52 protein-coding genes (2 of these 52 only partly in view) are annotated in these 55,863 nt (G+C 72.8%); 28 read left to right on the top strand and 24 right to left on the bottom strand.

Annotated features, from left to right (window positions below; genetic code table 11):
- The 5 genes from BMY19_RS13755 to BMY19_RS13735 all read left to right on the top strand — a co-directional run.
- Positions 1–525: the end of a M23 family metallopeptidase gene (locus BMY19_RS13755; RefSeq protein WP_100252051.1), read on the top strand. It extends 705 nt beyond the left edge of the window; 525 of the gene's 1,230 nt are visible here — the last part of the coding sequence; the start codon falls outside the window, past its left edge; the stop codon is at positions 523–525.
- 158 nt (positions 526–683) lie between these two features.
- Positions 684–1,247 carry a Uma2 family endonuclease gene (locus tag BMY19_RS13750; protein WP_100252050.1) on the top strand — a complete coding sequence of 188 codons (564 nt, stop codon included), beginning with the start codon at positions 684–686 and terminating at the stop codon, positions 1,245–1,247.
- A 47-nt stretch (positions 1,248–1,294) separates the two neighbouring features.
- Positions 1,295–1,636 (top strand): hypothetical protein, encoded by a 342-nt coding sequence (locus tag BMY19_RS13745; protein WP_020096438.1) that lies wholly within the window; start codon positions 1,295–1,297, stop codon positions 1,634–1,636.
- A gap of 120 nt (positions 1,637–1,756) precedes the next feature.
- On the top strand, positions 1,757–2,608 hold the full coding sequence (locus BMY19_RS13740; protein ID WP_100252049.1) for a DUF1206 domain-containing protein: 852 nt from the start codon (positions 1,757–1,759) through the stop codon (positions 2,606–2,608).
- Positions 2,609–2,707: 99 nt separating this feature from the next.
- The gene (locus BMY19_RS13735; RefSeq protein ID WP_100252048.1) at positions 2,708–4,705 is read left to right on the top strand and encodes an SDR family NAD(P)-dependent oxidoreductase; all 1,998 of its coding nucleotides are present in this window, start codon (positions 2,708–2,710) and stop codon (positions 4,703–4,705) included.
- A 42-nt stretch (positions 4,706–4,747) separates the two neighbouring features.
- On the opposite strand, the gene BMY19_RS13730 is transcribed toward BMY19_RS13735, so the two are convergent.
- Positions 4,748–5,773, bottom strand: coding sequence for a cyclase family protein (locus BMY19_RS13730; RefSeq protein WP_100252047.1), 1,026 nt, complete (start codon positions 5,771–5,773; stop codon positions 4,748–4,750).
- Positions 5,774–6,098: 325 nt separating this feature from the next.
- On the opposite strand from BMY19_RS13730, the gene BMY19_RS13725 reads away from it, so the two are divergent.
- From BMY19_RS13725 to BMY19_RS13685, 9 genes are all read left to right on the top strand, one after another.
- Complete coding sequence (locus BMY19_RS13725; protein WP_091926034.1) at positions 6,099–7,358, top strand: ABC transporter substrate-binding protein; 1,260 nt, start codon at positions 6,099–6,101, stop codon at positions 7,356–7,358.
- An 18-nt stretch (positions 7,359–7,376) separates the two neighbouring features.
- Positions 7,377–8,252: a branched-chain amino acid ABC transporter permease gene (locus tag BMY19_RS13720; protein WP_020095281.1), complete on the top strand. Its 876-nt coding sequence runs from the start codon at positions 7,377–7,379 to the stop codon at positions 8,250–8,252.
- 205 nt (positions 8,253–8,457) lie between these two features.
- Positions 8,458–9,378: a branched-chain amino acid ABC transporter permease gene (locus BMY19_RS13715; RefSeq protein ID WP_056524055.1), complete on the top strand. Its 921-nt coding sequence runs from the start codon at positions 8,458–8,460 to the stop codon at positions 9,376–9,378.
- Positions 9,375–10,880 (top strand): ATP-binding cassette domain-containing protein, encoded by a 1,506-nt coding sequence (locus tag BMY19_RS13710; protein ID WP_100252046.1) that lies wholly within the window; start codon positions 9,375–9,377, stop codon positions 10,878–10,880. The genes BMY19_RS13715 and BMY19_RS13710 overlap by 4 nt, the downstream gene beginning before the upstream one ends.
- A gap of 297 nt (positions 10,881–11,177) precedes the next feature.
- On the top strand, positions 11,178–12,419 hold the full coding sequence (locus BMY19_RS13705; RefSeq protein ID WP_100252045.1) for an acyl-CoA dehydrogenase family protein: 1,242 nt from the start codon (positions 11,178–11,180) through the stop codon (positions 12,417–12,419).
- A complete protein-coding gene (locus tag BMY19_RS13700) occupies positions 12,416–13,474 on the top strand; it encodes a phosphotransferase family protein (RefSeq protein WP_100252044.1) in 1,059 nt (352 codons plus the stop codon). The genes BMY19_RS13705 and BMY19_RS13700 overlap by 4 nt, the downstream gene beginning before the upstream one ends.
- A 2-nt stretch (positions 13,475–13,476) precedes the next feature.
- A complete protein-coding gene (locus tag BMY19_RS13695) occupies positions 13,477–14,253 on the top strand; it encodes an SDR family NAD(P)-dependent oxidoreductase (RefSeq protein WP_056524043.1) in 777 nt (258 codons plus the stop codon).
- A gap of 148 nt (positions 14,254–14,401) precedes the next feature.
- Positions 14,402–15,172, top strand: coding sequence for an SDR family NAD(P)-dependent oxidoreductase (locus BMY19_RS13690; protein ID WP_100252043.1), 771 nt, complete (start codon positions 14,402–14,404; stop codon positions 15,170–15,172).
- Positions 15,169–16,941: a class I adenylate-forming enzyme family protein gene (locus tag BMY19_RS13685; protein WP_100252042.1), complete on the top strand. Its 1,773-nt coding sequence runs from the start codon at positions 15,169–15,171 to the stop codon at positions 16,939–16,941. Before BMY19_RS13690 ends, BMY19_RS13685 begins: the two co-directional genes overlap by 4 nt.
- Here the strand turns inward: BMY19_RS13685 and BMY19_RS13680 are convergent.
- Entirely contained in the window at positions 16,908–17,519 is a 612-nt protein-coding gene (locus BMY19_RS13680) for a hypothetical protein (protein WP_100252041.1), read from the bottom strand. The two genes, BMY19_RS13685 and BMY19_RS13680, sit on opposite strands and share 34 nt — an antisense overlap.
- Positions 17,520–17,777: 258 nt before the next feature.
- Between BMY19_RS13680 and BMY19_RS13675 the strand changes: the two genes are divergently transcribed.
- From BMY19_RS13675 to BMY19_RS13660, 4 genes are all read left to right on the top strand, one after another.
- Positions 17,778–18,023 (top strand): ferredoxin, encoded by a 246-nt coding sequence (locus BMY19_RS13675; RefSeq protein ID WP_020095273.1) that lies wholly within the window; start codon positions 17,778–17,780, stop codon positions 18,021–18,023.
- Entirely contained in the window at positions 18,023–19,294 is a 1,272-nt protein-coding gene (locus BMY19_RS13670) for an NAD(P)/FAD-dependent oxidoreductase (protein WP_100252040.1), read from the top strand. Before BMY19_RS13675 ends, BMY19_RS13670 begins: the two co-directional genes overlap by 1 nt.
- 105 nt (positions 19,295–19,399) lie before the next feature.
- Positions 19,400–20,653 carry a cytochrome P450 gene (locus tag BMY19_RS13665; protein WP_100252039.1) on the top strand — a complete coding sequence of 418 codons (1,254 nt, stop codon included), beginning with the start codon at positions 19,400–19,402 and terminating at the stop codon, positions 20,651–20,653.
- Positions 20,654–20,803: 150 nt separating this feature from the next.
- Entirely contained in the window at positions 20,804–21,892 is a 1,089-nt protein-coding gene (locus BMY19_RS13660; RefSeq protein ID WP_043713080.1) for a phytanoyl-CoA dioxygenase family protein, read from the top strand.
- A 37-nt stretch (positions 21,893–21,929) separates the two neighbouring features.
- On the opposite strand, the gene BMY19_RS13655 is transcribed toward BMY19_RS13660, so the two are convergent.
- From BMY19_RS13655 to bchO, 5 genes are all read right to left on the bottom strand, one after another.
- On the bottom strand, positions 21,930–23,669 hold the full coding sequence (locus BMY19_RS13655) for a methyl-accepting chemotaxis protein (protein ID WP_100252038.1): 1,740 nt from the start codon (positions 23,667–23,669) through the stop codon (positions 21,930–21,932).
- A 217-nt stretch (positions 23,670–23,886) separates the two neighbouring features.
- Entirely contained in the window at positions 23,887–24,513 is a 627-nt protein-coding gene (locus BMY19_RS13650) for a DUF1989 domain-containing protein (protein WP_056524020.1), read from the bottom strand.
- Positions 24,514–24,554: 41 nt separating this feature from the next.
- On the bottom strand, positions 24,555–25,307 hold the full coding sequence (gntA, locus tag BMY19_RS13645; RefSeq protein WP_100252037.1) for a guanitoxin biosynthesis heme-dependent pre-guanitoxin N-hydroxylase GntA: 753 nt from the start codon (positions 25,305–25,307) through the stop codon (positions 24,555–24,557).
- 295 nt (positions 25,308–25,602) lie between these two features.
- Positions 25,603–26,388, bottom strand: coding sequence for a gamma-glutamyl-gamma-aminobutyrate hydrolase family protein (locus BMY19_RS13640; RefSeq protein WP_026605260.1), 786 nt, complete (start codon positions 26,386–26,388; stop codon positions 25,603–25,605).
- 83 nt (positions 26,389–26,471) lie between these two features.
- Positions 26,472–27,380 carry an alpha/beta fold hydrolase BchO gene (gene bchO, locus BMY19_RS13635; protein WP_091682484.1) on the bottom strand — a complete coding sequence of 303 codons (909 nt, stop codon included), beginning with the start codon at positions 27,378–27,380 and terminating at the stop codon, positions 26,472–26,474.
- Between the two features lie 210 nt (positions 27,381–27,590).
- Between bchO and BMY19_RS30890 the strand changes: the two genes are divergently transcribed.
- Positions 27,591–27,737 (top strand): hypothetical protein, encoded by a 147-nt coding sequence (locus BMY19_RS30890; protein ID WP_020095264.1) that lies wholly within the window; start codon positions 27,591–27,593, stop codon positions 27,735–27,737.
- A gap of 31 nt (positions 27,738–27,768) precedes the next feature.
- Here BMY19_RS30890 and BMY19_RS13630 read toward each other — a convergent pair whose 3' ends face one another.
- From BMY19_RS13630 to bchF, 16 genes are all read right to left on the bottom strand, one after another.
- Positions 27,769–29,457, bottom strand: coding sequence for a magnesium chelatase subunit D (locus BMY19_RS13630; RefSeq protein ID WP_100252036.1), 1,689 nt, complete (start codon positions 29,455–29,457; stop codon positions 27,769–27,771).
- Positions 29,458–29,775: 318 nt separating this feature from the next.
- A complete protein-coding gene (bchI, locus tag BMY19_RS13625) occupies positions 29,776–30,792 on the bottom strand; it encodes a magnesium chelatase ATPase subunit I (protein WP_091980216.1) in 1,017 nt (338 codons plus the stop codon).
- 184 nt (positions 30,793–30,976) lie between these two features.
- A complete protein-coding gene (hemA, locus tag BMY19_RS13620) occupies positions 30,977–32,194 on the bottom strand; it encodes a 5-aminolevulinate synthase (RefSeq protein ID WP_020095261.1) in 1,218 nt (405 codons plus the stop codon).
- A gap of 112 nt (positions 32,195–32,306) precedes the next feature.
- On the bottom strand, positions 32,307–33,101 hold the full coding sequence (gene puhE, locus BMY19_RS13615) for a putative photosynthetic complex assembly protein PuhE (protein ID WP_100252035.1): 795 nt from the start codon (positions 33,099–33,101) through the stop codon (positions 32,307–32,309).
- A 1-nt stretch (position 33,102) separates the two neighbouring features.
- A complete protein-coding gene (gene acsF, locus BMY19_RS13610) occupies positions 33,103–34,191 on the bottom strand; it encodes a magnesium-protoporphyrin IX monomethyl ester (oxidative) cyclase (protein ID WP_020095259.1) in 1,089 nt (362 codons plus the stop codon).
- Positions 34,188–34,484: a hypothetical protein gene (locus BMY19_RS13605; protein WP_010686350.1), complete on the bottom strand. Its 297-nt coding sequence runs from the start codon at positions 34,482–34,484 to the stop codon at positions 34,188–34,190. Before BMY19_RS13605 ends, acsF begins: the two co-directional genes overlap by 4 nt.
- Positions 34,484–34,978, bottom strand: a complete 495-nt coding sequence (puhC, locus tag BMY19_RS13600; protein WP_100252034.1) for a photosynthetic complex assembly protein PuhC — start codon at positions 34,976–34,978, stop codon at positions 34,484–34,486. Before puhC ends, BMY19_RS13605 begins: the two co-directional genes overlap by 1 nt.
- An 11-nt stretch (positions 34,979–34,989) precedes the next feature.
- Positions 34,990–35,640, bottom strand: a complete 651-nt coding sequence (puhB, locus tag BMY19_RS13595; protein ID WP_100252033.1) for a photosynthetic complex putative assembly protein PuhB — start codon at positions 35,638–35,640, stop codon at positions 34,990–34,992.
- A complete protein-coding gene (puhA, locus tag BMY19_RS13590) occupies positions 35,637–36,416 on the bottom strand; it encodes a photosynthetic reaction center subunit H (protein ID WP_020095255.1) in 780 nt (259 codons plus the stop codon). Before puhA ends, puhB begins: the two co-directional genes overlap by 4 nt.
- Positions 36,417–36,434: 18 nt before the next feature.
- Complete coding sequence (locus tag BMY19_RS13585) at positions 36,435–37,862, bottom strand: BCD family MFS transporter (protein ID WP_100252032.1); 1,428 nt, start codon at positions 37,860–37,862, stop codon at positions 36,435–36,437.
- On the bottom strand, positions 37,859–38,608 hold the full coding sequence (gene bchM / locus BMY19_RS13580) for a magnesium protoporphyrin IX methyltransferase (protein ID WP_056523997.1): 750 nt from the start codon (positions 38,606–38,608) through the stop codon (positions 37,859–37,861). The genes BMY19_RS13585 and bchM overlap by 4 nt, the downstream gene beginning before the upstream one ends.
- A gap of 16 nt (positions 38,609–38,624) precedes the next feature.
- Positions 38,625–39,518 (bottom strand): ferredoxin:protochlorophyllide reductase (ATP-dependent) iron-sulfur ATP-binding protein, encoded by an 894-nt coding sequence (gene bchL, locus BMY19_RS13575; RefSeq protein ID WP_091926007.1) that lies wholly within the window; start codon positions 39,516–39,518, stop codon positions 38,625–38,627.
- Complete coding sequence (locus tag BMY19_RS13570; RefSeq protein ID WP_100252031.1) at positions 39,515–43,219, bottom strand: magnesium chelatase subunit H; 3,705 nt, start codon at positions 43,217–43,219, stop codon at positions 39,515–39,517. Before BMY19_RS13570 ends, bchL begins: the two co-directional genes overlap by 4 nt.
- Entirely contained in the window at positions 43,194–44,786 is a 1,593-nt protein-coding gene (gene bchB / locus BMY19_RS13565; protein ID WP_100252030.1) for a ferredoxin:protochlorophyllide reductase (ATP-dependent) subunit B, read from the bottom strand. Before bchB ends, BMY19_RS13570 begins: the two co-directional genes overlap by 26 nt.
- Positions 44,787–44,790: 4 nt before the next feature.
- Positions 44,791–46,065, bottom strand: a complete 1,275-nt coding sequence (locus BMY19_RS13560) for a ferredoxin:protochlorophyllide reductase (ATP-dependent) subunit N (RefSeq protein WP_100252029.1) — start codon at positions 46,063–46,065, stop codon at positions 44,791–44,793.
- Positions 46,062–46,568 (bottom strand): 2-vinyl bacteriochlorophyllide hydratase, encoded by a 507-nt coding sequence (gene bchF, locus BMY19_RS13555; RefSeq protein ID WP_020095248.1) that lies wholly within the window; start codon positions 46,566–46,568, stop codon positions 46,062–46,064. Before bchF ends, BMY19_RS13560 begins: the two co-directional genes overlap by 4 nt.
- Positions 46,569–46,885: 317 nt before the next feature.
- Here bchF and BMY19_RS13550 point away from each other — a divergent pair, with 317 nt between their 5' ends.
- From BMY19_RS13550 to BMY19_RS13510, 9 genes are all read left to right on the top strand, one after another.
- On the top strand, positions 46,886–47,776 hold the full coding sequence (locus BMY19_RS13550; protein ID WP_100252028.1) for a cobalamin B12-binding domain-containing protein: 891 nt from the start codon (positions 46,886–46,888) through the stop codon (positions 47,774–47,776).
- A gap of 29 nt (positions 47,777–47,805) precedes the next feature.
- Positions 47,806–49,251, top strand: a complete 1,446-nt coding sequence (ppsR, locus tag BMY19_RS13545; protein WP_100252027.1) for a transcriptional regulator PpsR — start codon at positions 47,806–47,808, stop codon at positions 49,249–49,251.
- 335 nt (positions 49,252–49,586) lie between these two features.
- Positions 49,587–50,471, top strand: coding sequence for a chlorophyll synthase ChlG (gene chlG / locus BMY19_RS13540; RefSeq protein WP_091682495.1), 885 nt, complete (start codon positions 49,587–49,589; stop codon positions 50,469–50,471).
- Positions 50,471–51,802 (top strand): BCD family MFS transporter, encoded by a 1,332-nt coding sequence (locus tag BMY19_RS13535; RefSeq protein ID WP_100252026.1) that lies wholly within the window; start codon positions 50,471–50,473, stop codon positions 51,800–51,802. The genes chlG and BMY19_RS13535 overlap by 1 nt, the downstream gene beginning before the upstream one ends.
- A 4-nt stretch (positions 51,803–51,806) precedes the next feature.
- Positions 51,807–53,033, top strand: a complete 1,227-nt coding sequence (locus BMY19_RS13530) for a geranylgeranyl diphosphate reductase (protein ID WP_020095243.1) — start codon at positions 51,807–51,809, stop codon at positions 53,031–53,033.
- Positions 53,030–53,527 (top strand): TspO/MBR family protein, encoded by a 498-nt coding sequence (locus BMY19_RS13525; protein ID WP_020095242.1) that lies wholly within the window; start codon positions 53,030–53,032, stop codon positions 53,525–53,527. Before BMY19_RS13530 ends, BMY19_RS13525 begins: the two co-directional genes overlap by 4 nt.
- Complete coding sequence (locus tag BMY19_RS13520; protein WP_020095241.1) at positions 53,527–53,898, top strand: hypothetical protein; 372 nt, start codon at positions 53,527–53,529, stop codon at positions 53,896–53,898. Before BMY19_RS13525 ends, BMY19_RS13520 begins: the two co-directional genes overlap by 1 nt.
- A 78-nt stretch (positions 53,899–53,976) precedes the next feature.
- Positions 53,977–55,536 carry a cytochrome c gene (locus BMY19_RS13515; protein ID WP_244534916.1) on the top strand — a complete coding sequence of 520 codons (1,560 nt, stop codon included), beginning with the start codon at positions 53,977–53,979 and terminating at the stop codon, positions 55,534–55,536.
- Between the two features lie 124 nt (positions 55,537–55,660).
- The gene (locus BMY19_RS13510; RefSeq protein WP_012318839.1) at positions 55,661–55,834 is read left to right on the top strand and encodes a YqaE/Pmp3 family membrane protein; all 174 of its coding nucleotides are present in this window, start codon (positions 55,661–55,663) and stop codon (positions 55,832–55,834) included.
- 4 nt (positions 55,835–55,838) lie between these two features.
- On the opposite strand, the gene BMY19_RS13505 is transcribed toward BMY19_RS13510, so the two are convergent.
- Positions 55,839–55,863, bottom strand: the 3' portion of a protein-coding gene (locus BMY19_RS13505; protein WP_100252024.1) for a L,D-transpeptidase family protein. 1,490 nt of this gene lie beyond the right edge of the window; 25 of the gene's 1,515 nt are visible here — the last part of the coding sequence; the start codon falls outside the window, past its right edge; the stop codon is at positions 55,839–55,841.

Raw genomic sequence — 55,863 nt, 5'->3', positions numbered from 1 at the left:
GGCCGCGCCCTGGACGGCACCGGCTTCGCGGAGGGCCTCGCCCTGGCCCGGCGCGCGCTCGACGACGGCGAGCGCCTGCGCCGGCTCGCCGCCACCCTGCCCCTGGCACGCCCGATCCGGGGAGGCGCGACCGTGTCGAGCCCGTTCGGCACGCGCCTCGACCCCTTCACCCGCGGCCTCGCCCTCCATACCGGGCTTGACCTGAAGGCGGAGTACGGCGAGCCCGCCCGCGCCACCGCGCCGGGCCGGGTGATCGCCGCCGAGGCCGCGGGCGGCTACGGCAACATGGTCGAGATCGACCACGGCCACGGCGTCACCACGCGGTTCGGCCACCTCGCCCGCATCGCGGTCCGCCCCGGGCAGCGCGTGGCCGCGGGCGACGCGGTCGGCGCCGTCGGCTCGACGGGGCGCTCCACCGGGGCACATCTCCACTACGAGACCCGCATCGACGGCGAGCCGGTGGATCCGCAGCGCTTCCTGGAGGCCGGCGCCACCGTCGCGGCGGCCGGGCTCGGCGCCGACTGAGTCCGTCGCTGCGCCGGTCGCCCTGTGCCGGCCTCCGAGTCCCCGAGGGAGGCCGGCCTGGCATCGGCCGTGACGCCCGCGCGGGGATGGCCTTCCGGGCCGGGCCTGTTGCGGGCGGCCGGCCCGGTGCTACGATCCGGCCGAGGTGGGGATCGGCGATGGCTCTGGCCGCGAAGCGCGACGCGCGGATGGATGTGTCCGAGTTCAGGCTCTGGGTGGAGGGCCGGCCCGCGCACGAGCGCTGGGAGCTGCTCGACGGCGAGCCCGTGCTCATGGCGCCGCCGCGGGAGCGGCATCAGCGAATCGTCATGAACCTGGCGGGACGACTCGACGCCCTGGCGGAGCCGCGAGGTTGCCGCGCCATGCCGGGTCTGGCGATTCTCAGCGCCGCGATGGACGATTTCGCTCCGATCCCCGACGTGGTGGTGCGGTGCGGGCCGCCGCTGCCGGAGGGCTACGCCGCCGACCCGCTCCTCGTCGCCGAGGTGCTCTCGCCCTCGACGATGAGTCTCGACCGCGGCCGGAAGATCGACTTCTACCGGACCGTGCCGAGCCTCGCGGTCCTGCTGATCGTCTATTCCGACGAGGCGCGGGTCGAGGTCTGGCGGCGCGCGGGCGACGACTGGAGCGTCGCGGCCCTCGGGCTCGACGGCGCCGTGTCGCTGCCGGAGCTCGACGGCGCCGTGCCGGTGCGCGACCTCTACCGCGGTCTCGCCTTCTGAGCGGCCGCACCCCACCTGATCGAACGGCGAAGCATCAAGGCACCGACTTGCCCCATTTCGAAGATTTCTACGCGGCCAAGCTGCGCGGCTCCCTCGGCGTGACCGACGCCGAGTCGGTGCTCGACCTGCGCGGCACCAACCGGGCGACCGCCGAGGCCTCGCTCAAGGACATGCTGGAGCGCAGCCGCTTCGCCAAGGGCAAGACCGTGGCGATCCGGCTCGATCCGCCCCCGGAGGGCGGCGGCGAGACCCTGTTCCAGCCGGCCGGGCGCCTGCTCCTCGACGCGAAGCGCCGCGGCCTGATCGAGCGCCTGCAGACCCTGCCGGCCCAGGACGGGCTCGGCTTCTACGTGGCGCTCACCGGCCGCGCCGACCGGACGCCCATGTAGGGCGGCCACGGAGGTTGTGCCGGCAACGGATCGGGTGCGCGCCGCCGGGCGTTGAACGCTCCCGCTCCACAGGATGCCGCCCGTGCCCGACACCCGATTCCCCGAAGCCGGGTCCCGCCGATGAGGACCCTTCCCGGCGGCCGCAACGCGATCGAGCGCATCGCCCGCTTCGGCTACGGCGCCCGCGGCGTGGTCTACATCGTGGTCGGCGCCCTGGCCCTGCTGGCGGCCCTGGGGCATGGCGGCCGGGCCGGCGACAGCAAGGACGCGCTCCGCGCCGTCATGGCCGGGCCGTTCGGCGCGGCCGTCGTCGGCCTGATCGCCCTCGGCCTCGCCGGCTTCGCCCTCTGGCGCCTCGTCGAGGGCATCACCGATGCCGACCGGCGGGGCACTTCCGCCAAGGGCCTCGCGGTGCGCGGTGCCCACCTGATCAGCGCCGGGCTCTATCTCGGGCTCGCCGCCAGCGCGGCCTCGCTCAGCCTCGGCCTGGGCATGAGCGGCGGCGACGGCGTGCATGACGGCACCGCGTGGCTCCTGAGCAAGCCCTTCGGCCGCTGGCTCGTGGCCCTCGTCGGCCTCGCGGTCGTGGCGGGCGGATTCGGCTTCCTCGGCAAGTCGTGGCGCGGGGACGTCACCGACCGGCTCGCCCTCGACGCCCGGGCCCGGGACCGCTGGGCCGGCCCGATCGGCCGCTTCGGCTACGCGGCGCGGGGCCTCGCCTTCCTGATCATCGGCGGGTTCCTCGTGGCCGCCGCGTGGCACCAGCGCTCCTCGGATGCCAAGGGTCTGGCCGAGGCCTTCGCGCTGCTGCGCGCCCAGCCCTACGGCTGGATCCTCCTCGGGCTCGTGGCGGCCGGCCACGCCGCCTTCGGGGCCTTCGGGCTGATCCAGGCCCGCTACCGGCACATCGACGCCCCCGACATCGACCGGGTGGACGACGCGGCCGGTGCGGCGGCCCGGGCGCTGGGGTGAGGCCGGCGCCGCCTCCGGCCCCGGCTCCGCCCCTGGGCGGGCCGCGTTGACAGGGCCGGTGCCGCGGCGGATACCCCGCGGCATCCCATCCGGCTCCCGATGCAGCAGCGCCTCTACAAGACCGCGGTGATGGTGACCCACGACCTCGCGGCGACCGCTGCCGCCGTGGTGCTCACCTTCCTGTTCCGCTTCCAGGGCGGCATGCTGGCCGAGCGTCTGCACGCCCTGCCCCTGCTGCTGCCGCCGTTCCTCGTCCTCGCCGGCCTGGTCTACGGACGCTTCCGGCTCTACCGGACCAAGTGGCGCTTCGCCTCGTTGCAGGACCTCGCCGGCATCGTCCGGGCGGCCAGCGTCCTGGCCCTGGCGCTCCTGGTGATCGACTGGGTGCTGGTCTCGTCCGACCTCTACGGCTTCTACTTCTTCGGCAAGATCGCGATCCTGCTCTACTGGGTCCTGCAGATCTTCTTCCTGGGCGGCACGCGCCTGGCGTTCCGCTACCTCAAGGACACCCGCTCCCGGCAGTCGAGCGCGCGGGCCGCCACCGTCCCGACCCTGCTCCTCGGGCGCGGCGCCGACATGGACGTGCTGATCCGGGCGATCGAGGCGGGCTCGGTGCGCAAGCTCGCGCCGCGGGGCATCCTGTCGCCCCGGGCGGACGAGCGCGGGCAGTTCATGCGCGGCGTGCCGGTGCTCGGCGGCTTCCCGGATCTCGAGCGCGTGGTCGCCGACCTCGCCGCCCGCGGCGAGCCGGTGCGGCGGCTCGTGGCCGCCCCGAGCGCCCTCGTGCCGGAGGCGGCGCCGGACGACCTGATCGCCCGCGCCCGGCGCCTCGGCCTGCCCCTCGCCCGGGTCGTCGGCCTCGGCGAGGGCGTGCAGGGTCCGGAACTGGCGCCGCTGGAGATCGAGGACCTGCTGCTGCGGCCGACCGTCGCCATCGACCGGCCGCGCCTGGAGGCGTTCCTCGCCGGCCGCCGGGTCGTGGTGACCGGCGGCGGCGGGTCGATCGGCTCGGAGATCTGCCTGCGGGCCGTGGCCTTCGGGGCCGCCGCCGTGCTGGTGCTCGAATCCTCCGAGCCGGCGCTCCACGGCATCCTCAGCCACCCCGCGATCCTGGCTGCCGAGACCGCCGTGACGGGGGTGCTGGCCGATATCCGCGACCGTGAGCGGACGCACGCGGTGATCGCGGCGTTCCGGCCCGACTACGTGCTCCACGCCGCCGCGCTGAAGCAGGTGCCCTACCTGGAGCGGGACTGGCAGGAGGGCATCAAGACCAACGTGTTCGGCTCGATCAACGTCGCCGAGGCGGCGGTGGCGGCGGGCGCGCGGGCGCTCGTGATGATCTCCACCGACAAGGCGATCGAGCCGGTCTCGCAGCTCGGCGTCACCAAGCGCTTCGCCGAGATGGTCGCCCAGGCCCTCGACGCCGCGCAGTCGGCGCGGCCGGACCAGCCGACCCGGCTGATCGCCGTGCGCTTCGGCAACGTGCTGGGCTCCGTGGGCTCCGTGGTGCCGGTGTTCAAGGCGCAGATCGCCCGGGGCGGCCCGGTCACCGTCACCCACCCGGACATGGTCCGCTACTTCATGACCGTGCGCGAGGCCTGCGACCTCGTGCTGACGGCCGCCTCCCACGCCGACGGCGAGGCCCGGGCGGGCGCGGAGCGCGCCGCGGTCTACGTGCTCAAGATGGGGCAGCCGGTGCGGATCGCCGACCTCGCCGAGCGGATGATCCGGCTGGCCGGCTTCGAGCCCGGCACCGAGATCGAGATCGCCTATACCGGCGCCCGGCCCGGCGAGCGGCTCAACGAGATCCTGTTCGCCCGCGAGGAGCCCCGGATCGCCCTGCCGGGCATCGACGGGGTGATGGCGGCGCGGCCGGTCTTCGCCGACCGGGACAGGCTCGACGCCTGGGTGGCGCGGCTGCGCGACGCCGTGGCGGCCGGCGACCGGGCGGCCGCCGAGGCCGTGTTCGAGGCGGCCATCCCGCATTTCCGCGAGCGCGCGGTCCTCCGCCCCGGGCCGCCCCAGGACGCCGCGGAGCCGGCCGCGGAGCCGGTCGGCGACCCGCCGCGCGCCGCCGCACCCGCCGCCCTCGGCTGATCCGGGCGACCTCGGAAGCGCGTCCTGGGACCGCTCCGATCCTCACACCGTGGCGATCGGCGTCGTCGGCGAGCCGACGGCGCCGGGCAGGCGCAGCGGCGGGGCGGTGAGCAGGAAGCGGTAGCGGCCGCGGGCCCGCAGCCAGTCGGCCAGCGGCGTCAGGTGCCACAGCTCGCCGAGATTGACCCCGAGCTTGAACAGGCAGTGCTCGTGGAGCGGCAGCGTCGCGCAGCAGGCTGGGCCGGGGCCGGCCGGGTAGGCCTCCACCGCGTAGTTGTCGGCGATCAGCGCGCAGAGCCCGGTGCGGGTGATCCAGTCGAGGAGGCGCGGGTCGCGCCCGTCGAGGCCGGCGCAGAGGGTGTGGACGAGCTTCGGGTCCGGCGCGCCGCCCATGGCGATCAGCCGCTCGGCGAAGCCCGTGTGCAGGCAGACCATGTCGCCCGGCTCCACCACGACGCCGTCGGCCTCCAGGATCCGGGCGAGCTGGTCGTAGCCGACGCGTGTCCTGGCGTCGCCGAGATGGGCGCGCAGGTCGATCATCACGGCCCGGCCCTGCATGCCGGTCTCGGCGAGGCGCTCGATCCCGAGGCGCTTCGCCCGGGACGGCTCATCCGCCGCCTCCGGCGCGCTCGGCCCGACGATGTCGCGGCCGCCGCGGAACCCGTTGTAGAAGGTCGGCGCGGCGCCCGCCCCGTCCGCGTCGAACAGCGAGCCGACATGGGCGAGCGAGTCCCACTGCGTCGAGTATTGCAGGTGGATCAGCGCGCGGTCGTCGCAGATCACGTCGGTGGCGCCGTCGACCTCCTCGCAGACCGGGAAGTTCATGTTCGGCCGGCCGTTGGCGCGGCGCGTCGGGGTGATCTGCGGCGGGTGGCGGCGCGGGTTCAGGACGTTGCCGCCCGGCAGGTCCAGCGGCAGGCTGAGGCAGAAGGTCAGCCCTTCGCGCACCTCGGCGACCCCCTGCAGCACCTTCTCGGGGGTGAGCAGGTTCAGCCGGCCCAGCTCGTCGTCGGGGCCGAAATCCCCCCAGGTCGAGCCCTCGGGCCGCCGCGTCCAGCGCAGGGTCATGCCTGTGGTTCCCCTGCCCGTGCCGGCCGCGGAGCGGGCCGCTTCCCGAGGCTCCGGGGCCGCGGTCCGGGGCGAACCCCGGCCGCGGCCGAGCGTGCGTTCCTCACCGGACCGTGCCCTTCTTCGAGGCCACCGGGCCCGCGCTTCGCAGGGCCGCGGCGAGCCTAGGATGCGGCGGCGCGCGGCGATACCCCGGGCGGAAAACGACTCGGTGCAAACGTCACCGGCCGGTCCCGACCGGCCCCTTGTGATCCGTCGGAGCCCGGGTACAGTCCGGGCCAAGCCCGCGAATATAAAATTCGGGCACTGGGATGAGGGAACGCCGATGTCCGAGACCGTGCGCGCCGCCGCCCGGGTTGCCCCGATTCGGCGCACGCTGCCCGCGCTGATCGCCGCGGGGCTGGTCGCCGCCGGGCCCGTCCGGGCCGCGGACCCGATCAAGATCGGGGTGATCGCCGAGGCGCAGTCGGTGGCCGGGGCCTCGATCCCGCAGGCCGTCCAGCTCGCCGCCGACGAGATCAACGCCAAGGGCGGCGTCGATGGCCGCCAGATCCAGGTCGTCACCTACGACGACAAGTCCTCCGCCTCCGACGCGGTCCGCGCCTTCCAGCGGGCGGTCTCCGAGGACAAGGTCAACCTCGTCATCGCCAGCTACATCTCGGAGGTCGTGCTGGCGCTGATGCCGTGGGCGGCCCGGCTCAAGACGCCGATGATCACGCCGGGCGCGGCCTCGAACGAGATCAGCGTCGCGGTCCACAAGGACTACGCGCGCAACAAGTACACCTTCCACGGCTACCTGACCTCGCACGCCCTGGCGCAGGCGGTCTGCGATTCCGCCAAGGAGGTGCTGGTCGAGAAGCTCAAGGCCAAGACCGCCGCGATCATGAGCGAGGACGCGGCCTGGACCCGGCCGCTGGACGCCGCCTACCAGGAATGCCTGCCGAAATCCGGGCTCAAGGTGGTCGAGCACGTCCGCTTCTCGCCGGACACGGGCGACTTCACGCCGATTTATAACAAGATCGAGGCGGCCAAGCCCGACCTGATCGTCACCGGCATCGCCCATGTCGGCGTGCAGCCGACCGTGCAGTGGCAGAACCAGCAGGTGCCGATCGCCATGACGGGGATCAGCGGCCAGGCGACCTCCTCGACCTTCTGGGCCAACACCAACGGCGGCACGCAGGGCGTGCTGTTCGACAGCGTGGCGGTGCCGGGCGTGGCACTCACCGAGAAGACGATCCCGTTCGCCGAGGCCTTCACCAAGCGCTTCGGCGGCGCGCCGTCCTACGCGGGCTACATGGCGTACGACGCCACGCACTACGCGGCGGAGGCGGTCAAGCGGGCGGGCTCCACGGAGGCCGACAAGCTCGTCGACGCCCTGGAGAAGACCGACTACGTCGGCACCGTCGGGCGCCTGAAATTCTACGGCAAGGACGAGCCCTTCACGCACTCGATCCAGTACGGGCCCGGCCTCATGACCAGCGTCCTCGGGCAGTGGCAGAACGGCAAGCAGGTGGCGATCTGGCCGGCCACCACCGCCAACGGGACCATGATCCTGCCCCCTGCGGTGAAGGCGGCGGGACGGTAACCGGGCGGGGAGAGCGCGATGATCGGCCTCCAGATCCTCGTCGACGGTTTCGCGATCTCGTCCCTCTACGCGCTCGGCGCGATGGGCTTCACCCTGATCTTCGGGGTCTCGGGCGTCCTCAACCTGACCCACGGCGCCCTGATGGTCATGGCCGCGGTGGCGGCCTGGGCGGCCTCGGCGCTGTTCGGGCTCGGCTCCTACGCGGGCGCTGTGATCGGCATCCTGTGCGGGCTCGCGGGCGCACTCGTCACCTACTTCGCGGTGGTCGCGCCGATCGAGCGCAGCCGGGCCATCCCGCGAGAGGAGAAGGAGATCTTCGTGCTCACGGGGACGCTGCTCTGGGGGATCATGATCCAGGAGCTGGTGGCCTACTTCTTCACCGACAACCCGAAGACCGTGCTGCCGATCGTCGAGGGCGTCTTCGAGATCGCCGGGGTGCGGACGCCGAGGAACCAGGTCTTCACCGCGGTGATCTGCTGGGTGGTGATCGGCCTGCTCTGGCTGTTCGTGAACCGGGCGCGGGCCGGCAAGGTCCTGCTCGCCGCATCCATGAACCCGCGGGGCGTCACGCTGCTCGGCCACGACATGGGCAAGATCTACGTGGCGGTCTGGGCGATCTACGGCCTGCTCGCCGGCACCGCCGGGGTGCTGCTCGGGATGTTCCTCGGGGTGTCGTCGTACTCGGTGGGGCCGCTCACCGCGAGCGCCTTCTCGATCGTGGTGCTGGGGGGCCTCGGGAGCGTCACCGGCTCGCTGATCGCCGCCTACGTGGTGGGCTACCTCGAGACCGCCACCGCCTACCTGATCTCGCCGGCCTACCGGGTGATCCCGGCGCTGCTCCTGCTGGTCGCCGTCATGTACCTGCGCCCGCAAGGTCTGCTGGGGCGGCGGTGATGGTTCTTTTTGCACCCCGGGTGTCCAGCCCGCGCCCTCATCCTGAGGTGCGGCGAAGCCGCCTCGAAGGAGCCCTCCAGCCGGCCGCGCGATCCCTGGAGGCCTCCTTCGAGGCCGCTGGCGCGGCACCTCAGGATGAGGGGCGTGGGTGGGAAAGGCCTCTGCGCCGAACGAGCCGGATCGCTGCCGTGTGCGAGGCCAATCCATGAAGCTCCTCACCACCCCCGGCTTCTGGATCGCGGTCCTCGCCGTCCTGGCCGCCGCCACCCTGCCCTGGTGGGTCTCCGGCTACATCCTCGGCCTCCTGACCATCGCCTACTATTTCGGCGTGTTCTCCATGGCCTGGGACCTGCTCTTCGGCTTCGCCGGCGAGGTAAATTTCGGACCGACCTTCCTGATCGGCCTCGGGGCCTACGGCGCCGGCATCCTCAACAACCGCTACGAACTGCCGATCCCCTACTGCCTCGCGGCCGGGACCGTGCTCGCCGTGGTCGGCGGCCTCGCCCTGGCGCTGCCGGCGCTGAAGGTCCGCGGCCCCTATTTCGGCCTGATCACCCTGGTGGCGGTGCTGCTCCTGCAGAACATGATCGTGGTCTTCTCCGGCCTCACCGGCGGCGAGATCGGCCTGACCGTGCCCGACGTCATCTCGATCGACGCCGACACCAATTACTGGCTGGCGCTCGGCTTCATGGCGGTCTCCGGCCTGATCCTGACCGCCATCGCGCGCTCGCCCGCTGGGCTGATCCTCCAGGCCGCCGGCCAGGACCCGGTGGTGACCGGGGCGCTCGGCTTCAACGTCGCCAAGCACAAGCTCGCCGCCTTCGCGGTCAGCGCCGCCTTCTCGGGCCTCGCGGGCGGGCTGGTGGTCTTCTACATGGGCACCGCCTCGGTCGGCACGCTGATCAACACGTCGGTGGGCGTGCAGGTGATCATCGCGGCGGTGCTCGGCGGACGGCGCACCATCGTGGGCGCGGCGCTCGGCGCCGTGTTCCTGATCGCGGCGGGCGAGCTGCTGCGGCCGCTCGGCGGGCTCTCGACCTTCGTGGTCTCGGCGGTGGCGCTCCTCGTGATCCTGTTCGTGCCCTCGGGGCTGCTCGGCCTCGGATCGCTCCGGAGAGCCCGATGACCGTCGCCGTCGCGCCCCCGCCGGCCGTGTCGCCCGTCCTGGCCGAGCCCTGCCTCACCGTGCGCGGCCTGACCAAGCGCTACGGCGGCCTCGTCGCTGTCAAGAACATCGACCTCGACCTGCGCCCGGGCGAGATCCTCGGGCTGATCGGCCCCAACGGCTCGGGCAAGTCCACCGTGATGAAGCTGATCATGGGGCTGGAGCGGCCGAGCGCCGGCTCGATCCGCCTCGACGGCACGGAGATCGGCGGCATGCCGGCCCACCGGGTGGCGCGCTCCGGGATCGGCCTCGTGTTCCAGCACGCGCGGCCGCTCCAGCGGCAGACCGTGCTGGAGAACATCAGCCTCGCGCTCCTGCCCGACAGCCTGATCCGGCTGGCGGCCGACCCCCACGTGGCGCGGCGCGCGAGGGAGATCGCCGAGCGCGTCGGCCTCGGCGCGGTCGTCGACCGGCGCCCCGGCACCCTGCCCTTCGCGGATCTCCGCCGGCTGGAGCTCGCCAAGGCCATCGCCCGCGACCCCCGGGTGGTGCTGGTCGACGAGCCCTTCGCGGGCCTGACCGGCGGCGAGGTCGCGGCCTTCTCCGAGCTGATCCGCGGCTTCCGCGACGAGGGCAAGGCCGTGCTCCTCGTCGACCACAACGTGAAGAGCGTCGCGGCCATCGTCGACCGGGTGTTCGCGATGTATCTCGGCGAGCGCATCGCCGAGGGCTCGGCCGAGTCGGTGATGGCCGACCCGACCGTGCGCCGGGTCTATCTCGGCGGCAGCATCGAGACGGCGGCCCGGCCCGAGGCGGCGTTCAAGCCCGACTCGCTGCTCACCGTCGAGGGCGTCGACGTGCTCTACGGCAAGGCGCAGGCCCTGCGCGCCGCCTCGATTCACGTCCACGAGGGTGAGTTCGTCTCGGTGGTCGGCCTGAACGGCGCCGGCAAGACCACGCTGTTCAACGCCATCTCGGGCCTCGTGCCGCACACGGGCACGATCCGGTTCGACGGCCGGGACCTCTCCCGGATGAAGCCCGCCGCCATCGCCCGGGCCGGCATCGTCCAGGTGCCCGAGACCCGGGAGCTGTTCGGCGACCTCAGCGTGCGCGAGAATCTCGACCTCGGCGGCCAGCATTTCCCGAAGGCCGAGAGCGCCAGGCAGCGCGACTGGCTCTACGAGCTGTTCCCGATCCTCAAGGACCGTGAGACGCAGAGCGCCCGCACCCTGTCGGGCGGCGAGCAGCAGATGCTGACCATCGCCCGGGCGCTGATGATGCGCCCGCGCCTCCTGATCCTCGACGAGCCGACGCTCGGCCTCGCCCCAGTGATCCTGGAGCTGCTGTCGAAGGCGCTGGAGAAGCTGCGGCAGACCACGCCGATCACGGTGCTGCTCGGCGAGCAGAACGTCACCTTCGCGCTCCCCCACGCCGACCGGGTCTACGTGCTGGAGCAGGCGCGGATCGTCTGGGAAGGCCCGCCGCAGCGCTTCGCCAGCGAGATGGGATCGGCCTATCTGTGAGCGGCGGCGTGATGTGGGTCGATCGAGCGCCACGTTCGATTCGGGTCGGAGCGCGGGTCCCCTCTCCCGTGCGGGAGAGGGACAGGGTGAGGGATCAGGTCTGTCCAGAGAGGGCTCGACCTGACTGCGCGACAAGGGCGGGCTCGATCCTGTGGCTTCTCGTCCCTCACCCCAACCCTCTCCCGCACGGGAGAGGGGGCGCGTCGCGCCGTGGGTGAAGGCAATGGGAAGGCGGGCAGCCCGCGCACGCAAGCTCGGTGCGCTCGCCCGGCAGAGAAACCCTAGGGAGCGGACAAAGTGGACTTCACCCTCTCCCCCTCCCAGACCCACTGGCTGACCCGCGTCCGCGCCTTCATCGCCGACGCGATCCTTCCGGCCGCCGCCGCGGTGTCGGCCGAGCGCGCGCAGAGCCGCGAACCCTCCCCCACGATGGAGCGGCTGAAGGAGAAGGCCCGTGCCGAGGGCCTGTGGAACCTGTTCCTGCCGCCCTCCCCCGAGCACGACACCGACGACTATCGCGGCGCCGGCCTGACCAACCTCGACTACGCCCTCTGCGCCGAAGAGATGGGCCGGGTCGGGATCGCCTCGGAGGTGTTCAACTGCGCGGCGCCCGACACCGGCAACATGGAGGTGCTGCACCGCTACGGCACCGCGGCCCAGAAGGACCGGTGGCTGAAGCCCCTGATGGCGGGTGAGATCCGCTCGGCCTTCCTGATGACCGAGCCGGAGGTCGCCTCCTCGGACGCCACCAACATCATCACGTCGATCCGCCGCGACGGCGACCACTACGTCGTCGACGGCCGCAAATGGTGGTCGACCGGCGTCGGCGACCCGCGATGCAAGATCGCGATCCTGATGGGCAAGACCGACCCGGAGGCCCCCCGCCACCGGCAGCAATCGCAGATCCTCGTTCCCATGGACACGCCCGGGGTCCGGGTGGAGCGCCTGCTCCCGGTCTTCGGCTACGAGGACGCGCCCAAGGGACACGGCGAGGTGGTGCTGGAGAATGTCCGCGTGCCGGCCGGGAACCTGATCCTCGGCGAGGGGCGCGGCTTCGAGATCGCGCAGGGGCGCCTGGGTCCGGGCCGCATCCACCACTGCATGCGCACCATCGGGGCCGCCGAGGTCGCGCTGGAGGCCATGGCGCGCCGTCTCGTCTCCCGAGTCGCCTTCGGCAAGCGGATCAGCGAGCAGTCGGTCTGGGAGCAGCGGGTCGCGGAGGCGCGGATCGACATCGAGATGACCCGCCTCCTCTGTCTGAAGGCGGCCGATATGATGGACAAGGTCGGCAACAAGGGCGCCAAGCTCGAGATCGCCATGATCAAGGTGGCGGCGCCCCGGGTGGCGCTCAAGGTGATCGACGACGCCATCCAGGCCCATGGCGGGGCCGGCGTCTCGGAGGATTTCGGGCTCGCCAAGATGTACGCTCATATCCGCACCCTGCGGCTCGCCGACGGGCCCGACGAGGTCCACAACCGGTCGATCGCCCGGCTGGAATTCGGGCGCTACACCAACAGAAGCGAGGCGGAGCGCGCATGAGCGACGCCGACATCTTCTCCGGCGTGAAGCCGATCGAGCCGCGCCACCGGATCGACGAGGCGCGGCTCGCCGCCTGGATGGAAGGGCATGTGCGCGGCTACGCCGGGCCGCTCACCGTGCAGCAGTTCCGCGGTGGCCAGTCGAACCCGACCTACCGGCTCGACACGCCGGGCCAGGCCTACGTGCTGCGGCGCAAGCCCTTCGGCCCGCTCCTGCCCTCGGCCCACGCGGTGGAGCGCGAGTTCCGGGTGATCGGCGCCCTCTACGGCGAGGGGTTCCCGGTGCCGCGCCCCTTCGCGCTGTGCGAGGATCCCGACATCATCGGCGCGGCCTTCTACGTGATGGAGGCGGTGGACGGCGCCGTGCACTGGGACGGGGCGTTGCCCGGCCTCGATCCCCACGCCCGCCACCGGCACTATGCCGGCATGATCGCGACGCTCGCCCGGCTCCACGCCATCGACCCGGAGGCTGCGGGGCTCTCCGATTACGGCCGGCCCGGCAACTACTTCGCCCGGCAGGTCGACCGCTGGACCCGCCAGTACCGCGCCGCCGAGGACGGGCGCCTGGAGGATGTCGAGCGACTGATCGCGTGGCTGCCCCGGACGGTGCCGGAGCAGCAGGGCGCCTGCGTGGTCCACGGCGATTACCGTCTCGACAACCTGATCTTCTCCCGCGACGGCGGCGTCAGCGCGGTGCTCGACTGGGAGCTGTCGACCCTCGGCGATCCGCTGGCGGATTTCAGCTACCTGCTGATGCAGTGGGAATTGCCCGCCGACGGGCGCAGCGGGCTCGGCGGCCTCGACCTGACGGCTCTGGGCATCCCCACCCGTGACGAGGCGGTGGCGCTCTACTGCCGGGCTGCGAACCGGAAAAACCTGCCCGACCTCGACTGGTACTTCGCCTACAACCTGTTCCGGCTGGTCGGCATCCTCCAGGGCGTGGCGGCCCGCGCCAAGGCCGGCAATGCCGCGAGCGAGCACGCTGCCGCCATGGCGGCGCGGGTGCCGAAGCTCGCCGAAGCGGCCTGGCGCTTCGCCGAACGGGCGGGGGCCTGAAGATGGAGCTGTCCGGCCGCGTCGTCGCCGTCACCGGGGCCGCGAGGGGCATCGGCCGGGCGCTCGCGGTCGCGGCCAGGGCCCGGGGCGCGACGGTCGTGGCCCTCGACCGGGACGGGGCCGGGGCGCAGGCCGTGGCGGCGGAACTCGGCGGGCGGGCCTTCGCGCTCGACGTGGGCGACGCCGAGGCGGTCAGTGCGGTCCTGGCGCGCATCGAGGCCGAGACCGGGCCGATCGCGCTCTACTGTTCCAACGCCGGCATCCTGGAGCGCGACCCCGATCCGGATCTGGCCACCTCCGCCGACCCGGAGAGCTGGGCGCGCGCCTTCGCGGTGAACGTGATGGGTCACGTCCACGCCGCGCGGGTGCTGGTCCCGCTCTGGCGCGCCCGCGGCGATGGCGCGTTCCTCGGAACGGTCTCGGCGGCCGGGCTCTTGAGCCAGATCGGCAGCGCCACCTACGGGGCGACCAAGCACGCGGCGCTCGCCTTCCTGGAGCATCTCGCGATCGCCCACGCCGAGGACGGGATCCGGGTCGCGGCCCTGTGCCCGCAGGGCGTCGACACCGCCATGCTGGGGGAAGCCAGCGCCGCGTCGCGCGACGGCGTGCTGGCGCCGGAGGCCGTGGCCGAGGCCGCATTCGACGGGCTGGCGGCGGGGCGCTTCCTGATCCTACCGCATCCGCAGGTGGCCGAGTACGCCCGCCGCCGGGCCGAGGACCCCGAGCGCTGGCTCACCGGCATGGCGCGACTGCGCCGCTCGATGCGGGTGGGGGCGTGAGGATGGGCGGCGTCCGGCGACAGCGTCCGCGGCCGGATGGGGCGCGGGTGCCCTCTCCCGCACGAGAGAGGGGGCGCGTCGCGACCTTCGTATCCCGTGAAACGAGGATCGGAGCCGTTCGCCGCTTCATCCAGCGTGGAGGCGAGCCATGTCGCTGTTCGATCTGACCGGCAAGACCGCCCTGATCACCGGCTCGTCGCGGGGCATCGGACGGGCGATCGCCCTGCGGATGGCCGAGCACGGCGCCCGGGTGGCGATCTCGTCGCGCAAGCGCGAGGCCTGCGAGGCGGTCGTGGCCGAGATCGAGGCCGCCCACGGCGCCGGCCGCGCCGTGGCGATTCCGGCCAGCATCTCGGTGAAGGAGGAACTGGAAACCCTGGTCGCCGAGACCGAGAGCCGGCTCGGCCCGGTCGACGTGCTGGTCTGCAACGCCGCCAGCAATCCCTATTACGGGCCGCTCGCCGGCATCTCCGATGCGCAGTTCCGAAAAATCCTCGAGAACAACGTCCTGTCGAACCACTGGCTGATCCAGATGGTCGCCCCCGGCATGGTGGTGCGGCGGGACGGCGCGATCGTGATCGTCTCCTCGATCGGGGCGCTCAAGGGCTCGCCGGTGATCGGCGCCTACAACGTCTCGAAAGCCGCCGACCTCCAGCTCGCCCGCAACTACGCGGTGGAGTACGGCCCCGCCAACGTGCGGGTGAACTGCCTGTGCCCGGGGCTGATCCGCACCGATTTCGCCCGGGCCCTGTGGGAGGATCCCGAGATGCTCGCCGCCACCACGGACGCCGCCCCCTTGCGCCGGATCGGCGAGCCCGACGAGATCGCCGGCGCGGCCGTGTTCCTGGCCTCGGCGGCCGGCCGGTTCGTGACCGGCCAGGCGCTCGTGATCGACGGCGGCGTGACCATCGCCCGATGAGCCCCGATCCCCGCATCCCCGCCGGCTGGCCGGCCCTGCCCTTCCGCGAGGCCGAGGCGCGGCTCACCGCCTCAGGTGGGCCCTTCGCCATCGCCACGGTGCCGATCCGGGGTGTGCCGACCCGGATCTGGGAGAAGGCACCGCCGACGCTGGGCGACCTGTTCCGGATCGCGCGCGGCCACGGGGACAAGACCTTCGTGGTCTACCAGGACGAGCGCGTGACCTTCACGGGTTTCACCCGCGCCGCGACCGCCCTGGCGCGGGCTCTGGTCGAGGCCGGCGTGCGCAAGGGCGACCGGGTCGCCATCGCGCAGCGCAACCTGCCCGAATGGCCGGTGAGCTATTTCGGCGCGCTGCTCGCCGGCGCCATCGCCACGCCGCTCAACGCGTGGTGGACCGGACCCGAACTCGCCTACGGCCTGCAGCATTCCGGGGCGCGGGTGCTCATCGCCGACGGCGAGCGCTTCGACCGGATCGCCCCGCACCTGCCCGAATGCCCGGCCCTGGAGCGGGTCCTCACCACCCGCACGGCGCCGGATCCCCGGGCGACGCCGCTCGCCGACATCGTCGGGCCGGTTGGGGACTGGGGCGCCCTGCCCGACGCGGCCCTGCCCGACATCGCCCTCGACCCGGAGGACGACGCGACCCTGTTCTACACCTCGGGCACGACGGGCAAGCCGAAAGGAGCCGTCGGCACCCACCGGGCGGCCGCGACGACGGTGATGGCCTACCCCTACTCGGCGGCGCGCAGCGCCCTGCGCCGGGGCGAGGCGCCGCCGAAGCCCGACCCGGCCGCGCCGCAGCGGGCGGCGCTGCTGGTGATCCCGCTGTTCCACGTCACCGGCTGCCACGCGAGCCTCGGGGCAGCCCTCTACGGCGGCCACCGCCTCGTGATGATGCACCGCTGGGACGCGAACGCGGCCCTCGACCTGATCGAGCGGGAGGGCTGCACCAGCGCGGGCGGCGTGCCGACCATCGCGTGGCAGCTCGCCAATGCGGCCCGGGAGGCCGGCCGGCCGCTGCCGACCCTCGAGGGCGTCACCTACGGCGGCGCCCCGGCCGCCGGCGACCTCGTGCGGGCGCTGGGCGAGGCCCTGCCGCGGGTCGTCCCGGGCACCGGCTGGGGCATGACCGAGACCTCGGCGACCTTCACCCACCACCAGGGCGAGGATTACCTCGCCCACCCGGAATCCTGCGGACCGCCCCTGCCGGTCTGCGAGGTGCGGATCCTCGATCCCCTCGGGCAGGATCTGCCGCCGGGCAGCGTCGGCGAGCTGTGCGTGAAGGGCCCGAACGTGGTCCGCGGCTACTGGGACGACCCGGCCGCCACCGCGGAGGTCCTCTCCGAGGGCTGGCTGCGCACCGGCGACCTCGCCCGCGCCGACGAGGAGGGCTTCCTGACCATCGTCGACCGGATCAAGGACATGCTGATCCGCGGCGGCGAGAACATCTACTGCTGCGAGGTCGAGAACGCCCTCTACGCGCACCCGGACGTGATCGACGCCGTGGTGCTGCCGGTGCCCCACCCGACGCTGGGCGAGGAGCCGGGCGCCATCGTGGTGCTGGCCGAGGGCGCCGAGACCGACCCGGAGGCGATCCGCGCCTTCGCGGCCGAGCGGCTCGCGGCGTTCAAGGTGCCGGTGCGGATCGAGATCTGGGACGGGCTCCTGCCCCGCAATCCCGCCGGGAAGATCCTGCGGGCGCCCCTGCGGGCGGTGTTCGCGGCGGGCTCAGCTCAGAACGGCTCGCCCTCGTCGTCCGGGCGATAGACCCGCAGGGTCCGGCCATCGGGGAACTGCACCGTCCGGCGGTGGACCACGACGTAGCCGGCGGCCTGGGCGCTGCTCAGGCGGTCGAGGCGGTCGTCGGTGTAGCCCTGGGTGTAGCCCTGGGCGTAACCCGGCTCGTAGCCGTAGCCCGGCCCGTAATTGTAGGCCCGGTAGCGGGCGTAGCCCTCCGGGGGCGGCGCGGCGGCGACGGCCTGCGGGGCGGCCCGGACGGACCGGGCCGGCGCGGCGGCGACGCGGGCCCGGCGCGGCGCGGCGGCGATCCGCTTGGGCGCCACCGCCGCGCGGGCGGCCTTCCGCTCCGGCGCGCGCCGCACCGCCACGGCCTTCCGCCGGGCGGTGGCCGGCCGGGTCTCGGTCGCGGCGGCCGGCGTCCCGGTTGGAGTCGCGGCGGACGGTGCCGGCGGGGCGGCCTTCGTGTCCGTGGCCGGCGCCTTCGGGGACCCGGCCTTGTGGGCCGGCGGATCCGTCCATGTCGTGGCGACGGATTCGGCGGAGGCGCCGCCGATCCCGAGGACCAGCATGAGGGCGGCGAGGCTCGTTCGCGCACCGTGCGGCATGGCGCCCTCCTGTCATCGCGGGGTTTCGGACAGATCCGCGGAGCAGCGCGACAATAGATCGAACCGCTGCGCAGGGGAATCGCGTCGCTGCATTTCCACCAGGATCGCCGAAACACGTTTAATACGGATGACGCTCGGCGCCGGACGCGGCCGAGCCGTCCGACGACCGGTCGCGGGGGACGGCGCGCGACGTGCCCCGCGACGTGCCCCGCGACGAGAGCCCGCGGAACCCGCGGCGCCGCGCGCGGTTGCCCCGCCATGTCCGCCCCTGCCGATGCGTCCTCCGGCCCCCCGCCCGGCCTGCGGGTGAGCGTCGATCTCAACCTGTGCCAGGCCTATGCCCAGTGCTGCTACGCGGCGCCGCGGCACTTCCGCATCGAGGGGCACGAGGCTCTGTTCTACGATCCCGCCCCCGCCGCGCGGGACCGGGACGACATCGAGCGGGCGCGCGTCGCCTGCCCGGTCCAGGCGATCCGGGTCGAGGATCCGGAGCGGGGCGCCTGATGGCGCGCGATTCCGAGCGCGTCCTGATCGTCGGCGCCGGCCTCGCGGCCCTGCGCGGGGCCGAGGCCCTGCGCGAAGCGGGTTTCTCCGGCGCGCTGACGATCGTCGGCGACGAGCCGCACCGGCCCTACGACCGGCCGCCGCTCTCGAAGCACGTCCTCACCGGCGCGATCCCCGCGGAGGCCACGACCCTGCCGGGGGTCGGCGCCCTCGCGGCGGAGTGGCAGCTCGGCAGCGCGGCGCGGCGCCTCGACCGGCAGGCGCGCACGGTCGGCCTCGCGGACGGGCGGATCCTCCCCTACGATCGCCTGCTCATCGCCACCGGCACCCGCGCCCGGCCCTGGGCGAACCCGCACGAGGGCCGCCTCGCCGGCGTCTTCACCCTGCGCGGACGGGAGGACGCCGCCGCCCTGCGGCGGGCGCTGACCGCCGGCCCCAACCACGTGCTGGTGATCGGCGCCGGCTTCATCGGCTGCGAGGTCGCGAGCCTGTGCCGGCAGCTCGACCTGCCGGTCACCCTGGTCGAGCCCGGCCCGACGCCGCTGGCCCGCATCCTCGGCAGCACCGTCGGGGCGTTCATCGGCGCGATCCACGAGGGCCGCGGGGTCGCGCTGCGCTGCGGCCGCGAGGTCGAGTGGCTGGAGGGTCGGGACGGCCGGCTGGTGCGCGCCCACATGGTCGACGGCAGCAGCCTCCCGGCCGACGTCGCCGTCATCGCCCTGGGGGCCGTGCGCAACACCGAGTGGCTCGACGGGTCCGGCCTGTCGGCGGATCCGGGCGGGGTCGATTGCGACGCGCGCGGCCACGTCCTCGATACCGAGGGCCGGCCCGACCCGCGCATCGCCGCCGCCGGCGACGTGGCGCGCTTTCCCCACCCCCTCTACGACGGCCGGCGCGTCGCCCTGGAGCACTGGAGCCACGCGGCGGCCCAGGGCGTCCATGCCGGCCGGCTCCTCGCCGGCGCGGAGCCTGAAGTCCCTTACGGCGCCCTGCCGACCTTCTGGTCGACGCAGGGCGACCTCGTGGTGAAATCCGTCGGCCTGACCGAGGGCGCCGACGCGGTGGCGATCACGCAGGGCGATCCGGCGGCCGGCCGCTTCGTCGCCACCTACGGCCGCGACGGGTGCTGCATCGCGGCGGTCGCGGTGGATTCCGCCCGCTGGCTGCCTGCCCATGCCGAGCTCGTGGAGGCTGGCGCGCCGTTCCCGCCCGAGGACGCCGCGACCGACCGGCCGAAGCGCGTCACGGTCCACGAGCCGGGCTTTCCGTAACGCGTCGGGAAACGGAACCGGCCCATCGGGCGAAGCCTTTGTCGTTGCAGCATCTTTCCCGAAGGCCGGTGGCCGCCATCCGGGTCGATGCGTGAAGGAGACCGCATGCCCGACGCCACCCTCCTCGACCAGGTCAAGGACTTCGCCAACCGGCCGAATCCCTATCCGGTCTACGCGAAGCTGCGGGAGAATCCCGTCTCGCGCCAGGACGACGGCACCGAGGCGGGCACCTGGGTGGCGGCGACCCACGGCACCATCGCGCGCCTGCTGCAGGACCCGCGGGTCAGCTCCGAGACCCTGCCCCCGGCCGACCGGCCGCGCACCGGCAATCCCCTCACCGACCTGATCGTCAAGCCGCTCAAGGACTGGATGATGGACCGGCACCGGGTCTTCATCTTCCGCGACCCGCCGGACCACGACGCCCTGCGCTCGGCGGTGATGCACCAGTTCTCCCGCGAGCGCGTCCAGGCGATGCGCGCCCGCTCCGACCGGTTGGTGGCCGACCTGCTCAACGAGAAGTGCGGTGCCCGGGAGATCGACGCAGTCGACGACCTCGCCTACCCGCTGCCCGTGACGGTGATCTGCGAGCTGTTCGGCGTGCCCCGAGAGGACGAGCCGAAATTCCAGGGCTGGGCGACGCAGCTCGCCACCGCGCTGGAGCCCGACAGCCTGTCCGACCCCGAGATCCGCGCCGCGAACAGCCGGACCTTCGACGCGATCGGCGGCTACATGGGCGACCTGATCAGGGAGAAGCGCAGGCACCCGCAGGACGACATGCTGTCGGGCCTCGCCAACCACGCCACCCCGGCCGGCGTGAAGATGGGCGATTACGACCTGATCGCCACCTCGATCCTGATGCTGGTCGCCGGGCACGAGACCACCGTGAACCTGATCACCAACGGCCTGCTGACCCTGCTGCGGCATCCGGACGAGCTGGAGCGCCTGCGTCAGGACCCGCTCCGGGCCCCGCGGCTGATCGAGGAGTTGCTCCGCTACGAGCCGCCGGTGCAGTTCCGGACGCGGCGGACGCTGTCGCCCATCGACATCGCCGGGGTCACGATCCCCGAGGGGGCCGATCTCGTGCTGCTGCTGGCCTCCGGCAACCGCGACGCGGCCGTCTTCCCCGATCCCGACCGGTTCGACCCGGACCGCAGCGGGATCCGCCATCTCGGCTTCGGCGGCGGCCTGCACTACTGCGTGGGCGCGCCGCTGGCCCGGTTCGAGGCCGAGGCGGCGCTCACCGCCCTCGCCCGCCGGCTGAAGGCGCCGCGCCTGGTCGAGGACCCGCCACCCTACCGGCCGGGCGCCGCCCTGCGCGGCCCGGAGCACCTGCGGGTGGCGATCGACGGGATCGCCTGAGCCGCGGGCGGACCGGACGGCCAACCCGAGCATCGATGAGACCGCCGACGCGACGAAGACGAAAGTCCGTCGCCGTAAAGTTGTTTGCCTCGCTAAAGTCGCGATCGTCCGGCCTGGTTACGCTGGAGACGGAACCGGCGAGTTGAGACGATGGCTCAGGGGTTTGCGCGCGCTGCATCGCTGGCGCGCACGGTGGGGACCACGGTGCGCAACCTTGCCCTCGGGCGCGACGACGTCCCGCCCCTCGCGCCCCACCTGCCGCCCGCGCCGTCCCACACGGTCGACGCCGACATCCCGGTCGATATCGGCTGCATCAAGGTGTTCCGGGCCGAGAGCTTCCCGGAATCCGGGCCGAGCCCCTGGCTCGATCAGCCCGACGCCCTCGATATCGTCGCGCGCCGCGTCGCGCGCCGGGAGATCACGCCCCGGCAGGCCGAGATCTGCCGGTCCTGGGTGGAGCACGGCTACTACGTCCTGCGCGGCGCGATCGATCCCGACACGATCGACGAGGTCTGGGCGGCCTACGAGGCCGCGATCGCCGGCGGCGACCTGACCCTCGCCCCCGAGAAGGCGGCGCCGGACGATCCCCATCCGGGCCGCTACCTCAACCCGCACCTGAAGGTCGAGGCGATCGACCGGCTGCTGAAGCACCCCGTGCTGATGAACTTCAGCAGCATGGTGCTCGGCCGCCCCGCGATCCCGTTCCAGACCATCGCGTCCCACAAGGGCAGCCAGCAATCCGAGCACTCGGACTCGATCCACATGACGACCTACCCGCTCGGCTACCTGGCCGCCTGCTGGGTCGCCATGGAGGACATCCACGCGGATGCGGGGCCGCTGGTCTACTATCCCGGCACCCACCGCCTGCCGTACCTGTTCAGCCACGACGTCGGCATCACCACGGACGAGTTCCGCGAGCGCGGCTACGGTGCCTATTCCGAGCGCTACGAACCGGCGATCAAGCAGGAGATCCGGGAGCACGGGGCGACGCCGGCCTACTTCACGGCGCGCAAGGGCGACGTGCTGTTCTGGCACGCGAACCTGCTGCACGGCGGTTCCGCGCGGGCCGACATGCAGCGCTCCCGCAAGGCCCTGGTGCACCACTACTTCGCGGAAGGCTGCATCTGCTACCACGACCTCTCGGCGACGACGTCGGCGGTGCACGGCCCCGTCGAGAGCCTGCCGACCTGCGGCGCGTCGAGCCCCGACATCGCGGTGCGCGAGCGGATCAGCCTGTAAGGGTGCGGGGTCGCCGGGCGGTCCGGCGACCCCGCCCTCAGGCGGCCTTCACGGCGGCCAGGAAGGTCGTGACCTCCTGGCCGAGGCTCGTCGAGTAGCGGGCCAGCTCCTGCGCGGCGCTGAGCACCTGGTCGGAGGCCGCGCCGGTCTCGCGGGCCGCCTGCCGGACGTCGGCGATGTCGGTGCTCACCGCCTGGGTGCCCTGCGCCGCCTGGGTGACGTTGCGGACGATCTCGCTCGTCGCCGCGCCCTGCTCCTCCATGGCGGCGGCCACGCTGAGCGCCACCGTGCGCATCTCGTCGATCGTGCCGCCGATCGTCCGCATCGACTCGACCGCCTGGCGGGTCTCGTTCTGGATGGCGGCGATCTGCGTCGCGATGGTCTCGGTCGCCCGGGCCGTCTGCGAGGCCAGCGCCTTCACCTCGCCCGCCACCACGGCGAAGCCCTTGCCGGCCTCGCCGGCGCGCGCGGCCTCGATGGTGGCGTTGAGGGCCAGCAGGTTGGTCTGCCCGGCGATCCCGGCGATCAGGCCCATCACCTCGCTGATCTGGTCCGTGCCGCGGGCGAGCACCTGCATCAGGGCGTTGGTCTGGGCCACGTCCGTGCCGGCCCGGTCGGCCATCGCCGAGGACTGGGCGACGCGGGACGCGATCTCGTTGATCGAGGCCGCCATCTCCTCGCTCGCCGCCGCCACGGTCTGCACGTTGCTGGAGGTCTGCTCGGAGGTCGCGGCGACGCGCACCGACTGGTCGGTGGTCCGCGCGGCGGTGCGCGTCATCTCCCGGGCCGTGGCCTCCATCTCCACCGCTGCCGCCGACAGGCCCTGCGTCAGCGCGCTGACCTGCGCGTCGAAGCGGGCGGTGACCGTGTCGAGCATCTGGGCGCGGCGCATCTTCGCGTCGTTCTCCGCGACGGCGGCCGCGTCGGCGGCGCGCTTGGCGATCAGGGCGTCCTTGAACACCTGGACGGCGCGCGCCATGGCGCCGACCTCGTCGCCGCGGCGCTGGTCGGCGACCGTCACCGCGAGGTCGCCGTCCGCGAGGCCGCGCATCGCCGCGGTCAGGCGGGTGATCGGGCGCGACAGGCCGTTGCCGACGAGCAGGAGCAGCGCCAGGATCGGCAGGGCGAGGCCGGCGGACCAGAGGCCGATGGTGATCGCGCGGTCGCGCACGGCCGCGTGGACGTCGTCCCGGTACAGGCCGGTGGCGACGATCCAGCCCCACGGCTTGAACATCTGCACGCTCGCGACCTTCTCCACCGGCACGGACCCGCCGGGGCGCGGCTTCATGTAGTCGACGAAGCCGGAGCCGTCGCGCTTGGCGGTCTCGACCATCTCGGCGAAGTAGCGCTTGCCGCCGGGGACGTCGGTCTGGTCCACCACCTGCTTGCCGACGTTCTTGGCGTTGAAGGCGTTGGCGATCAGGTGGCCCCGGTCGTCGAGGACGAAGAAGTAGTCCTCGCTGCCGAAGCGCAGGGCGGTGATCGCCGCGAGCGCGGCCTTCTGCGCGTCGGCGACGGGCATCTGGCCTGTCCGGGCCTGCGCCTCGTAGTGAACGAGCAGGCTCTGCGCGACCTCGGTCAGGCGCTTGGTCATCAGCGCGCGGTCCTCGAGCGCCGAGCCGCGCATGTCGAGGAAGCTCAGGGCGCTGAGGGCGCCGATGGCCAGGAGCACCAGGGCCATCACGGCCGCGAGCTTGTGGCGAAGCCGGAGATCGGCGAGGCGCTGCCACGGCGCGGCACGGTCGGCGGGCGGGTGGCTGGTCTGCGTGGGGGTCATCCGAGCACCGGAAGAGGGGCCTGCGACCGGCGGGGACTCGCCGTGGGCGCCGTACGGGCTCAACCTCGTGCATTCGGGTTAGTAAATCGCAAAGACCTGCGGCCGTTCTCCGGCAGTCGGTGGGCGAATATCGATGTCAAGTCCTCGAATGCGATACAGTCTACAGCTTTACATGGATTAATATCGGGATCGGGCCGGGGCTTTTGAGGGCCCGCAGCTAGGCGCTCACGCTGTAGTGGATCGGCTTGAAGCTGCCGTTGTTCGACTGCAGGGCCGAGCAGGCGGTGAGTCCGATGATCAGGTCGGTCTCGGCCACGAACACGATCCGGTCCCCCGCCCGGCTGAGGGGCGGCGCCACGGTGAGCGCCCCGGTCGCGCCGTCGATCGGCACGTTCATGAAGCAGTTGAACGCCACCGGGATCGCGTCCGGCGCGATGCCGTAGGGTGCGAGCGCCGCCGCGAGGTTGCCGAAGCAGCCGCGATGCGGGTTCGCGTCGCCGTAGATGATGCGGAACGTGTCGGCGGAGCACGGCGTCAGCAGGAAATCGTGCCGGCCGACCGTATCCTCGAGGATCCGCAGCAGGATCTTCGAGCGGTTCGAGTAGAGCGGGTCGCCGGTGGTGAGGTAGATCCGGCTGGCGTAGTCGAGGGTCCGGCCCGACGAGATCACCTCTCCCGTATCGTGGCGGTTGAAGGCGAGGAGGTCGGCCACCTGCTCCCCGCACGGGTCGATCACCGTGAGGCGCTGGCCCCGGTCGAGCGTGAAGGCGACGCCGGAGCGCGGCGCGATCGTCTGCACGTCGGCCTGGCACAGGGTGGGTTGGCACAGGGTGGGTTGGCACATGGGGGTGGCTCGCTCCGTACTGGGGACCGGATCCGACCGGCTCAGGCGCCGCTGCCCGGCAGCCCGCAATCGAAGGGCAGGGCCGGCGGGTTCCAGTCCCGGGCCTCCGGGGCCGGTGCCGGCCGGCCCTTCATCGGGCAGCGCCAGTCCGCGTCGACCGCGCGGCCGCTGTACTGGCGCGCCTCCGAGGCCTCGCCGTGGCGCGCCAGCATCGGGTTCACGCTGCCGGCGAGGGCCTCGTCGCGCTCCAGGATCGCGGCGCGCAGCTTCTCGTAGCGTCCCTCCGCCCGCAACCGCTCGAACTGCGCGTGCAGGTTGAAGACCAGGACCGGCGACGAGAAGCGCCGCGCCGGCCGGCTCGCCTGCGGGTGCAGCCCGACGACGAAGAACGCCTCGCCGCCGAAGCTCAGGGAGAAGTGGGGGTTGTCGGGATCCTCGGCCACGCGGGCATCGTGGGGCTGGCCGAGCCAAGCGTCCTTGTCGGTCAGGGATTGCGCGCGCGCCCAGAGGTTGTGCTCGAACGCCTCCTCCGAGAGGTCGTCCGGCCCCTCGAACACGACCGCGAAGCTCTGGAACAGGTCGGGCTGCTCCCGGTACTGCGCCACGAAGGCGAGCAGCGCCGGGTAGATCCGCATGTCGTCCCAGCCCGAGGTGATGTCCCGGGCCACCACGATCCGCATCCGCCCGCGGGACAGGGCCGACTTGGCGCCCACGCAGGGGAAGGGCGGGTTCCGGATGAAGTCGCGGAAGGCCTCGGCACGGGGGTGCTCTCGGTCGTCGCGGGGGAGATGCATGCAGGGCCTGCCCGGTCTCTGCGCGGCCGGCCTCCACGCGAGGCGGCCGCTGTTCGGGACTCCGGGAACACCAACGGGAGGCCACTGTTCCGTCCTGCGACAGGTCGTCCGGGGGATAAGGTGAATCCGGCCGCGTGTGGCCAAGATCTGTGCGGATGGGTGGCCAATATTCCGTGGATCAGCGCCAGAGAATAAACATAGGTTAAGTCCGGAAAGACTCCCGGTGTCGGCGGTGTGCCGGCGCTGTGCTGCCGCGCGCGGCCTCTGCACTGGGCCGTCCCAGCGCGCGAGCGGCTCATCCCCGGCCGGCCCGCCGCGCCCGGTGCCGCGTCGCCGCCGCGGCCCCGAAGGCCTCGAACAGCGTGCGGTTGATCGGGTTGGTCGCCGGATCGTGCTCGGCGTGCCACTGGACGCCCAGCGCGAAGCCCGCCGCGTCGCGGACGCGGATCGCCTCGACCGTGTCATCCTCGGCGAGGCCCTCGATCACGATCCGGCCGCCCGGCTCCAGGATGCCCTGGCCGTGCAGGGAGTTCACCCGGATCGTCTCGCGCTCCAGGAGGCGGGCGAAGGCGCCCCCGGGCGTCAGCCGGACCTCGTGACGGTCGGCGAAGATCAATTCCAGGTCCGGGTGGATCTCGCCGTTCGCGAGGCGCGGCATGCGGTGGTTGAGCCGGCCCGGCAGATCGCGGATCTCCGGGTGCAGGCTGCCCCCGAAGGCGACGTTCATCTCCTGGAAGCCGCGGCAGATGCCGAACAGCGGCACGCCCCCTGCCACGCAGGCCTCGATCAGGGGCAGCGCCACGGCGTCGCGATCCTCGTCGTAGGGCTCGTGCGCCGCGCAGGGCTCGGTGTTGAAGCGCGCCGGATGGACGTTGGCGCGGCCTCCCGTGAGCAGGACGCCGTCCACGGTGTCGAGGAGGTCCCCGAGGTCGGTGATCGTCGGGACGGCGGCGAACATCAGCGGCAGGGCGCCGGCCACCGCGGCGACCGCCCGCATGTTGTTCTCGCCGACGATCTGCGCCGGGAAGCGGCTGTCGATCAGGCGCGCGTTGCCGATGACGCCGATCACGGGTCTCGCCATCGTTCCGGCCGCTCCTCGATCCTGCCCTGCCCGCCGCGGCAGGCTCTACGACCCACGCAAGGCCGGCGCCAGTCCCGTCCGGCTCACGGCGGCGACAGAACGCCCGCGTCCGAAGCCTCGGCGCGGAGCACCTCGGCCACGCGCTCCGGCGCCTCCTCGTGGGCGAGGTGGCCCAGCCCCCGGATCAGGCGGACGCGGGCGTCGGGCATGCGGTCGCGCAGGGCGAAGGCGGTGTCCGGCAGGATGGCCTTGTCGTCGCCGCCGACGATCAGCAGGGTCCGGGTGGCGAGGCCGGGCAGCGCCCGGTGCAGCCCGGCGAGATCCCAGTTCGCCATCATGCCCAGCGCCCCGCGGACATGGCCGGCCCGGGCGAAGAGCCGCCGGTAGAGGTCGACCCCCTCCGGGTCGAGGCGCGAGCCGGTCCCCTCGATCAGGCGCTTGGCCGCGGACCGGTCCGCCGTCCAGGCGAAGATCCGGGGGGTGAAGGGGTTGAGGAACAGGAGGCGCGCCATGCTGGGGAACAGCAGGTTCGCCGCCCCCGGCAGCGGCGCGAGAGCGCCGTTGAAGGCCGCCAGCAGCCGGGGCGCGATGGTGCCGTCGAGGCACATCCGCGCGAGGACGGCGGCGCCGGCCGAGTGGCCCGCCGCCAGGACCGGCGGCCGGCCGAGCGCCGCAACGAGGCCCGCCACGGCCCGGGCCATGCCGGGCAGCGACAGGTCGGCGTCGGGCAGCGGGTCCGTGAAGCCGTGGCCCGGCAGGTCCGGGGCGATTACGGAGAAGTCGCGCGCGAGGAGCGGCGCCAGCCCGCGCCACGAATGCGTGGCCGCCCCGGTCCCGTGCAGGAGCAGCAGCGTCGGGGCGTCCGGAGACCCGTATTCCTGGACGTGCCAGCGGAGGCCGGCCGCCTCCACGAAGCGGCTGGCCTCCCGATGGGGCCAGTCCCGGCCCTCCACGGCCCAGTCGGGCCGGTCCGCATCGAAGCCGGTCAGCATGCGCGCGTATCCTGCACTGCGGCATGGCCGGACGATCCGGGGGCGACGGCGGCGCTATCGTTCATGGCCGGAAGTATTTCGTAACACTGAACAATCCTATGCGGGGGCCGCATGCCACCGGTGAGCGGAGACTGATTGCTGCGCTGCAACAGCAACGGCATATCTCGGGCGAGCAAGAACAAGACGCGTCCACCAACTCCGGAGAAGGTCATGATCCTCTTCACCTCCTCGACCCAGAACATCGCCGCTCCGGTCTCCGGCGGCTGGAGCCTCAAGGCCATCGTCCGCGAGATGCTGAGCTCCTGGCTCGCCCACCACCAACGCCTCGCCGACAGCGGCATCGGCGGCGACCTCTGACACCCTGTCGCGGGGGTGACGGGTGCGGCGCTCAGAGCGCCGCCCGCACCGCCGCGCTGAGCTGGCCGGCCTCGGCCCGGGGCAGCTTCAGGTAGCGGGCGCCCATCGCGTCCGCCACCGAACGGGCCTCGTCGCCCCGCGTGCCGGTATCGACCACGAGGGCCGGCAGCCCGGCCGCACGCAGGGCTCGGGCCGCCTGCAGCGCCTCCGCGCCCGCCCGGGCCCGTCCCCCCTCCCCCGACCGCGCGACGTTGGCGCGCCCGTCGGTCAGCAGCACGATCGCCGGCCGGCTGCCGCCGCGGCGCACGCCCAGAGCCACCGCGACCGCGGCGTCGATCCCCGCCGCGAGCGGCGTCCCGCCCCCGCCCGGCAGTCCCGAGAGCCCGCGCTTGGCGCGGGTGAGCGACCGAGTCGGCGGCAGAACGAGATCCGCGCCGGCGCCGCGGAACGCCACCAGCGCCACCCGGTCCCGCCGGACATAGGCCTCCGCCAGCAGCAGCTCGACCGCGCCCTTGGCCTCCGCCAGCCGCTCCAGGGCGGCCGAGCCCGAGGCGTCCACGCAGAACACCGTGGTGGTCTCGGTCCGCTGCTTGAGGATCCGGATCCGCAGATCGTCCCGCCGCACCACGATGCGGCGCGTCTCCCCCTCTACTCTGCGGATGGCCTGCCAGGGCGCCGCCGCCCGCAGGGTGGCGAGCAGGTCGAGCCGTCCCCGCCGCGGGTCGCCCCTCCGGCTGCCCACGGGGCGGCCGGTGCGGGCCGAGGCCGCCTGCCCGACCCGGCCGGCCTTCGCGGCCGGGAGACGCTGCGCGCCCGCCAGAAGCTGGTCGAGGAGGTTCGGCGGGATCGCGGCGCGCACCGCCTCCAGCACGACGTCGTCGGGCGCCTCTGCGGCCGGACCCGACGCCTCCTCCGCGTCGTTCGGCTCGGGCGGCTCCGCCGGCGCCTCCGCGGTCTCGGGGACGGGCTGCTCCGGTGCGGGCAGGCGCGTCGCCCGCGGCGCCAGGACGAGGCGCCCGGCCGCCACGATCGCCCCCTGGCCGATCGGCCCGTCTCCCGCGAGGGCGCGCGCCACGCGCGCCGCCAGGATCGGGCCGCGCAGCGACGCGATCCCGAAGGCCTCGGCCAGGGCGCAGAGGCGCCCGACCGGGTCGGGCTCCGGCGCGCCCGGGGCGGGCTCCGGCTCGGCCGCCGCGGTGTCCGCGAGGCCGAGCCCGCTCAGGTCCAGCCGGAAGGCGAGGCGATCGGCCAGCGCCTCGGCGACCGTCTCGTCCGCCACGCCCTCGTCGAGGAGGATCAGGCCGAACCGGGCGCCGCGGTCCGAGACCGTGCCGGTGTCGAGGGCGGCGGCGAGCCGCGACGCGGTGCCCGGCGGCAGACGCTCGGCCATGGGGACGACGACGATCCCGCCATCGGCCTCCGCCAGCAGGCCGGCCCGCGCGACGGGGCGGCCCGCCGCCAGGGTCGCGGCGAGATCCAGGCCGCCGAGCAGGCCGTCGTCGCCGATGCCGGGCGGCAGGCGCCGCCAGGGCGTTCCCGGGGGCAGCGCCGCCCGCACGCTGTCGAGCCAGCGCTCGCGCACGGGCCCGGCGGGGGCCCGCAGCACCGCGCCGCCGAGTCCGTGCGGGTCCGCGGCGAGAAGCCGGGCGGCCAGGCGGGCATCGGCCCAGGCGCAGGTCGGTGTCCCTCCCTGCTCTGCGGGACGGCGATGTTCAGGCATCAGCTCGAGCGGGGCGCGACAGGGCCCCGCTCCCGAGCGGGTGCCGAGGGTCGGACACGTCCATCGGACCGCGACGCGGGCGACGGAGCGCGACCGGCCCCCTACCCCGGGCGGGAGAGGGTCGGGGTGCGGGATGCGGAGTTCCAGGACTGAGCAGACGCGCGCGACGCGTTCGGGCCGCGCCTCGTCCGGCCGCTCCCCGTCCTCCACCCTGTCCCTCGCCCGCACGGGAGAGGGGCCCCGCGCTCCGTTCCGCGCCGACTCGGCCGGAGCCGCGCGATGAACGCCCTGGCGGTCGGGGCGCGCGCAGCGGCGCCGTCACGCGAAGACCTCCGCCAGCGCCCGCTCCACCCGGGCGGTGGATCCGGATTCGTCGAGCGGGTTGCGCCGCAGCCGGTGGCGCAGGGCGGCCGGGGCGATGCGCCGGAGGTGATCGTCGGTGACCATCGCGGCGCCGTCGAGCGCCGCGAGCGCCCGGGCCGTGCGCATCAGGGTCAGTTCCCCGCGCAAGCCATCCGTTCCGAGGGCGAGGCAGAGCCGCGCCGCGCGCTCCAGGGCGGCATCCGGCACGGTGACCGATGGCAGGCGCTCCCGTGCCAGCAGGATTCTTTTTTGAATCTTTCGCTCTTCGCCTTCACGGGCAGCACAGAACCCCTCCGGGTCGCGCTCGTAGGCGTCGCGGGCGCGCACCACCGCGATGCGGGTGGGGATGTCCCTCGGCGTCGCGACCTCGCAGGCCAGCCCGAACCGGTCGAGGAGCTGCGGCCGCAGCTCCCCCTCCTCCGGGTTGCCGGAGCCGACGAGGACGAACCGCGCCGGGTGGCGGAGCGACAGGCCCTCGCGCTCGACCGTGTTGACGCCGGAGGCCGCCACGTCGAGCAGGAGGTCCACGAGGTGGTCCTCGAGGAGGTTGACCTCGTCGATGTAGAGGAAGCCGCGGTTGGCCCGGGCCAGCAGCCCCGGCTCGAAGGCCTTCACGCCGGCGCCGAGCGCCCGCTCCAGGTCGAGGGTGCCGACCACCCGGTCCTCGGTGGCGCCCAGCGGCAGGTCCACCACCGGCACCGGTTTTTTCTCGGACTTTCTCCGCGCGCCCGGCAGGCTCGCGCAGTGCGGACAGGCTTCTGCGGGACTTTCGGGATCGCAATTGTACGGGCAGCCGACCACCGCCCGCATCGGCGGCAGCAGGGCGGCCAGCGCCCGGATCGCCGTGGACTTGCCGGTGCCGCGGTCGCCGAAGACCAGCACGCCGCCGACCGCCGGGTCCACCGCCGCGATCAGCAGCGCCTGGCGCATCTCGTCCTGGCCGACGATGGCCGAGAAGGGGAAGGTGGGCACGCGATGACTCGATGCTGCGGGGGCATCCAACCCACCCCCTCATCCTGAGGTGCCGCAGCGCAGCGGAGGCCTCGAAGGAGGTCTCCAGAAGACGTGCGATGGCTGGAGGCCTCCTTCGAGGCCCGCTGACGCGGGCACCTCAGGATGGAGGGCGAAGGTGGGAGAAGGGAACCCCCGCCCGCGCTTACTCCGCCGCCTTCTGCCGGAGCCCGATCCGGCCCCAGATCGTGGTGAGCGCCTCGACCAGATGGGCGATGTCGGCGTCGGTGTGCAGCGGCGACGGGGTGATCCGCAGGCGCTCGGTGCCGCGGGCGACCGTCGGGTAGTTGATCGGCTGCACGTAGATGCCGAACTCGTCGAGCAGGGTGTCGGAGATCCCCTTGCAGAGCACCGGATCGCAGACCATCACCGGTACGATGTGGCTGTCGTTCGGCATGGTCGGGATGTCGGCGGCCTCCAGCGCCTGCCGGACCTTCGCCACCCGCTCCTGATGCCGGGCCCGCTCGACGCCGCTCTCCTTGAGGTGGCGGATCGACGCCGCCGCGCCCGCCGCGACGGCCGGCGGCAGCGAGGTGGTGAAGATGAAGCCCGACGCGAAGCTGCGCACGAAGTCGCAGAGCTTCTCGGAGGCCGTGATGTAGCCGCCGTGCACCGCGAAGGCCTTGCCGAGCGTGCCCTCGATCACGTCGAGCCGGTGGGCGACGCCGTCCCGCTCCGAGATGCCGCCGCCGCGGGCGCCGTAGAGGCCGACCGCGTGGACCTCGTCCAGGTAGGTCAGCGCGCCGTGGGCCTCGGCCACGTCGCAGATCTCGGCGATCGGCGCGATGTCGCCGTCCATCGAGTAGACCGACTCGAAGGCCACCAGCTTCGGCCGGGCGGGATCGACCAGCGCGAGCTTGCGGTTCAGGTCCTCCGGGTCGTTGTGGCGGAAGATGTGGCGCTCGGCCCGCGAGAACCGGATCCCCTCGATCATCGAGGCGTGGTTCTCGGAATCGGAGAAGACCGCGCAGTTCGGCAGGCGCGACGCGAGGGTCCCCAGCGCCGCCCAGTTCGACACGTAGCCGGAGGTGAACAGCAGGGCCGCCTCCTTGCCGTGGAGGTCGGCGAGCTCGCGCTCCAGCAGCACGTGGTAGTGGTTCGTGCCCGAGATGTTCCGGGTGCCGCCGGCGCCCGCGCCGCAGCGGTCGATCGCCTCGTGCATCGCCCCGGTGACGGTCGGGTGCTGGCCCATGCCGAGATAGTCGTTGGAGCACCAGACCGTCACGGGCCGGGTGCCGGCCGCGTGGTGGTGGGTGGCGTGCGGGAAGTTGCCCGCGTGGCGCTCGAGGTCGGTGAAGACCCGGTAGCGGCCCTCGCGGTGGAGCCCGGCGATCTCAGCCCCGAAGAAGGTCTCGTAATCCATGTCGCCTCTCCCCGAACAAATCCTGCGGGTTGATCCCGCCTGTGACACCGGACTTCGCACAAGACCAGTTCCAGATTGGTGGACGTGCGTCGCCCGCTCGTGATCCCTCGGCCTAGACGTGGTCCGGCGGCCCGGCCGCTTCCCCGGGCGCCCGGGCCGGCAGGCTCCAGCGCCACAGCTCCGCCGAGGGCAGCGGCAGCATCAGGAACCAGTGCTCCAGGGTGGCGAGCGCGGTCAGCGTCGCCAGGACCGTGAAGCCGATCAGCTCGTGCTCCAGCAGGTCGGCGCCGAGCGCCGCCCGCCCGAGCAGGGCCGCCGCGATGGTCCCGAGGCTCACCGAGACCGGGAACAGCAGGTTCATCGGCTTCCGGGACAGGTAGCAGGCGAGGTAGCCGAGATGGTCCGGCAGGAACTCGGCGTGGAGGTTGCGCACCCCCAGGAACAGGTTGAGCCGCGCCGACAGGTTCATCACCACCAGCGTGCCGTAGGTCCACAGGGCGAAGCGGTTGGGGCTGCCCCAGACCAGCGCCAGGATCGCCAGGCCGCCGACCACGATGGCGAATTCGTGCCACAGGCTGGTGGCGAGCGCGGCGAAGAACCGGTCGAGCCCGCGCACGCTCGGCGCGCAGGCGACGGGCCGCGGGCCCGACAGGAAGCCCATGTAGTAGCTCATCTCCTGCCAGCCCCAGACGACGAGCGCCGCCGTGAAGGCCGTGTAGGCCCCCGTGGTGCTCGTGTCGGCGGCGCTGGACCGGATCGCCACCAGGGCGCCGGCGAGCAGCAGAGTCGCCCCGGCCATGCTCCACGGATGCGTCCGCCGCGGGGCGTGATCGAGCAGCAGGATCAGCCCGGTGGAGAACCACCAGAGCAGGACCGCGTACAGGACCGGGGCGGCGTAGGTCCCCATGCTACCAGACCGGCTGGAGGCGGATGTCGGCCGGCAGGGCGTTGGCCTTGACGGGCAGGAGATAGAGCCGCGCGAAGGTCACGGCCGCCCGGGCGGCGTGGAGGCCCTGCAGGGCCTTGCCGACGAGGCCGCCCCGCGCCTTGGCGTCGGCGATCGCCCGGGAGCAGGCGAGCAGCCGGTCGAGGCCCGCCTTGAACTTCGGGTTGTCGATATCGAGTTCCAGCGGGAAGGTCTGGCGGGAGATCTCCGAGGTGATCCGGAAGACCTTGAAGTCGTAGTCGCTGGGATCGACGCCGAGCGCGGCGTGGAAGGCCGGGCGGTGATGGTCGCGCACGTACATCGTGGCGAAGACGGCGAGCAGGAAGAACCGGATCCAGTAGCGGTTCACGCCGCTCGTCAGCTTCGGGTTGGCGCGCATCAGCAGCGCGAAGGCCTCGCCGTGGCGGAACTCGTCGTTGCACCACAGCTCGAACCACTTGAAGATCGGGTGGATGCGCCGCTCCGGGTGCCGCTCCAGCTCGCGGAAGATCGTGATGTAGCGGGCGTAGCCGATTTTCTCGGAGAGATAGGTGGCGTAGAAGATGAACTTCGGCCGGAAGAACGTGTACTTCTTGGACTTGGTGAGGAAGCCCAGGTCCACGCCGATACCGAAATCCTTGAGCGTGTCGTTGATGAAGCCGGCGTGGCGGGCTTCATCCCGGCTCATGAAGCCGAACAGCTCCTTGATGTCCTTGTTCTTCGCCCGCTTGCGCATCTCGGCGTAGAGGACGCAGCCGGAGAACTCCGCCGTGATGGACGACACGAGGAAGTCCAAAAACTCCTTCCGCAGCTCCGGCTCCATCTTCGACAGGTCGCAGTCGAACTCCTCGTTGCGGGTGAAGTGGCGCTTGTTCGGGTCCGAGCGCAGCTCGGCGATCAGGATGTCCCAGTCGCGCCGTACCGGCTCGACGTTCGTGCGGTCGAGCTCGTCGAAATCGGTCGTGTAGAAGCGCGGGCTGAGGAAGGTCGTCTCTTGCGCCGAGCGGGTCGATTCGTTGATCGGCGTCTTCGGGACGGGCTGGCCGGAGGGCGGCGGGACGGGTGCGTTCACAGCTTCCTCCTCTCGGAAAAGCTGACCTCGTAGAGTTCGGTCAGCTCGAGATGCGCGATGAGCTTGGTCCAGGCCCGCTCCAGCGCGCCGGCCCGCGTCACGGTGGCGGTGCGCCGCACGGTGAGGCGCTCGCCGTAGGGCACCGAGGTCGGCGCGTCGTGGACCTGAACCGCGTCGCCGGGCTCGATCTCGAAGCCGGCATCGAGGGTGACGTGCGCGTGCAGACTCTCGGGCGTCTGCTCGATCTCCACCGTGCAGGGCACGGTGACGGTGCGGCTGCCGAACAGGCCCATCACCGCGTCTCCGCGGCGGGGGCACCCGACGCGGGCATCAGCCGCGCGAAGGCCCCGGCATTGGTCGGCCCGAAGGCCTCCAGGGGCACCCGGCGGCCGGTGGCCTCGTCGGCCAGCGCGAGGCGGCCGTCGTCGTAGCGGGTCAGGCTGAAGGGCTTCTCGGGGCCGAGGCCCTCCCGCTGGCGGGCCTGGGCGAGGCCCCGCAGGGTCCCGCGCAGGAACCCGTCCTCGCCGGGACGGATCCAGGCGACGATGTGCCGGTCGGCGACGTCCCGCAGGGCGATCGAGCCGTCGACCTGATCCTCGGCGCGGAACTCGAGGCGCTCCACCACCTTGGCGGGCGGCAGGGCGACGAGGCCGACCTTCTCGCTCCGGCCGATCAGGACCGCCAGCATGGTGAAGCCCATCAGCGCGCCGGCGCCGATCATCAGCAGCGCCGGTGCCGGTCCCGCGACCGCCATGGCCCGGCCGGCGCCCTCCGCCCGCTCGCCCATCGTGCCCCTCCCTATTCGGCCGCGACGAGGCAGCCGGGATTCTCGTCCGCTCGGCCGAGACGCGCCACCCGAACCGGCGGCGCGGTGCCGTCGGCATGGGCCTCGAGGGCGCGTGCCAGCAGCGCCGCCGCGGCGTCCGCGTCCGGCACCGAGCGCAGCATGGGCTCGGTCCGGGCGAGATGCCAGGGCCGGACATGCGGCCAGATGTGAAGGTAGGCGATCCGGAGGCCCGGCCGCAACCGCAGCGGCAGGTCGCCGCTGCCATCCGTGAAGGCCCGCAGGGCCGCCGTCTCGATCTGCGCGAAGGGCAGGTTGTGGGTCACCGGCAGGGCGATGCCGGCCTGCAGCACGACGCGGCGGTTGGTCACCGTGTAGAGCGTCGTCCGGTGAGTGAGCCAGGCGAGCAGCCAGAGCAGCGCGACGGCGCCGGCGCCGATCACCAGGGTCGGCGCCACCACCTTGATCGCCGCCGCGGGCGAGCCCGCCGTGAGGCCGAAGGCCACGGCGCAGACCGAGAACCACGCGATCACCAAGCGGGCGTGGAACACCCGGACCAGCAGGCCCGCGGTCGTCGGCGCACCCTGCCAGAGGATGCGCTCGCCCGCCGGCAGCGGGCCGGGCAGACCCCGCAGGGTGCCCTCGGGGAGGAAGTCGCCGCTCATATCAGGGGCTCCGCCCGGGCCGGCGTCGCGTAGAGCGTGCCGGCGCCGAAATACGAGATGATCCGCTCCTCCTCGAGGAAGGTCACGCTGTCGGGGTCGCGGGTGCTGGGGATGTCGGCGAACTGGCTCGCGAGCAGAGCCTCGGTCGTCACCGTCTTGGTGAAGCCGCCGGCCCGGCAGAACGTTGTCGGCATCAGCCGGCGCCCGCCCGTCGGGAGCTCGACCTCGTAGTAGCGGATCAGCGACTCGCCGCGGTCGACCCAGACGTCGCTGATCACGCCCGCGACCGCGTTGTCGGTGCCGAACACCGTCATGCCGATCGGGTTCGGGCCGTCCTCGTGGATGACAAAGTTCTTCGCCACCCGCAGGGGCACGATGCGGATCTCGTCGTCCCAGGTCCGGTCGTGCACGTCGTGCCGCAGCACCCAGGAGCCCGGGCCGACGCCGGCCTGGAGCGACGTCTCCGTGCGCTCGTAGGGGGCGCCCGGCCAGGGTTCGACCTTGCGGGCCGGGATCCCGGTCTCGATGTCGTCCCGGCCATGAACCGCCTGCGGCGCGTAGGTCGTCTCGCCGCCCGGCAGATGGAACGCCTTGGACCGGGGGATCAGGATCGGGTCGTCCGCCTTGCGGCGGCCGACCGTCTCGTTCTCCAGCGGGTAGCCCTCGCGCCGGTCCTCCCGGCGCAGCCAGAAGACCAGGCCCGCGAAGAAGAGGAAGAACGCGTAGAGTACGACCTGGGCGACGTCGACGTAACCCGTAAGTGCGCCGGTTGGCATGGCTGTCCTCCCCAAGTCTCAGGCTGTGCGGCCGGCGAGGCCATCGGTGATGCTGTCTCGAACTCGTATCCGGGCGTCCTCGCGCACCAGCGGTCCGAGCGCGAGCAGCGCGGCGAACAGCAGGGCGATCTCGATGTGGTAGACGATGAGGTAGCCGATGGCGGGCTCGTTCATGCCCTCGCCGAGCACCCCCGACTGGGCGATGGCGCCGCCGACGTCGCGCACGATGCCGCTCGCCGCGATCGACAGCCCGGCCGCGGTCGCCTGCACGGCGCCCCAGGCACCGAGGGCGAGCCCGGTATCCTCGGGGCCGGCGCGGTTCATCGAGGCGGTGAGCGTGCCGTGGGCGAACAGGCCGCCGCCGAGGCCGATCAGGCTCACGCCCGCGGCGAACAGGTCGGCCGAGGCGAGCGGGGCGGCGAAGACCACCGCCGAGAAGGCCAGGATCCCGATCCCGACGCCCACCGCGGAGACGCGGAACGGGTCGCCCCCGCGCCCGAGCCAGCGCGCCGCGACCAGCAGGCCGAGCCCGCCTCCGGCGGCCAGCAGCGCGGTCAGCGCCGTGGTGGCCGCCACCGAGAGGTGCAGGATCTGACCGCCGTAGGGTTCGAGCAGGATGTCCTGCATCGAGAAGCCCGCCGTGCCGAGGCCGATCGCCACGAGGCGTCGCCGGGCGGTGCCCTGCCCCGCATAGGCCTGCCAGGAGGACCGGAAGTCGCGCTGCGGTGCCGTCCGCGTCCGGTTCGGATCGCGGGGCTCCTGCTTCCAGAGGGCGAACCCGTTGAGGATGATCGTGACCAGCGCCGCGCCCTGGATCACCTGGATCAGCCGGACGGGTGAGAAATGGGCGAGGAACAGGCCGAACAGCACCGCGCTCGCCATCATCCCGAACAGGAGCGCCGCGCAGAGCAGCGCCACCACCTTCGGGCGCGCGTGCGCCGGGGCGAGGTCGGTGGCGAGCGCCAGCCCGACGGTCTGGGTCGTGTGCAGGCCGGCGCCGACCAGCAGGAAGGCGAGCGCCGCCGCGAGGTTGCCGACCCAGAGCGGCCCGGTCGTGTCGCCCGACAGGATCAGCAGGGCGAACGGCATGATCGCGAGGCCGCCGAACTGGAGCAGCGTGCCGAACCAGATGTAGGGGACGCGCCGCCAGCCCAGCACCGAGCGGTGGGTGTCCGAGCGGAAGCCGACCAGCGCCCGCAGGGGCGCGAAGACCAGCGGCAGCGCCAGCATCATCGCGACGATCCAGGCCGGAACGCCGAGCTCGACGATCATCACCCGGTTGAGAGTGCCGATCAGCAGCACCGCGGCCATGCCGACAGTGACCTGGAACAGGGCGAGGCGGAGCAGCCGTCCCAGCGGCAGCTCGGCGGTGGCGGCGTCCGCGAAGGGAAGCAGCGCCGGGCCGAGGCGCATCAGGGCCTCGGTGAGCTTGCGGGCGGGGGTCATGGTCGCGCCCCGGGTGTCATTGGCCGACCATCCGCGCGGTGAGGCAGGGTGCGCGTCAGCGCCACCGCGTTCGACAGGTAGAATCCGCTGTTGATCCGGTGCGACCGCGCCCAGGCGAAGCCGTCGAGGGCCCTCTCCGAGGCGATCCGCCGCCGCAGCCCGCCCTCGGTCACCGGCACTATGGCGGGCGAGCGATCGCCGCGCGGGAAGAACTTCCCGGCCGCGTGCATCACCGTCAGGAGCGCCGTGCGCGGCGCTACGGTGAACAGCACCGAGCCGTCCGTGCGCGCGCCCAGCACCGCCAGCGCCCGGGCGATGTCGGCGGCGCGGTAGTGGATCAGCGAATCCATCGCCACGACGTGGTCGAACCGGCCGAGCGCCGGATCGAGCATGTCGCCCACCCGGAAGTCGATGCGCCCCGCGCCCGCGATCGCCGGCAGCCGCTCCTGCGCCAGCCCGATCAGCGTCGGCGAGACGTCGATCGCCACCACCTCGGCGCCCCGCCGCGCAGCCTCGACGCTGAGCGCGCCGGTGCCGCAGCCGGCATCGAGCAGGCGTGAGCCCGTCATGTCGGCCGGGAGCCAGGAGAGCAGCGTCGCCCGCATGGCGTCGCGCCCGGCCCGCACGGTGGCGCGGATCCGGCTCACCGGGGCGTCCGAGGTCAGGCGGGACCACGCCTCGACCGCGGTGCGGTCGAAGTAGGTGGTCAGCTCGCCCCGGCGGGCGTCGTAGCTGGCGCTGGCCATCGGTCGAACTCCAGACTCAATCGAAACCGAGGAACTCGAACAGGTCGCGGTCCTTCATGGGGATCGCCTCGCAGGGCTCGCCCCCGGCCCAGAGCGTCTCGGCGAGCCGCATGTACTCGGCGGTCACGGCGTCGAGCTCGGGCGAGGACTCCATCTCGAACAGGGTCGACTTCTTGAGCCGCGAGCGCCGGACCACGTCGAGGTCGGGGAAGTGGGCGAGGCGCTTCAGGCCGACCGCGTCGTTGAACCGGTCGATCTCGTCGGTCTTGGCCGAGCGGTTGGCGATGACGCCGCCGAGCCGCACGCCGTAGTTCTTGGACTTGGCGTGGATCGCCGCGACGATCCGGTTCATCGCGAAGATCGAGTCGAAGTCGTTGGCGGTGACGATCAGTGCCCGGTCGGCGTGCTGGAGCGGCGAGGCGAAGCCGCCGCAGACCACGTCGCCGAGCACGTCGAACACGACGACGTCGGTGTCCTCCAGGAGGTGGTGCTCCTTGAGGAGCTTCACGGTCTGGCCGACCACGTAGCCGCCGCAGCCGGTGCCGGCGGGCGGGCCGCCGGCCTCGACGCACATCACGCCGTTGTAGCCCTCGACCACGAAATCCTCGACGCGCAGCTCCTCCGAGTGGAAGTTCACCGCCTCCAGGGCGTCGATCACCGTGGGGGCGAGGCGCTTGGTCAGCGTGAAGGTCGAGTCGTGCTTCGGGTCGCAGCCGATCTGCAGCACCCGCTTGCCGAGCTTCGAGAACGCCACCGACAGGTTCGACGAGGTGGTCGACTTGCCGATCCCGCCCTTGCCGTAGACCGCGAAGACCTTGGCGGTCTCGATCTTCAGGTCGGGGTCGAGGGCGACCTGAAGGCTCCCCTCCTCCTTCCGGGCGACGACGGGATTGCGGATCGCGATGTTCATGCGGCCACTCCTGCGGTGACGCCTTCCAGGCGGTCCTCCAGCTCCTCCTCGGCCCGGTCGAGGGCGTCGCGCATCTCTGCGTCGGGGGTCCAGAAGCCGCGGCGGTGCGCCTCGATCAGCCTTTGGGCGACCTTGGCGGAGGCGGTAGGGTTCAAGGCGGCCATGCGCTCGCGCATGTCCTTGTCGAGGACGTAGGTCTCGGTGATCCGCTCGTAGATCCAGGGCTGGACCGCGTTGGCGGTGGCCGACCAGCCGACCGTGTTGGTGAGATGCGTCTCGATCTGGCGGACGCCCTCGTAGCCGTGGCCGAGCAGGCCCTCGTACCATTTCGGGTTGAGCATCCGGGTGCGCGTTTCCAGCGCCACCTGCTCCTCCAGGGAGCGGACGCGCCCCTCCCCGCGGGTCTGGTCGCTGATGTAGATCGGCACCGACTCGCCCTTGGCCCGGGCCACCGCCCGGCCCATGCCGCCGAGCCCGTCGAAGTAGTGATCGACGGAGGTGACGCCGACCTCGACCGAGTCGAGATTCTGGTAGGCCATGTCGACGGAGGCCAGCACCGCCTGCATCAGGGCGCGCTGCGGCGCCGGGCGGCCGGTGCGGCCGTAGGCGAAACTCTTGCGGCGCGAGAAGGTCTCGCAGAGTTCCGCGTCGTCGTCCCAGTTCCCCGAATCGACGAGGTGGTTGACGTTGGCCCCGTAGGCGCCCTCGGCGTTGGAGAAGACCCGGAGCGCCGCCGTCTCCAGGTCGCAGCCCTGCTCGGCCTGGATGGCGAGGGCGTGCTTGCGGACGTAGTTCTGCTCCAGGGGCTCGTCGGCGGTGGCGGCGAGGTACGAGGCTTCTGCCAGGAGCTTCGTCTGCAGGGGCAGGAGATCGCGGAAGATGCCGGAGAGGGTGACCACCGCGTCGATGCGCGGGCGGCCGAGGGTCTCCAGCGGGATCAACTCGGCGCCGCTCAGGCGGCCGTAGCCGTCGAAGCGGGGCGCGGCGCCGATCAGCGCGAGCGCCTGGGCGATCGGGCCGCCCTCGCTCTTGAGGTTGTCGGTGCCCCACAGGACCAGGGCGACGCTCTCCGGGCAGGGCTTTCCGTCGGCGGCGAAGCGCTCGAGGATCCGGGCGACCTGCCGGGCGCCGTCCGCCACCGCGAAGGCCGAGGGCAGGCGGTAGGGGTCGAAGCCGTGGAGGTTGCGGCCGGTCGGCAGCACGGCCGGGTTGCGCAGGATGTCGCCGCCCGCCACCGGCGGCACGAAGCGGCCGTCGAGCGCCCGCAGCAGCGCCGGCACTTCATGGTCGCGGGACAGCAGCCGGTCGGTCTCAGCGAGGTTCTTGAGTATCTCGCGGTTGGTCTGGTCGGCGGAGAAGCCGGAGGCCTTCAGCACCGCCTCGATGCCCCGGCCGGCGACGAGCGCTTCGATGCCGGCCCGCTCCGGCTTCACGCCGTGCGCCGACTCGGCGAGCGCCAGGAGCAGATCGACCCGCTCCTCTTCCGGCGTCCCCTGCCCGACCACGTGCAACCCGTGCGGGATCAGGGTCTGCTCCAGCTCCTGCAGCGCGGTCCAGAGGCCGGAGACCCGCGCCTCCAGATCGCCGCTCCAGCCCGGATCGGCCGCCACGAGGTCGACCGCCGCGCCCTGATCCTGGATCAGGCGGGCCAGGGTCTCGCGCTCGCCCGCCGCCTCGGGGCCGAGGCCGCGCCAGCGCTCGATCGAGCTCTTCAGGTCGATCAGCCCACGGTAGAGCCCGGCAGCCGCGAGGCTCGGGGTGAGGTAGCTCACCAGCGTCGCAGCCGAGCGGCGCTTGGCGAGCGTCCCTTCCGAGGGGTTGTTGGCCGCGTAGAGGTAGACGTTGGGCAGCGCCCCGATCAGCCGCTCCGGCCAGCAGGATTCGGACAGGCCGGTCTGCTTGCCGGGCATGAATTCGAGCGCCCCGTGGGTGCCGAAATGCAGCACGGCGTCGGCGGAAAAATCCTCGCGCAGGTAGCGGTAGAAGGCCGAGAACGCGTGGGTCGGCGCGAAGCCGCGCTCGAACAGCAGCCGCATCGGATCGCCCTCGTAGCCGAAGGCCGGCTGGACCCCGACGAAGACGTTGCCGAACTGCGCGCCGAGGACAAAGATCTCGGCGCCGTTGGTCTGGTGGCGGCCGGGCGCCGGGCCCCACTGGGCCTCGATCTCGGCGAGGTAGGGCTCGCGGCGCAGATGATCCTCGGCCGGGATGCGGGCGTGGACGTTGGCCTGGGTGCCGTAGCGTTTGGTATTGCCCTCCAAGATCGCCGCGCGCAGGGCATCGACGTCTTCCGGGATCTCGACCGTGTAGCCGTCCGCCGCTAAGCCCTTCAGGGTGTTGAGCAGCGAGGCGTAGACCGACAGGAACGCGGCCGTGCCGGTGGCGCCGGCATTGGGCGGGAAGTTGAACAGCACCACGGCGAGCTTCCGCTCGGCCCTCGCGGTCCGGCGGAGGGAGACCAGACGTGCGACCCGCTCGGCGAGGCGGGCCGCCCGCTCGGGATGGACCCGCATGTCCCGGGCGTTGTCGCTGCCGGAAGCGGAGGACCGTCCGCCGAACACCATCGGGGCGGTGGCGCCGTCGAGTTCGGGGATAGCGACCATCATGGTCGCCTCGACCGGCGACAGGCCGCGGTCGCCCGCCTCCCACTGCTCCAGGGTCTGGAATTCCAGCGCCTGGGCGGCGAGGTAGGGCACGTCGAGCCGGGCCAGCATCAGTTCGGCCGCGGCGGCGTCGTTGTAGGCGGGGCCGCCGACCAGGGAGAAGCCGGTGAGCGAGACCAGCGCGTCGATGCAGGCGCGACCGTCCTTCATAAAGAAGGAATTCACCGCTGGGCGGTTGTCGAGGCCGCTGGCGAAGGCCGGCACGACGTCGAGGCCCTGCGCCTCCAGGGCGGCGATCACCCCGTCGTAATGGGCGGTGTTGCCGGCGAGCACGTAGCTGCGCATCACCAAGAGGCCGACGCGGCCCTTCGCGCCCGCGAGGCGGGGCAGCTGTGACGGGTCGGCGCCGATCCGGCCGGGCAGGCGCGGGTGGTAGAGGCCGGTCTCGGGGTAGTCGAGGGGTGCGGGCGCCGCCGGGCCGTCACGCCAGGCGGCCCGCTCGCCAGCCGCGTAGCGGTGCACGAGGAAGCGCACCAGCGCGGCGACGTTCTCGTCCGAGCCCGCGAGCCAGTATTGCAGGGTGAGGAAATAGGCGCGCACGTCCTGGGCCGAGCCCGGGATGAAGCGCAGGATCTTCGGCAGCTTGCGCACCAGGGCCATCTGCCGTCCGGCATTGCCCTGCTGGCCCGGCTTGCCGCGCAGCTTCTTGAGGAAGTCGAGGGCGCTGCGCTTGGTGCCGCTCATGTCGAAGCGGCCGAGCTTCGTGGTCTTCACCACCTCGCCGGCCGAGAGGCAGCCGACCATCGCGTCGCAGGCGTCGCGCCGCGCCGCCAGCGCCGGCAGGATCGCCCGCACGTGCTCGTCCATGAACAGCATGGCCGAGAGCACGATGTCGGCCTGCGCGATGTCGGCCCGGCAGGCCTCCAGGGTCGCGGGGTCGTTGTCCCATTCGGCCGCCGCGTGGAAGCCCAGAACCAGCTCGGGCATCTCGGTCCGGAGGCGCAGGCGCGCCCGTTCCACCGCGCTCGCCAAGTGATTGTCGAGCGTGACGATGACGATGCGGATCGGCGGCCTATCGGCCGAAATGCGCTTTGGCATCGTAGAGGGTCTCGACGGTGATGAGCGGCAGATGCCGCTCCCGGGCGAAGGTCTCGGTGTTGGTGCGCGCCTTGCCCCGCACGAAGAACGGGATCTTCTTGAGTTCCTTCTCGGCCTCGGGCGACCACGCTGCGGCCCGGTCCAGAAGAATCGGAACGGGCGCCGGCGTCGGAGGGGTGTCGGCCGGCGCCCGTTCCGCGGCCTCGAACGCCCCGTCCGCCGGAGTCCCGTAGGACTTGCCGCCGAGATGCGAGGGGCCGACGCCGTCGTGGAATTCGGGATCCTCCCGGAACATGCCGAGGAGGTGCTCTTCGAGGCCCATCATCAGCGGATGGACCAGGGTGTCGAACAGGACGTTGGCGCCCTCGAACCCCATCTGCGGGGCGTAGCGGGCCGGGAAGTCCTGGACGTGCACCGGCGCGGAGATCACCGCGCAGGGGATGCCGAGCCGCTTCGCGACGTGGCGCTCCATCTGGGTGCCGAGCACCAGTTCTGGCGCGGCCGCGCGGATCGCCGCCTCGACGTCGAGGTAATCGTCGGTGATCAGCGCCTCGATACCGTGCTCGGCGGCCTCGGCGCGGACCTCGCGGGCGAATTCGCGGCCGTAGGTGCCCAGTCCCACGACGGTGAAGCCGAGTTCCTTGGCGGCGACCCGGGCGATGCCGATGGCGTGGGTCGCGTCGCCGAACACGAAGACGCGCTTGGCCGTGAGATACGTCGAATCGACCGAGCGGGAGTACCAGGGCAGCCGCGAGCCGGGGCCGTCGAGCACCGGTGCCGGGTCGATCCCGGCGAGGCTCGCAACCTCCTCGACGAACCGGCGGGTGCCGCCGACGCCGATCGGGACGGTCTGCGTGAACGGCTGCCCGAAACTCTTCTTCAGGTAGTCCGCGGCCGACCGGGCGGTCTCGGGGTAGAGCACGACGTTGAAATCGGCCTCCCGGAGCCGGCCGAGATCGGCGGGCGTGGCCCCCAGCGGGGCCACGACATTCACGGCGATGCCGAGCGAATCGAGCAGCCGGCGGATCTCGATCAGGTCGTCCCGGTGGCGGAAGCCCAGCGCCGTCGGTCCCAGGATGTTGCAGAGCGGACGCTGCCCGGGTTCGCGCGCCGGATGCGGGGCGGGCGGACCGGCGAGCGCCCGGACGAGGCGGTAGAAGGTCTCCGACGCGCCCCAGTTCTCCTTCTTCTGGTAGGCGGGCAATTCCAGTGGGATCACCGGGATCGGCAGGTCGAGGGCCTTGGCGAGGCCGCCCGGATCGTCCTGGATCAGCTCGGCGGTGCAGGAGGCGCCGACGATCATCGCCTGGGGCTGAAACCGCGCGTGGGCGGCCGAGACCGCCTGCTTGAACAGCTCGGCGGTGTCGCGGCCGAGATCCTGGGCGCGGAAGGTCGTGTAGGTGACGGGCGGGCGGGCGTCCCGCCGCTCGATCATCGTGAACAGCAGGTCGGCGTAGGTGTCGCCCTGCGGCGCGTGCAGCACGTAGTGCAGCCCGGACATCGCCGTGGCGACGCGCATCGCGCCGATGTGAGGCGGACCCTCGTAGGTCCAGAGCGTGAGCTGCATGGCTCTACACCTCCAGCAGGGCGCGGCGGCGGAGCGGGCGCACGAACAGCTCCGCGAGGTCGCCGGCCTGCTCGTAGCCCTGCACGGGCGTGAACAGCAGCTCGATCGACCACTTGGTCGACAGCCCCTCCGCCTCCAGGGGATTGGCGAGACCGAGGCCGCAGACCGTGAGATCCGGCCGTTCCGCCCGGCAGCGGTCCATCTGGTCGTCGAGGCTCTGGCCCTCCGTCACCCGCGTGCCTTTGGGCAGCAGCTCGATTTCGGCGGCGAGATGCCCCCGGTGCAGGTACGGCGTCCCGACCTCCACGAGGTCCGCGCCGAGCTCCCGGGCGAGGAAGCGGGCGAGCGGAACCTCCAGCTGCGAATCGGGGAAGAAGAACACGCGCTTGCCGCCGAGCCTCTCGCGGTGGGGGGCGAGCGCGGTCTCGGCGCGGGCGCGGCCCGCTTCCGTGGCCTGTTCGAAGGCGGCCTCGGAGACGCCAAACGCCTCGGCGGCTGCCCGAAGCCAGCCGGTGGTACCTTCGGCGCCCAGAGGGAACGATGCGGGCAGCCGGCAGGCGCCACGCTCGTCGAGGGCCCGGGCCGTGTCGGTCAGGAAGGGCTGGGCCAGCAGATAGCGGGTGTTGCGCCCAACAGCCGGCATCGCGTTCGCCCGGCGGGCGGGCAGGAACCGGACATCCGCGATCCCCATCGCGGCGAAGAGCCGGAGAAACTGATCCTCCACCACGTCGGCCAGCGCCCCGACCACGAGGAGCGAAGGGACCGCCGTCTCGGCCTCGCGGGGCAGGTCGGGCACGAGGGCGGCGAGGCAGGCATCCTCCCCTTGCGTGAAGGTCGTCTCGATGCCGGAACCCGAGTAGTTCAGCACCCGTACGGGGGCGAGCCGTCCCGACAGGCGCTGGGCCGCCCGGGACAGGTCGAGCTTGATCACTTCCGACGGGCATGAGCCCACGAGGAACAGGAGCTTGATGTCCGGCCGGCGCTCGATCAGCCGGGTCACCACCCGGTCGAGCTCCTCGTTGGCGTCGGCGAGGCCGGCGAGGTCGCGCTCGTCGATGATCGCCGTGGCGAAGCGCGGCTCGGCGAAGATCATCACGCCGGCGGCGGACTGGATCAGGTGCGCGCAGGTGCGCGAGCCGACCACCAGGAAGAAGGCATCCTGGATCTTCCGGTGCAGCCAGACGATGCCGGTCAGCCCGCAGAACACGGCCCGCTGACCCTGCTCCTGGCGGAGCTCGATGCCGCCGCAGGGTGGCTGATGAAGCAAGGGAGCGTTCACGGCAGCGCCTCCGCGAGGCGCGGCGCGCGACTTCCGGCACTCTCCATGCGCGCGGCCCGGAGCTTCAGGAGGAACTGGGCCGCGTTGATCACGTAGGTCGCGTAGGCCGCCAGCGCGAGGAGCAGCAGCGCCTGACCCCTGAGCGCGCCCGTGGCGAGGGCCGCGAGGTAGGCGGTGTGGAGAGCCAGCACCAGCATGCTGACCACGTCCTCCCAGAAGAAGGCAGGCGCGAAGAGCCACCGCCCGAACACGACCTTCTCCCAGATCGAGCCGGTGACCATGATCGCGTAGAGGGCCAGGGTCTTCACGACGACCGAGATCTCGGCCGCGCGCAGGCCGTCGTCGGTGGCCAGGGCGCGCAGCACCAGGACGAGGCTCACCAGGAAGATCGCGAACTGGAGGGGCGCCAGCACTCCCTGGACCACGGTCCAGAGCGACGAATCGCGCCGGCGCCGTTCGGCGGGCGTGTAGAGCGGTCGTGCCGGCCGGTCCTCGGGACCCATGCATCCGCTCCCTGGTCGTCGGCGGCGCCTCAGGCTCCGTCGTTGACAGAGGCTAGGGCGGGGGTCCGGGAAGTGTCAAGTGCGCTTGACGCTTTCACGGCATGACAGTGGCAGGGATATTTTTTCTTCGAATAAGATCATTGCCAAGATCGTCAGGAAGCGTATCGTCGGCCGTGGCGGCAGAGATTGCTGCCGTTCGGCTTGTCAGACTCAGGAACTGACGGACACGAAGAATAGACGGGCGAGCAACGCCACACCGAGCGCGCGAGCGGATCCGCCGGCCCGTCCGGGACGGGGCCGTCTCAGGGAGGATGCCGATGGGAAACTGGAGGCATTTCGGTGGCCGTCTGGATCACGGTCCGTCCGCGGCCGGCTGCAGCCCCGTGAGCGACGGGCTCCCCGTGTTCCGCGACGCGGCCCTCGGCTGGCCCGACCTGCACAGGCCCGTGCCCGACGCGCTCGCCAAGGTCGTCGAGGCGGAGATCCTGCCCCGCCTGATGCTGGCCCACCGGCCCGCCGGCCGCGCCGTCCCGGCGGACCGGGCGCCGAGCGCGCGGGAGATCGCCGACTTCAGCGCCCTGCTCCTGGCCTCCGGCCCGGTCGACCTCGACGCCCGCGTGGACGCCCTGTGCGACGGCGGCCTGCCGCTCCCGCGCCTGCTCCTCGACCTGCTCGCCCCGGCCGCCCGGCACCTCGGCGCCCTCTGGGAGGAGGATGCCTGCGACTTCCTGGCGGTGACCGAGGCCCTCGGGCGGCTCCACACCGTGAGCCGCCGCCTCTGCGCCGAGCTGGAGAGTGAATCGGTCCCGGCCAACGGGCGCAGCGTCCTGCTGCTGCCCTGCCCGGGCGAGACCCACGTCTTCGGCCTGTCGCTGGTCGCGAGCTTCTTCCGGGAGGCCGGCTGGGACGTGACCACCGCGGTGCCCGGGCCGGGGGTCGACCCCCTGGACCTGCTCCGGTCCGATTGGTTCGACGTGGTCGGCCTGTCGCTCTCCTGCGACGTCCTGCTGCCGGTCCTGACGGCGACGGTGGCGGAGGTGCGCCGCGATTCGCGCAACCGGGACGTCCGGGTGCTGGTCGGCGGCCCCTTCTTCGCGCGCCACGGCGGCGAGGCGGGGATCGTCGGGGCGGATGCCTGCGCGTCGGACGCGTGCCTCGCGCCCGCCGCGGCGGAAGCTTTGCTGGACAGACAGGCATTGGCCTGCTGAAAGGGCCTCAAACCGACTATCACATTGCGGTGACCGTGACCCCTCAGCCCCGCCCCTCCCCGCAGTCGCCGCCCGCGGCCCTGCAGCAGGTGGCCGGCCTCCTCCAGGGTGAGGCGGTCGGGCGCATCGTCGCGGCGTCCGCGGACCTCTCCCTGGTGATCGACGCGGACGGGGTGATTCGGGACGCCACGGTCGGCGCCGACCTCGCGGCCGAGACCGTGGCGGGCTGGCTGGGCCGGCGCTGGATCGACACCGTCACGGTGGAGAGCCGCCCGAAGGTCGACGCCCTGCTGCGGGACGCCGGGGCCGACGGCATCACCCGCTGGCGCCAGGTGAACCACCCCTCGCCCGACGGCGCCGACCTGCCGATCCGCTACGCGTCGATCCGGCCCTCGGAGGGCGGCCCGATCCTCGTGCTCGGGCGCGACATGCGGGCGGTGGCGGCCCTGCAGCGCCGGCTGGTGGAGACCCAGCAGGCCCTGGAGCGGGACTACGACCGGCTCCGCGCCGCCGAGACCCGCTACCGGCTCCTGTTCCAGATCTCCGGCGAGCCGGTGCTGGTGGTCGATGCCGGCACGCGCCGGGTGGCCGAGGCCAACCCGGCCGCGGCGCGCCTCCTCGGGCGCCCGGCCAAGCGCATCGCCGGGCAGGACGCCGTCGAGCTGTTCGACCCCACCAGCACCCGGGCCCTGGAGGCGCAGTTCGCCGCCCTGCGGGCGACCGGGCAGGCGGGCGAGATCCGGGCGGCGCTGCAGCACGGGCGCGGGGAGGTCACGGTCTCGGCCTCGCTGTTCCGGGGCGAGGGCGGCGCGAGCGCGCTGCTGCAGCTGGTCGCCGACCCGGCGACGGCGGCGCCCGGGCCCGACCAGGAGGCGCCCACCGCCGCGGTGATCGAGGCGATGCCGGAGGGCTTCGTGGTCACCGATTCGGCGCGGCGGATCCTCATGGCCAACGCCGCCTTCCTGGAACTGGCGCAGCTCGCCACGGTGGGCCAGGCCCGCGGGCGCACCCTCGACCACTGGCTCGGCCGCGACGAGACCGAGGCGCAGGCGCTGTTCGCGACCCTCGTCGACCACGGCGCCGTGCGCCGCTTCGCCACCGTCGTCCGCGGCGCCTACGGCGGCATGGAGGACGTGGAGGTCGCCGCCGTGTCGGTGGCCGGCGCCCGCCCCTGCCTGGGCTTCGCCATCCGGTCGGGCCCGCGGCGGATCGCCGAAGGGCGCCCCGGGGTCGGGCGGGAGGTGCCCCGCTCGGTGGAGCAGATGACCGAGCTGGTCGGCCGGGTCTCGATGAAGACCCTGGTGCGCGAGACGACCGACCTGATCGAGAAGCTCTGCATCGAGGCGGCCCTGCGGATCACCCGGGACAACCGGGCCTCGGCGGCCGAGATGCTCGGCCTGAGCCGGCAGGGCCTCTACGCCAAGATGCGGCGCTACGGCGTCGGCGACCTGGACGGCCCGGTCGAGGACATCTGAGGATCCGGGCACGGCCTCCGGGCGCGGCGGCACCCGTCCCATCCAATCCCATCCCATCTCTCGAAGGTGCGCGCGGCGGGGCCCGCCGGACCCCCTCGGATCCCGGCACCGAAGGCCTCGAAGATCCCGGAATCGTCCTCGCGGACAGGGGTCGCCGGGAGCGCCCGGTGCGCCGGAAAGCGCCCGCGCGGGCGGTCCCGCCGGCACGGTTTTTCGGTGTTTCGGATAATGTATTTCTGGTCCGCCGCTGTATTTATTCGACAAACGTCGCGCACATGCTGGCGTGCGGTGTAAATCTGGCTTGACACCCCGTCGGGCGCCGGTAGCCTCCCGTCATGACCGCTACGCCCGCCCCGAGCGCAGTCATCGAGCTGCTGAAGCCGCTCACGTGGTTCGCGCCGATGTGGGCCTTCGCCTGCGGGGTGATCTCCTCGGGCCAGCCGGCCAGCGGCCAGTGGCCGGTGATCGCCGCCGGCATCCTGCTGGCCGGCCCGCTGGTCTGCGCCACCAGCCAGGCCGCCAACGACTGGTTCGACCGCCACGTCGACGCGATCAACGAGCCGAACCGGCCGATCCCCTCCGGGCGGATCCCGGGCCGCTGGGGGCTCTACCTCGCGCTCGCCTGGACGGCGCTGTCGCTGGCGGTGGCCGCCGCGCTCGGGCCCTGGATCCTCGGGGCCGCGCTGTTCGGGCTGGTCCTGGCCTGGATCTACTCGGCGCCGCCGGTGCGGCTGAAGCGGAACGGCTGGTGGGGCAACGCCGCGGTGGCGCTCTGCTACGAGGGGCTGCCCTGGTTCACCGGCGCCGCCGTCATGGCCGCCGCCCTGCCCGACCGGCGGGTGCTCCTGGTGGCGCTGCTCTACGCGGCCGGGGCCCACGGCATCATGACCCTCAACGACTTCAAGTCCGTGGAGGGCGACCGCCGGATGGGGCTGCTGTCGCTGCCGGTGCAGATGGGCTCCGAGCGCGCCGCGCGCTTCGCCTGCCTGGTCATGGCCCTGCCGCAGGTGGCGGTGATCGCGCTCCTCGTCGGCTGGGAGCGCTACTGGCACGCCGGCCTCGTCGCCGCGCTGCTCGCCGGGCAGTTCGCCCTGATGGCCCGGTTCCTCGAGAATCCCCGGGAGCGGGCGATCTGGTACAACGGCACCGGCACCACCCTCTACGTCCTCGGCATGCTGGTCTCGGCCTTCGCGCTGCGCCCGCTGGTGGGAGGGGCGTGATGGCACCGGACCCCGGCGCGGGCCTCGGCTGGCCCCAGATCGTCCGCCTCGGCCTCGTCCAGACCGCGCTGGGCAGCGTCGTCGTGCTGATGACCGCCACCCTCAACCGGGTCATGGTGGTGGAATTGGCGCTGCCCGCCCTCGTGCCGGGCCTGCTGGTCGCCCTGCACTACGCCGTGCAGGTCCTGCGCCCGCGCTGGGGCTACGGCTCCGACCGCAGCGGCCGGCGCACCCCCTGGATCGTCGGCGGCATGGCGGCCCTCTGCCTCGGCGGGTTCGGCGCCGCCTGCGGCACCGCGCTGGCGGCCGAGAGCCTCGCCCTGGGGCTGGCGCTCGCCGCCCTCTCGTTCCTGTGCGTCGGCATGGGCGTCGGTGCGGCCGGGACCTCGCTCCTCGTCCTGCTCTCGGGCGGCGTCGCGCCGGCCCGGCGGGGCGCGGCCGCCACCGTCGTCTGGGTGATGATGATCGTCGGCTTCGCCGTCACGGCGCCGCTCGCCGGGCACTTCCTCGACCCGTTCTCCGGCCCGCGCCTCGTGGCGGTGTCGGGCACGGTCTCGCTCGTCGCCTTCTGCGTGGCGGCCCTCGCGGTCGCCGGCGTCGAGCGCCGCCTGCCGGTCCGGGCTCCCGAGCCCGCGGAGGCGCGCCGCCCGTTCTTCACCGTGCTGGCCCACGTGCTGGCCGACCCCGTGAGCCGGACCTTCACGATCTTCGTCTTCGTGTCGATGCTGGCCTACAGCGCCCAGGAGCTGATCCTGGAGCCCTATGCCGGCCTCGTCTTCGCGATGAGCCCCGGCGCCACCACCAAGCTCGCCGGCCTCCAGCACGGCGGCGTGCTCGCCGGCATGCTGCTGGTGGCGGCGGTGACGCTCCTCGCCCGCGGCACCGTCCTCGCCTCCCTGCGGCTCTGGATCGGGATCGGCTGCGCCGGTTCGGCCGCCGCCCTCTTCGCCCTGGCGAGCGGCGCGGCGGCGGGATCGGACTTCCCCCTGCGCGCGACGGTCTTCGCCCTCGGGGTGGCCAACGGCGCCTACGCGGTCGCCGCCATCGGCTCGATGATGGCGCTCGCCGGCCGCGGCGACGCGCGGGAGCGCGGCACCCGCATGGGCGTCTGGGGCGCCGCGCAGGGCGTCGCCTTCGGGGCCGGCGGCTTCCTCGGGGCCGTGGCGGTCGACGCCGTCCGGCTGATCACCGCCGAACCCGTCCAGGCCTACGCGGCGGTCTTCGCCGCGGAAGGGCTGCTGTTCCTCGTCGCGGTCGTCCTGGCGGCGCGGCTCGAACCCGCTCCGGCACCGGACACGGTGCCGCTCGATCCTGCCTTCAGCGCGAGGTGAGGCCATGGCCCGGTTGGACGATGGCGGCCCCGGCCGCGACAGCTACGACGTCGTCGTGGTCGGCGGCGGGCCGGCCGGCGCCACGGCGGCGACCGACCTCGCCCGGGCCGGCCACGCGGTGCTGCTCCTCGACAAGCCCGGCCGGATCAAGCCCTGCGGCGGCGCGATCCCGCCCCGGCTGATCCGGGACTTCGCGATCCCGGACGCGCTCCTGGTGGCGAAGATCCGGTCCGCCCGGATGGTGGCGCCGAGCGGCAAGGCCGTCGACATGCCGGTGGGCGAGGGCTTCGTCGGCATGGTCGACCGCGAGCACTTCGACCCGTGGCTGCGCGAGCGGGCCGCGGCGGCCGGCGCCGACCTGCGCGCGGCGGCCTACGACCGGATCACTCGGCCCGACGACGGGCCGCCGCTGGTCCACTTCACCACCGGCGCGGGGGCCGGCCTCGCCCGCCACGCCGTCCGGGCCCGCCTCGTCCTCGGCGCCGACGGCGCCTGCTCGCCGGTCGGCCGCGCGGAGGTGCCGGGCCACGCCAGGATGCGGCAGGTCTTCGCCTATCACGAGATCCTGCGGGTCCCGGAGGCCGGCGCCCCCGGGGCCGGGTCTGTCGACGCCACCCGCTGCGACGTCTACTACCAGGGCCGCCACTCGCCGGACTTCTACAGCTGGATCTTCCCCCACGGGGACACGCTGAGCATCGGCACCGGCAGCGCGCGGAAGGGGTTCTCGCTGCGCTCCTCGATCCGGGCCCTGCGCGCCGCCACCGGCCTCGACCACGCCGAGACCGTCCGCCGCGAGGGGGCGCCGCTGCCGCTGAAGCCCCTGAAGCGCTGGGACAACGGCCGGGACGTGCTGCTCGCGGGCGACGCCGCGGGCGTCGTCGCGCCGGCCTCCGGCGAGGGGATCTACTACGCGATGCTCGGCGGCCGGCTGTCGGCCGAGGCCGCCGCCGCCTTCCTGCGGACCGGGGACGCGCGCGCCCTCGCGGGCGCGCGGAAGCAGTTCATGAAGCTGCACGGGCGCGTGTTCTGGATCCTCGGGATGATGCAGTGGGTCTGGTACCGCAGCGACGGCCTGCGCGAGCGCTTCGTCTCGATCTGCCGGGACAAGGACGTCCAGCAGCTCACCTGGGACAGCTACATGAACAAGGAGCTGGTCCGCGCGAAGCCGGCCGCCCACGCGCGGATCTTCTTCAAGGACCTCGCGCACCTGTTCCGCTGGGTCTCGCCGTGAGCCTCGCCGCCGCCGATCTGGGACCGCCCGCGGTGGCGGCGGTCGCCGCCGTGCTGGTGGCCGTGGCCGGCGGCCTCGCGACCACGACGGACACGTGGTACCGGCGCCTGCGGGTCCCGGCCTGGAAGCCGCCGGACTGGGCCTTCGGCCCGGTCTGGGCGGTGATCTTCGCGCTCACCACCACGGCCGGCGTGCTGGCCTGGAACGGCGACGCCGACCCCGTCGCCCGGGGCGTCCTGCTGGCCGCCTACGCGGTGAACGGGGTGCTCAACATCGCCTGGAGCGTGCTGTTCTTCCGGTTCCGCCGGCCCGACTGGGCGCTGGCCGAGGTCGCGGTCCTGTGGCTGTCCATCGCCGTGCTGGTGCTGGTGACCGGCCGGGTCTCGGGCGCGGCGGGGCTCATGAACCTGCCCTACCTCGCCTGGGTCAGCGTCGCCGCCTGCCTGAACCTGCGGATCGTCCGCCTCAACGGGCCGTTCGCGGAGCCCGCCTGATGGGGGCGCTCCTCGACCCGGTCCTCGGCCCCGCCTTCGCGTCGGGCCGGATCGTCGACGGGATCCTGCTGCTCGTCGCCCTGGAGGCTCTCGCCCTCGCGTGGCTCGCCCGCCGGGGCGGCCCGCCGCTGCCGTCCCTGCTGGCCAACCTCGCCTCCGGCGCCGCCCTGATGCTGGCCCTGCGGGCGGCGCTCGTGGGGGCCGGCTGGGTCGCGGTCGCCGGGTGGATGCTCGCCGGGCTCGTCGCCCATCTCGCCGACCTCGGCCTGCGGGTCCGGGCGGCCACGGCACAACGCCGCAGCGCGGCGCCGGCCGGAACAACGCCCGCGACGGCCGCGTTCACGCGCGTCACAAGTTTCAAACAGCTCTAAAATCGGGATGGGAGACGCGGCATGCAGCGCACGAGAGCCCTCTCCTCCGGCCGCGCGGCCCCGACGCGGCTGGCCCCGATGCGGGCCGCCCCCTTCCTCGCGGGCCTGCTCCTGGCCGCGCCGGCGCTGGCGCAGGACGGCTCGGCCGACCAGATCGAGCGCGGCAAGTACCTCGTGACGATGGGCGACTGCGCGGCCTGCCACACGGCGCCGGGCGGCAAGTACCTCGCCGGCAACTACGCGCTGAACATGCCCTTCGGCGTGATCATGACCCCCAACCTCACCCCCGACAAGGAGACGGGCCTCGGCAACTGGAGCTACGCCGACTTCGACCAGGCGTTCCGGCACGGCTACAGCAAGAACGTCGGCTACCTGTACCCGGCCTTCCCGTTCGCGTGGTTCACCAAGGTCACCGACGAGGACACCAAGGCGATCTGGGCCTATCTCCAGTCGGTCCCGGCCGTGAACGAGAAGCGGAAGGAGAGCCAGATCCCGTTCCCGTTCAGCGTCCGCACGGCGCTGGTGACGTGGCGGACGGCCTTCTTCACCGAGGAGCGCTTCAAGCCCGACCCGAAGGCCAGCGCCGAGGTGAACCGCGGCGGCTACCTCGTGGAGGGGCTCGGCCACTGCGCCATGTGCCACAACGAGAACAAGCTCGTCGGCAACTCGAGCTTCGCGGGCCGGTTCGGCGGCGGCGTGATCGACGGCTGGTACGCCCCCAACATCACCCCGGACGGCCACCAGGGCATCGGCGCCTGGACCGACGAGCAGGTGGTGACCTACCTCAAGACCGGCACCGCCCCGGGCGACCGGCCGGGCGTCGCCGCCGGGCCGATGCGCCAGACCATCATGGAATCCCTCTCCAAGGTGAAGGAGGAGGACCTGAAGGCCATGGTGGCGTACCTGCGCACCGTGCCGGCCAAGCAGACCTACAAGCCGAAGGACCTCACGGCCTTCGACACGCCCGACGCGCCCGGCGCCTCCACCTACCTGACCTACTGCTCCTCCTGCCACCAGCCCGACGGCAAGGGCATCGAGGGCGCGGTCCCGGCGCTCGCCGGCAACACCTCGGTCCAGTCCGAGGGCCCCGAGACGGTGCTGCGGGTGATCTACGGCGGGCTCGGCGCCCAGAGCGGGCTCGCCCCGATGGTGGCGATCGGCCAGCAGATGACCGACGTCGAGGTGAGGAACGTCACCGACTACATCCGCAATTCCTGGGGCAACAAGGCGCCGGTCGTGACCGGCGAGAAGGCCTCGGAGGCGCGCGCCGCCACCAAGACCATGCTGGCCGGCACGGCGCCCTGCGCGGAGATCGAGCAGGACAAGCTCAAGGCCGCCTTCGACAAGATCGGCATCCAGGAGAGCCTGAAGGGGTTGAAGCAGCAGGACTTCGTCCCGACCCTCGCCCGGCTGGTGCAGCAGGTGAAGGCGGAGCCGACCGGGGTCACCGACGACGACATCGTCAACGGCCTGACCACGGCCTTCTGCAAGGTCGGCCGCGACGACCCGCAATACGGCAACCCGAGCTGGCCCGCGGTGATCGGCACCTTCGCGAACGTCGCCTACAGCCAGGTGAAGCACCCGGAGAAGCAGGCCGCCAACGTCCCCTCGGCCACCACGCCGCCGGCGAAGAACTGAGGCGCCGCCCCGCGGCCCCGGCCTGCCGGGGTCTTCGGGGCCGGTTCGGGGTCAGATCGGGCGGAACGGATAAAACCGTGTTTCGTTGGAGCCGGGACGTGCCGACCTCACGCCCGGAGTCCCCGTGTCCAGCCTCGTCCGAATCCTGCTCGCGATCTTCTTCCCGCCGATCGCCGTGCTCGTCACCACGGGCTTCGGCCTTCAGTTCCTGCTGAACATCCTGCTGTGGATCCTCGGCTGGCTGCCCGGCACGGTCCACGCCCTGTGGCTGATGAACCGCGACCGGCCGCTGGTCTGAGCCGTCAGGGCTTCCGGCCCTCGGGCTCG

Origin of the sequence: Methylobacterium sp. UNC300MFChir4.1 (assembly GCF_900110155.1) — a bacterium.
Classification (GTDB): Bacteria; Pseudomonadota; Alphaproteobacteria; order Rhizobiales; family Beijerinckiaceae; genus Methylobacterium.
Note: the sequence above shows the minus strand (reverse complement) of the source record. Positions and strands in the feature narration are given on the sequence as shown.

Excerpts from the sequence above, each read along its gene's own strand:
- BMY19_RS13750 (WP_100252050.1), top strand. The coding sequence starts at position 684 with ATGGCTCTGGCCGCGAAGCGCGACGCGCGGATGGATGTGTCCGAGTTC.
- BMY19_RS13740 (WP_100252049.1), top strand. The coding sequence starts at position 1,757 with ATGAGGACCCTTCCCGGCGGCCGCAACGCGATCGAGCGCATCGCCCGC.
- BMY19_RS13735 (WP_100252048.1), top strand. The coding sequence starts at position 2,708 with ATGCAGCAGCGCCTCTACAAGACCGCGGTGATGGTGACCCACGACCTC.
- BMY19_RS13730 (WP_100252047.1), bottom strand. The coding sequence starts at position 5,773 with ATGACCCTGCGCTGGACGCGGCGGCCCGAGGGCTCGACCTGGGGGGAT.
- BMY19_RS13725 (WP_091926034.1), top strand. The coding sequence starts at position 6,099 with ATGTCCGAGACCGTGCGCGCCGCCGCCCGGGTTGCCCCGATTCGGCGC.
- BMY19_RS13720 (WP_020095281.1), top strand. The coding sequence starts at position 7,377 with ATGATCGGCCTCCAGATCCTCGTCGACGGTTTCGCGATCTCGTCCCTC.
- BMY19_RS13715 (WP_056524055.1), top strand. The coding sequence starts at position 8,458 with ATGAAGCTCCTCACCACCCCCGGCTTCTGGATCGCGGTCCTCGCCGTC.
- BMY19_RS13710 (WP_100252046.1), top strand. The coding sequence starts at position 9,375 with ATGACCGTCGCCGTCGCGCCCCCGCCGGCCGTGTCGCCCGTCCTGGCC.
- BMY19_RS13700 (WP_100252044.1), top strand. The coding sequence starts at position 12,416 with ATGAGCGACGCCGACATCTTCTCCGGCGTGAAGCCGATCGAGCCGCGC.
- BMY19_RS13695 (WP_056524043.1), top strand. The coding sequence starts at position 13,477 with ATGGAGCTGTCCGGCCGCGTCGTCGCCGTCACCGGGGCCGCGAGGGGC.
- BMY19_RS13690 (WP_100252043.1), top strand. The coding sequence starts at position 14,402 with ATGTCGCTGTTCGATCTGACCGGCAAGACCGCCCTGATCACCGGCTCG.
- BMY19_RS13685 (WP_100252042.1), top strand. The coding sequence starts at position 15,169 with ATGAGCCCCGATCCCCGCATCCCCGCCGGCTGGCCGGCCCTGCCCTTC.
- BMY19_RS13680 (WP_100252041.1), bottom strand. The coding sequence starts at position 17,519 with ATGCCGCACGGTGCGCGAACGAGCCTCGCCGCCCTCATGCTGGTCCTC.
- BMY19_RS13675 (WP_020095273.1), top strand. The coding sequence starts at position 17,778 with ATGTCCGCCCCTGCCGATGCGTCCTCCGGCCCCCCGCCCGGCCTGCGG.
- BMY19_RS13670 (WP_100252040.1), top strand. The coding sequence starts at position 18,023 with ATGGCGCGCGATTCCGAGCGCGTCCTGATCGTCGGCGCCGGCCTCGCG.
- BMY19_RS13665 (WP_100252039.1), top strand. The coding sequence starts at position 19,400 with ATGCCCGACGCCACCCTCCTCGACCAGGTCAAGGACTTCGCCAACCGG.
- BMY19_RS13660 (WP_043713080.1), top strand. The coding sequence starts at position 20,804 with ATGGCTCAGGGGTTTGCGCGCGCTGCATCGCTGGCGCGCACGGTGGGG.
- BMY19_RS13655 (WP_100252038.1), bottom strand. The coding sequence starts at position 23,669 with ATGACCCCCACGCAGACCAGCCACCCGCCCGCCGACCGTGCCGCGCCG.
- BMY19_RS13650 (WP_056524020.1), bottom strand. The coding sequence starts at position 24,513 with ATGTGCCAACCCACCCTGTGCCAACCCACCCTGTGCCAGGCCGACGTG.
- gntA (WP_100252037.1), bottom strand. The coding sequence starts at position 25,307 with ATGCATCTCCCCCGCGACGACCGAGAGCACCCCCGTGCCGAGGCCTTC.
- BMY19_RS13640 (WP_026605260.1), bottom strand. The coding sequence starts at position 26,388 with ATGGCGAGACCCGTGATCGGCGTCATCGGCAACGCGCGCCTGATCGAC.
- bchO (WP_091682484.1), bottom strand. The coding sequence starts at position 27,380 with ATGCTGACCGGCTTCGATGCGGACCGGCCCGACTGGGCCGTGGAGGGC.
- BMY19_RS30890 (WP_020095264.1), top strand. The coding sequence starts at position 27,591 with ATGATCCTCTTCACCTCCTCGACCCAGAACATCGCCGCTCCGGTCTCC.
- BMY19_RS13630 (WP_100252036.1), bottom strand. The coding sequence starts at position 29,457 with ATGCCTGAACATCGCCGTCCCGCAGAGCAGGGAGGGACACCGACCTGC.
- hemA (WP_020095261.1), bottom strand. The coding sequence starts at position 32,194 with ATGGATTACGAGACCTTCTTCGGGGCTGAGATCGCCGGGCTCCACCGC.
- puhE (WP_100252035.1), bottom strand. The coding sequence starts at position 33,101 with ATGGGGACCTACGCCGCCCCGGTCCTGTACGCGGTCCTGCTCTGGTGG.
- BMY19_RS13605 (WP_010686350.1), bottom strand. The coding sequence starts at position 34,484 with ATGGGCCTGTTCGGCAGCCGCACCGTCACCGTGCCCTGCACGGTGGAG.
- puhC (WP_100252034.1), bottom strand. The coding sequence starts at position 34,978 with ATGGGCGAGCGGGCGGAGGGCGCCGGCCGGGCCATGGCGGTCGCGGGA.
- puhB (WP_100252033.1), bottom strand. The coding sequence starts at position 35,640 with ATGAGCGGCGACTTCCTCCCCGAGGGCACCCTGCGGGGTCTGCCCGGC.
- puhA (WP_020095255.1), bottom strand. The coding sequence starts at position 36,416 with ATGCCAACCGGCGCACTTACGGGTTACGTCGACGTCGCCCAGGTCGTA.
- BMY19_RS13585 (WP_100252032.1), bottom strand. The coding sequence starts at position 37,862 with ATGACCCCCGCCCGCAAGCTCACCGAGGCCCTGATGCGCCTCGGCCCG.
- bchM (WP_056523997.1), bottom strand. The coding sequence starts at position 38,608 with ATGGCCAGCGCCAGCTACGACGCCCGCCGGGGCGAGCTGACCACCTAC.
- bchL (WP_091926007.1), bottom strand. The coding sequence starts at position 39,518 with ATGAACATCGCGATCCGCAATCCCGTCGTCGCCCGGAAGGAGGAGGGG.
- BMY19_RS13570 (WP_100252031.1), bottom strand. The coding sequence starts at position 43,219 with ATGCCAAAGCGCATTTCGGCCGATAGGCCGCCGATCCGCATCGTCATC.
- bchB (WP_100252030.1), bottom strand. The coding sequence starts at position 44,786 with ATGCAGCTCACGCTCTGGACCTACGAGGGTCCGCCTCACATCGGCGCG.
- bchF (WP_020095248.1), bottom strand. The coding sequence starts at position 46,568 with ATGGGTCCCGAGGACCGGCCGGCACGACCGCTCTACACGCCCGCCGAA.
- BMY19_RS13550 (WP_100252028.1), top strand. The coding sequence starts at position 46,886 with ATGGGAAACTGGAGGCATTTCGGTGGCCGTCTGGATCACGGTCCGTCC.
- chlG (WP_091682495.1), top strand. The coding sequence starts at position 49,587 with ATGACCGCTACGCCCGCCCCGAGCGCAGTCATCGAGCTGCTGAAGCCG.
- BMY19_RS13535 (WP_100252026.1), top strand. The coding sequence starts at position 50,471 with ATGGCACCGGACCCCGGCGCGGGCCTCGGCTGGCCCCAGATCGTCCGC.
- BMY19_RS13530 (WP_020095243.1), top strand. The coding sequence starts at position 51,807 with ATGGCCCGGTTGGACGATGGCGGCCCCGGCCGCGACAGCTACGACGTC.
- BMY19_RS13520 (WP_020095241.1), top strand. The coding sequence starts at position 53,527 with ATGGGGGCGCTCCTCGACCCGGTCCTCGGCCCCGCCTTCGCGTCGGGC.
- BMY19_RS13515 (WP_244534916.1), top strand. The coding sequence starts at position 53,977 with ATGCGGGCCGCCCCCTTCCTCGCGGGCCTGCTCCTGGCCGCGCCGGCG.